Consider the following 54437-nt stretch of genomic DNA (forward strand, 5'->3'; position numbering starts at 1 on the left):
CGAATTCGTCTGCGATCCGGGCGCCGACCCGGGTACTGCCGTCGTGGATGCTGGGCAGGCAATGCAGGAACTTCGTCGCCGGATTGCCGGTGCCCTCCATCACGGCTCGATCCACCCGGTATGGGAGGAGCTGGTGCACGCGGTCGCCCCAGATTCCCTCTGGCTCGCCCATGCTCACCCATACGTCGGTGTAGATGAAATCGACCCCGGCCGTCGCCTCGCGCAGGTCCGTCGTGACAGTCGGCCGCCTGCCGCCGACCGCGTCGGCGCGCTCGTTCGCCTCCCGGAGGGTGTCGGCGTCGGGCCACAGTGGCTCGGGTGCGGCGATGCGTACATCGACGCCGAGTGATGCTCCGGACACGAGCAGGCTGGCAGCCACATTGTCGTTTCCGTCGCCCGCGAAGCAGACGCTGGATGCGGAGAGGGGGCGCAGGGAGTGCTCCCGAATCGTGAGCAGGTCGGCCAGCGCCTGCGTCGGATGCCAGCGGTCGGTCAGGGCGTTGAAGACGGGGACGGCAGCAGCGGCAGCGAGACTCTCCGCGCGGGACTGCTGATATCCACGGTAGGCGATGCCGTCGTACAGGCGGCTGAGGACCTGAGCGGTGTCAGCGACCGATTCGGTGTCGCCGAGATGGCTGGAGTGCGAATCGATGTACGTGCTGGTGCCGCCCTGCTGGTAGGCGGCGATCTCGAACGCGGATCGGGTTCGAGTGGATGGCTTCTCGAAGATGAGCGCGAAGGCCCGGCCGGACAACTCCTGCCTCTCGGTGCCCGACCGATGGTGCTGCTTGAGGTCCGCGGCCAGATCGAGCAGGCGGAGAATGCGGGCCGGGGTGAGGTCTGAGTCTTTGAGCAGGTGGGGGACGGTCGCCTGCGGTGTGATCGTCATGCGATCGCATCCCTCGCGATCGGGCAGCTCATGCACCGCGATCCGCCCCTGCCGCGGCCCAGTTCGCTGCCGGCCACAGTGATCACCTCGATGCCGTGCTTGCGAAGCATGGTGTTGGTGACCACATTCCGGTCGTAGCCGATGACGACACCGGGGGCGATGGCGAGGTAGTTGTTGGCATCGTCCCACTGCTCTCGCGCGGCGGCGGGCTCGTCCGCGTCCGCGGTCAGGATCCGCAACCGTTCCGCACCCATCACGTCGGCCAGAAGGGAGAAGAGCGGTCTCTCCGGCCCGACCTGCGTCGTGTCGGTGTCGGAGCCTGGGTGGAGTTCCCAGGCGCGAAGAGATCGCCGGTTCAGATACGGGTAGAGGACGAAGGTGTTCCGGTCGACGTTGGTCATCACCGTGTCCAGATGCATCATCGCGTGGGATCGCGGGAGGCGGACGGCCACCACGGAGCGCGCTTGCCCGGCGCTGAAGAGAGCAGTGGCGAGCTTCTCCACGGCGGCCGCGGTGGTGCGTTCTCCCATGCCGACCAGCACGACACCTTCGCCGAGGACATGGATGTCGCCGCCCTCGATCGTCGGTGCGTCGCCGAGTGCATGATCGTAGCGGAGGAAGGTCTGGCCGGCGAAGCGAGGGTGGAACTCATAGATCAGCCGGGCCAGCACGGTCTCTCCGCGACGAGCCGCTTTCGCCATGCTGCTGATGTTCACTCCGCCATAGATCCAGGCCGAGCTGTCCCGGGGGAACAGGATGTTCGGCAGCGGCGGCAGCAAGAACTCATCGGGGTCGGCTGACTGCCACATAAGGCTCGGATAGCTGCCGGTGATCTCCTGGCGGGTGATCCCACCGGCCAGGATGTCGGCGAGTTGCTCGGGATCCTGATCCTCCAGGATGCTGCGCACCGCGTCGGCGAGGACGGATCCGAGGGCGGACTCGGTGCAGGTCTGGTCGAGGACGGCGTTGCGAGCTGCCGGATCGGCCAGGGTCTCGACGAGGAGCCGGCGGAAGTGGATGACTTCGACGTCGTGCGCGGCCATCGCGTCGGCGAACGTCTCGTGCTCGGATCGGGCGCGGGCGGGCCAGAGGACATCGTCGAACAACAGTGAATCGTGGTTGCCGGGAGTGAGGCGGGCCAGCTCGACCCCTGGCCGGTGGACGATCACGGTGCGCAGCACACCGATCTCGGAGTGCACACCGAACGCGGTCGCGCCGACGGTTCGATCCATCGTCCGGGTCGTCTCGGTCATTCTGCTGCCTGCCGGTGTGCCGCGGCCGCATCCGGGGCGGGAGGGATGGCGGAAGCCGTGGATGCCGCACTGTCCACCTCGGACGGGGTGGCGAGCATGGCCTCCACCCCCGGGTCTCGATGTTGCGAGATGCGCAGCCAGATGTAGAGGGGGACGCCCAGCAGCAGGCAGAAGGCTCCGTAGTAGCAGGCTTGGGCACCCGCCCCGGCCAGCGCCCAGAAGGTGAACACCAAGGCGGCTATCGAGATGATGAGGTCCTTGGTCAGGGCTGCCGGGTGCACGTTTCCGCGTTGGGTGAGTAGCCAGTACACCTGCGCTCCGGCGGAGAACATGTAGGGCACCACCGACGTGAACACGGTCAGCAGTACGACCGTCGTGAACACCTGGCTGAAGCTGGTGTACGCGGTGATGGTCAGCAGAGACGCCAGGACGGTGGAGGCGATGATGCCGAAGGTGGGCATGTTGCGGGATTCGCGCAGGAAGACGCGGGGGAACATGCCGTCCTTCGCGGCGGCCTGAGGCATCTCGCCGACCACGAAGGTCCAACCGATCAAGCAGCCGAGGCCGGACACGACCGCGGCCACCGCGACGATCTGACCGGCCAGCTGGCCGCCGAAGATCGCATCGGCCGCGTCGCTGAACGGCGCGGAGGAAGCACGCAACGCCTTGTTGCCCACCGTCCCGAACACGGCGAGGGTGCCGAGGATGTAGACCAGCGCGCAGAGGATCGTGCCGTAGACGGTCGCACGGCTGACGTTCTTGCCAGGATTGCGCACCCGGCCGGCGGCCACGGACGCGGTCTCGATTCCGAGGAAGGCGAACAGAGCGATCGCACTGGCGCCGCCGAGGGCCGCCCACGCGTTGGTCCCGGAGGAGTTGAACGCTCCGAAGTTCGCGGGGTCGATGAAGAACAGCCCCACGATGGCGATGAACACCAGCGGGATGATCTTGAGGATGGTGAACACTGTCTGGGCGCCACCCATCGAGCGCAACCCGAGCAGGTTGATGACGACGGGGACCCACAGCCCGAGCAGGGCGATGACGATGGACCAGAGGACCGTGTGTCCGGTGTTGACGAACACTTCGACGTAGCCGACGAGCGCGACGACGATGGCGGCGTTGCCTGCCCAGGCGGTCACCCAGTAGGACCACGCGTTGAGGAACCCGGCGAAATCGCCGAAGCCGGCCCGCGCGTACAGGTAGGGACCACCGGAGCCCGGGATGCGTCGGGCCAGCCAGCCGAACACCACGGCCAATGCCAGGGACCCGACGCTCACCAGGACGAACGCGATCAGGCTGATCGGCCCGAATGCCGCCAGCGCGCTCGGCAACCCGAATACACCGGTTCCGATGACGGAGCCGACCACCAGCGCAGAAGCGCCGGTCAGCCCGAGGAGCTTCTTCGGCTGCGCCGCTGACGGAGCAACCGGAACATCGATCTGCTGTGTCATGGCAGCAGAATGGCCCCCGCGCAGATGCTGCGCAGGGGCCAAAGGTCCCGCTCGATTGCCGCGGCCGTGGAGCGCTTCGCACGGGACCGCCCTGTCGGGCTCTCGGCCCCGTCCCGTATGGCCGAACTACTCGACAGCGCTTCCGCGGATGCGGACCGCGGTCATGAGCGGGCGAGCGGTCGGGGCGAGACCAGGATCTTCACGTGGTTCTCGTTGTGGTGGATGAGCTGCTCGAACCCGCCGTCGACGAGGTCGTCGAGGCCGATTCGGCCGGTGATGAAGGGCGCCAGGTCGATCTTGCCGGCCCGTACGAGCTCGATCACCCGGGCGTGGTCGTGCGCGTAGGCGATGGTGCCGCGCAGGTCGATCTCCTTGAGGACAAGCTTCTGCATGTCGACGGTCGCGGGGTGTCCCCAGATGGAGACGTTGACCACCACGCCGGTCGGGCGTACGGCATCCAGAAGGGTGTCGAGTACGGCGTTCACGCTCGAGCACTCGAACGCCACGTCCGCCCCGACGCCGCCCGTGAGGTCGCGGACACGGTCGGCGACGCTGCCGTCGGACGGATCGAGGACGTGGTCGGCCACTCCCGTCTCGGCCGCTTTCGCCTTCCGTGCCGCGGAGAGTTCGGAGATGACGACCGTGAGTCCGTACGCCTTGCAGATCGCGGCCGTGAGCAGCCCGATCGGTCCGGCGCCGCCCACGAGCGCGACCTGCCCTGCTTTCGCGCCGGACCGCATGAACGCGTGATGCCCGACGGAGAGCGGCTCGATGAGCGCCGCCTCGTCCAGAGGCAGGTCGGGTCCGATCGGATGCACCCACCTCCGCTGGACGACGATGTGCTCGGAGAGGCCCCCGCCTCGTCCGGCGAGGCCGATGAAGTTCATGTCGGGCGTCAACTGGTACTCCGCGTCCCCGGTCACGGGCACGTCGTCATGGATGATGTAGGGCTCCACCACGACGTGGTCTCCGATCGCCAGGTCGGAGACCCCTTCTCCCAGAGCGGTGACCACGCCGGAGAACTCGTGACCGAGCGTGATGGGCGCGGCCTCCCCGGAGATCGGATGCGGATGCCCCGCCGGCGGGATGAAGATGGGCCCTTCCAGGTATTCGTGCAGGTCCGTCCCGCAGATCCCGCACCAGGCCACGTCGATCCCGACGGTGCCCGGCTCCAGCTTCTGCTCGGGAACGTCCTCGATCCGGATGTCCTTCTGGCCGTGCCAACGCGCTGCGCGCATGTTCGTTCTCCTGTGTCTACTCGTGTCGGTGTGGTGCTAGGCGAAGAGGCCGAGCGGCTTCTGATCGTGGTTGGCCAGGACGTTCTTGACCTGCTGGTAGTTGTGGAGCGTCTGCTGGTCGGTCTCGCGGCCGTAGCCCGACTCCTTGTAACCGCCGAACGCGGCCCCGGCCGGGTAGAGGTGGTAGGTGTTGACCCAGACCCGGCCGGCGCGGATGTCCTGGCTCGCCTCGTAGGTGAGGTCGCCATTGCGGCTCCAGACCGCTGACCCCAGGCCGTAGGCGGTGTCGTTGGCGATGGCGATCGCGTCGTCGTAGCCGGTGAACGGAGCGACGGTGAGCACGGGTCCGAAGATCTCCTCCTGGAAGACCCGCATCGTGTTGGTGCCCCGGAAGACGGTGGGCTGCACGTAGTACCCGCCCGCGAGGTCGCCGGAGAGGTCGGCACGGCTGCCGCCGGCGAGTACCTCGCAGCCTTCCTGCGGGCCCAGCTCCAGGTAGGCGCCGATCTTCTCGAGCTGCTCGGCGCTGTTCTGCGGGCCCATCTCGGTCCGGGTGTCCAGCGGGTCGCCGACCACGATGCGGTTCACGCGATCGAGCGCGTCCTCGAGGAAGCCGTTCGTCATGAGCGGCTGCTGGAGCAGTGCTCGGGAGGGGCACGAGCAGACTTCGCCCTTGTTGAGGGCGAACATCGTGAAGCCCTCGATCGCCTTGCGGTAGAAGTCGTCCTTCGCGGAGGCCACGTCCTCGAAGAAGACGTTCGGCGATTTCCCGCCGAGCTCCATCGTCGAGGGGATGATGTGCTTGATCGCGTACTGCATGATCTGGCGACCGGTCGCCGTCGACCCGGTGAACGCCACTTTCGCGATGTCGTCGTGCTCGACCAGGGCCTTGCCGAGTTCGGATCCGGAACCGTTCACGACGTTGATCACTCCGGCCGGCAGCAGATCGCCGATCAGGTCCATGACGTACACGATGGACACCGGTGTGGCGCTCGCGGGCTTGAGCACGACCGTGTCGCCCGCAGCGAGAGCCGGTGCGAGCTTCCATGCGGCCATGAGGAGGGGGAAGTTCCACGGGATGATCTGGGCGACGACCCCGATCGGCTCGTAGAAGTGGTACGAGACCAGGTCGCCGGACAGCTTCTTGATGTTGCCCTGCTGCGTGCGGATCGCGGCTGCGAAGTATCGGAAGTGATCGATCATCAGGGGGATGTCCGCGCCGAGGGTCTCGCGTACGGGCTTGCCGTTCTCGTACGACTCCAGCACCGCGATCTCCTCGAGGTGCTGTTCGAGTCGGTCGGCGATGCGGAGGAGGACCGCCGATCGCTCCCCCACGCTGGTACGGGCCCAGGCGGGGAACGCCTTGACGGCCGCGGCCACAGCGCGGTCGACGTCCTGAGCGGTCGAGCGGGCGTACTCCGCGAACGGCCTGCCCGTGACCGGCGTGAGGTCTTCGCCGTATTCGCCGCCTGCCGGAGCCACCCATTCGCCTCCGATGAAGTTGTCGTAGCGGTCGCGGAGCTTCACCAGGCTCCCCGGCAGCCCGGGCCGGGTGTAGACCGTTCCGACCTTCGCGAGCGGCGATTCGGTCTGCTGTTCAGCGGTGGTGGTCATGATGTTCCTTCCTGTCGTTGTTCCGCGCAGCGGTCAGGTCGTGACGTACTGTTTGACCGCCGTGATGATCTGGGTGAGACCCTGACGGGCGTCCGCGAAGAACATTCCGCTCTTGGGGTCGGTGAAGAGCTCGTTGGGGATCCCGGCGTAGCCGGGGGACATGCTGCGCTTGAGGACGACGATGGCCTTGGCGTGGTCGACGTCGAGGATGGGCATGCCGGAGACCGGGTTGCCCGGCCGGCGGGCCGCCGGGTTCGTGACATCGTTGGCGCCGACCACGAGTGCGACGTCGCAGGTATCGAAGGCGCGGTTCGCGTCATCGAGCTGGAGGAGGTCGTCGTAGGGGACATTGACCTCCGCGAGCAGGACGTTCATGTGGCCCGGCATACGACCCGCCACCGGGTGGATCGCGTACTTCACGTCGACGCCGTGCTGCTCCAGGAGGGATGCCAGCTCGGCGACGGCATGCTGGGCCTGAGCCGCGGCGAGCCCGTACCCCGGGACGATGATCACGTGTTGCGCGTACGCCAGCTGGATGGCGACGTCGTCAGCGCTGAGTGCGCGGACATCCTCCGTTTCGGTGGACGGCTGCGCGGAGGTCGCGGTGTCGGCAGCGGCGAAACCGCCGATGATGATGCTGGCGACCGATCGGTTCATCGCGGCGGCCATCTGCAGGGTGAGGATCGTTCCGGCCGCACCGACCAGTGCGCCCGCGATGATCATCGCGAGGTTGCCGATCACGAAGCCGGCCATGGCGACGGCGAGTCCGGTGAACGCGTTGAGCAGAGACACGACCACTGGCGCGTCCGCACCCCCGATGGGCAGCACCATCAGGACACCGAATCCGAGTGCCGCGACCAGGAGCAGGAGCACCGTGGTGACTCCGACAGGGAACAGGATCGTGGCAAGGGCGGCGACCACGGCGACGAGCGCGACGATGACGTTCACGGCCCGTGAGCCGGGGAAGCGGATGGACCGCGAGGCCACGATCCCTTGGAGCTTCCCGGCCGCGATCAGCGACCCGGAGAACGTGACCGAGCCGATGAGGATGTCGAGCACGATCGGGACCGAGAGGCTGAGGGCGATCGGATGGGCCGGTGATGCGTGGAGCAGGTCGGCGAGCGCGATCGCGGCCGCGGCCCCGCCTCCGACCGCGTTGAACAGGCTCACAAGCTGGGGGACGGACGTCATCTGCACACGCCGCGCGCCCAGGATGCCCGCGGCGCTGCCGACGACCGCTCCTGCGAGGAGGACGATCCAGCCGGCGAGCGATCCGTTCCGGCTGATCGCGTCGACCAGAGTGGCTGCGACCGCCAGGACCATCCCGCTTGCGGACATCAGATTGCCCCGGCGCGCCGTCGACGGCGTCCGCATCATGTGGAGGCCGACGACGAACCCGACCGCCGCGACCAGGTAGGCGACGCCGGTCGTGATCTGCAGGGCGCTCATCGCTTGTCGCCCTTCGCGGGCTGCGGGCGCGGCGCGCGGAACATCTGCAGCATCCGGTCGGTGAGCAGGTAACCGCCGACCACATTGGCCGCAGCGAATGCGGCGGCGATCGCCGCGAGGATGTATCCGACCGGAGTGTCCACGGCCGCCGCGGTCAGGACGGCTCCGCAGATCACGACTCCATGGATGGCGTTCGCACCCGACATCATCGGGGTGTGCAACGTCGAGGGGATCTTGCTGATCACTTCGAATCCGACCAGGAGTGCCAGGACGAAGACGGTGATGCCGGTGAAGAGTTCGCTGCTCATGAGTTCACGTCGACCTTCTTCGGACTTTCGTCCGATTCGCGCGTGGGCGAGGAGGGGTGGAGGAGGCCCGCCAGCTGCTCGTTGACGATGGCGCCGGCATGGCAGACCACAACGGTGCGATGCAGTTCGTCCGACGGATCGATCGCGATGCGGCCCGCTTCTGTCAGGGTGGCGATGAGCGCCTGGACGTTCTTGGCGTACATGCTGGACGCCGAGGTGGGAAGGCTCGCTGCGAGATTCCCGTCTCCGATGACGTGGACGCCGGAGGAGGTGATCGTCCGGCCTCCGTCGACCGACCCGGAGACATTCCCGCCTGCAGGCCCGGCGGCGAGATCGACGCACACCGAGCCGGGCCGCAGCCGGGCGATCGCAGTCGGGGGCACCAGCAGCGGCGGTTTGGCTCCCGGGACCTTCGCGGTCGTGATCACGACGTCCGACATACCGATCAACGCCGAGAGCTCCTCCTGCTGAGCGACGAGTTCGTCGACGGTCATCGCCCGTGCGTAGCCGCCCGATCCGGTGCCTTCGGCCACCGATGATGTCGCGAAGGTCGCTCCCACGGACTCGACCTCCTGCCTCGACTCCGGCCGGACGTCATAGCCTGTGACCACTGCACCGAGTCGACGCGCCGTGCTCAACGCCTGCAGTCCGGCGACCCCGGCGCCGATCACCAGCACCCGTGCGGGACGAGCGGTCCCAGCGGCCGTGATCATCATCGGGAAGAATCCCCCGAACCCCTCCGCGGCCACGATCGCCGCACGGTAGCCGGCCGCAGCGGCTTGCGAGGACAACGCGTCCATCGACTGGGCCCGGCTGAGGAGCCGCGGGACCAGTTCGAAAGCAGCGGCCGTGACACCGCGATCGCACAGTTCGCGGACCATCTCCAGGTGCTGCAACGGCTCGAGGAGTCCGATGAGGAGCTGACCGGACCGCAAGGCGGCGATCGTCTCGTCCGGTGGCCTGCGAACGGTGGCGACGATGTCCGCCGTGACGACGTCCTCCCGCGGGGCGATCCGGGCGCCGGCGTCGCTGTACTGCGAATCGGGGAACGCTGCTCCGGCTCCTGCTCCTGCTTCCACCGCGACCGCGAATCCCTTGCCCGTCAGGCTGGCTGCCACCTCCGGATCAAGGGCCACCCGTCGTTCGCCGGGAGACGTCTCGGCCAGAACACCGATCGTGAGCGATGGGCCCGCCTGGACGTCGTTCGATGTCATAGGACGAGTGTCGGCGACCCCGGGCCGGCCATCCCGGGACGAAGGTCCCGTCGAGTCGGAATCTGGTCGGGTTCTCAGAGGAACAGGACCTTCGACCCTGCACCTCGGGCGTGGGTTCCGATGATCATGCTCTGGTCGAGCGAATGCGGAGGGTGAGGGTCATGGGCCAGAGCAGCGATCTTCCGGAGTGGTCGGCGCAGGGACCCGTCATCGAGCTCGCCGAGGAACGCTGCTGGCATTTGGTGCAGGGCGTGGGGGTAGGAAGGCTCGGACTGAGTCACGACGACGTGCCGGAGATCTTCCCGGTCGACTACTTCACCGCAGGGCACAGCGTTCTCTTCCGCACCAGCGACGGCTCGAAACTCCGCCATCTCCTTCACAATGCGAGCGTCGTCTTCGAGGTCGACTCTCTGAACCCTCGGGATACGTGGAGCGTGTCCATGCACGGCGTCGCGCGCGTGAAGGACGACGACTACGAGAACCGCGACGCCGATGACGCACTGCCCGCGTGGAGCCCGGTGAAGACCTTTCGCTATGTCGAGCTGCAGCCGACGTCGATCACCGGGCGGTACTTCGAGCATCACGTCCGACCGGCGCGCATCGACGAGAACGGTCGGATCATCGCCAGCTGAGGAGGCTGAACAGTCCTGGTCTCGGATCCGGTGGCCCCCCGCACGCCTGCGACAATGAACGCATGCCCATCCTGAACAAGGACATGCAGGTCTGCATCTCGCTGGCCGCCCGTCCGAGCAATATCGGCACCCGGTTCCACAACTACCTCTACGACGAGCTGGGCCTCAACTTCATCTACAAGGCGTTCACGACGAGCGACCTGGAGGGCGCGGTGCGCGGGATCCGTGCGCTCGGCTTCCGCGGCTGCTCGGTCTCGATGCCGTTCAAGGAGGCGATCATCCCGCTGGTCGACAACCTGGAGCCGTCGGCGGTCGCCATCGAGTCGGTGAACACCGTCGTCAACGAGGACGGCCTCCTGACCGCCTCCAACACCGACTACGAAGCGGTCGCCCAGTTGCTCACCGAGCACGCGGTCGACCCGGCGCAGCGGGTACTGCTGCGCGGATCGGGCGGCATGGCCAAGGCGGTCGTCGCGGCGTTCCGCGGCGCCGGCTTCGACGACCTGACCGTCCTCGCCCGCAATGCGGAGGCGGGAACGGCGCTGGCCGAGCGCTACGACTACTCCTGGACCGCCGACGAGCCGGCCGCCGACTTCGATGTGATCGTCAACGTCACCCCGCTCGGGATGCGCGGCGACCACGAGACGGCGCTGGCCTTCGGCGAGGAGCACATCGAGCGCGCCTCGACGGTGTTCGACGTCGTGGCGTTCCCCTCCGAGACACCGCTCGTGCGGGCGGGACGCGCGGCCGGCAAGACCCTCATCACGGGTGCGGAAGTCATCGCCCTGCAGGCCGCGCGCCAGTTCGAGCGCTACACCGGCGTACGGCTCACGGCCGACCAGGTCGCGCGCGCCTCGGAGTTCTCGCGCGCCGAGTGACGGCGACGGTCGCCAAGACCGCCCCCAGACCGAGCAGGGTCCCCGCCACGATCAGCGCCGGTGCGACGTCGGCACCGGTGCTCGCCAGACGGTTCATGGCCTCGACCGCGGTCTGCTCGCCGCTCGCGGCGACGGACGTGTCACCGGCCGCGCCGCCGCCCGCACCCGCCCCCTCCGACGGGGTCGACGGCCCACCCGGCTGGACCGGGCCGCCGGGCTCGGTCGGCGCGAAGGCGATGCGCACCGTCTCGTTCATCGCCCGGTCCAGAGCGGCCACGCTGACGACCCCTCCCGCACGTGCGGCGGGCGCCGCGGCGGATGCGGTGGACACCGAGTACTCAGCGGATCCGTCGGCGTAGCGCACCGACTGCAGCCGGTCGTCGACGTAGACCGCGAAGGCCCTCGTGGCGCCTGGTGAGCCGTCCGTCCAGGTGATCCCGTTCGCGTCACCGGCCGTGACGACCGGAGCCTGGAGTCCCGGCTCCCGCTTCGACGGGTCGGCCGGCGGCAGCACGCGGTCGGTGAGGAGGTCGCCGAAGATGCGGTCGAGCGAGCCGTTCTTGGCCTCCATCGCCGTCAGGGCGGCACCGGTCAGCCCCGTGGTCGACCCCGGCACGATGTCGTTGTAGCCGTAGAAGACCTCGCCGGAGACGCTCGGGAGGGTCTGGTCGTAGAGCAGCTGGTTCGGGACCTCGTCGGGGTTGGCCCACGCGGCCTCCGTCGCCGAGCTCTGCAAGTGCTTGTAGTCCGCGTGCCCGATGTAGAGACGCACGTCCGTTCCGCTCACCGTGTCGTTCCACCAGCGCGCGATCTCGCCGTACGGGGCCGCCGCCTGATCGAAGCTCCAGTAGACCTGCGGGACGATGTAGTCCACGAGCTCGTCCTCCACCCACGCGCGCGTGTCGGCGAAGACGGAGCGGGAGTAGGTCGAGGACGACGACGCGGGAGTGTTCGAGCCGCGCGGATCGACGGAGGCGTGCTCCCAGATCCCGAACGGACTCACCCCGAACTGCACGGCCGTCCCGTGCTCGGCGTTCACCCGGTCGAGCACGTCGTGCACGCCGGAGACGAGCGCGGTGACGTTGTCGCGCCGCCACTGGGCGATTCCGTCGGCGGTGTCCGCATACCCTGCCGGGAGCCCGTACTCCTCGAACGTTGCACGGTCCTCCCCGGCGTCGCCGAAGTAGACGGTCGTGCGATACGGGTAGAAGTAGTCGTCGAAGTGGATGCCGTCGATGTCGTAGTTCGTGGCCAGCTCGGCCACGGTGTCGATCACGTGCTGGCGCACCGCCGGCTCACCCGGATTCAGGAAGAGCGTCCCGTTGAACATCAGCACCTGCTCCGGATGCTCGACCGCGTAGTTGCCGGCCGAGAGCAGGCCGGCCGCGGCGAGCGCCCGGACCGCGTCCGGCGCGCTCAGAGCCCGGGCCTCGTCCGCGCTCAGGCCGAGTGCGGCCAGGACGGCCGCGGAGGTGATCGACGTCGTCGTGACCCGGTAGGGGTTGAGCCAGGCGTGGTACTCCATCCCGCGCGCGTGCGTCTGCTCCACCATCCACGCGAGCGGGTCGTAGCCGGGATCGACGCCCTGTGTGCCACTGAGGAACTGCGACCACGGGTTGAGCGGGGACGGGTACCAGGCGTCCTGTGCCGGGCGCACCTGGAAGATCATCGCGTTGAGCCTCGCCTCGGAGAACCGGTCGAGGATGCGCGTGTACTGCGTGTGGAAGTCGGCCTCGCTGGTGGGTCTCGCGATGTTGAGGTTGCTGACGGTCGCGACCCAGGACGAGCGGAACTGGCGTTCGGGCTGCGCGTACTCGGTCGGGATCCGGACCTGCTGGTCCGACCCCGGGTAGAGCATCACGGGCTGCGCCGGGTCGTAGCCGTACCCGTCCGCCGTCCTCACCCACTTCGTCAGCGGCGTCGTGTCCGCGGCCGCGCCCGCCGACGCTCCCCCGATCGCACCGGCGCTCGCCACCGCGACGGCGAGCGCGACGGCACTCCAGCGTGAAACCGACTTCCTTGCTCTGGTCATTCGATGAAACTAACATTCACACGGGAGGAGGACAACACCGATCCGACACCGGCTCGCGCCTAGACTGGCCCCGTGTCCGATGACCTGCTCGCCCTGGAGAACCAGGTCTGCTTCGGCCTCGCCGTGGCGGCCCGCAGCGTGATCGCGCTGTATCGCCCGGTGCTCGAGCCGCTCTCGCTGACCCACCCGCAGTACCTCGTGATGCTGGCCCTCTGGGAACGGGAGCCGCGATCGGTGAAAGACCTCGGCGAGGCGCTCCAGCTGGAGCCCGCGACGCTCTCCCCTCTGCTGAAGCGGCTGGAGGCGACCGGGTACATCGAACGCAAGCGCAGCACCGCCGACGAGCGGGCCCTCGACGTGCGCCTGACCCCGGCGGGCCGGGCGCTGCGGGCCGAAGCGGAGAAGATCCCGCACCGCATCGTCGAGCGCCTCGGCCTGCCGGTCAGCGAGCTCGAGAGCCTGCGCGGCAGCCTGCACGGGATCATCGCCGCGGCCACGCGCGCGCCCTAGCGCCGGCGCGCGCGACGGTTCAGGCGGCGCCCTGCGCCTCCGGGCACACGAGACGCGTCGCGTCGCGCTGACCGCCCGGGCGCAGGACGGTGTGCTCCGTCATCGGCCGCCCGCACATCGGGCAGGGCGCGGCGGGCGAGCGGCGGTCGGGACCCTCGGGATGGCCGGCGCCGAGCTGCGCGGGGCCGGCGACGCGGATGAGCTTCTCGTTCCACCGCGCGTACCAGCGCGCAAAGCCTCCGGACATGTCTCCTCGATTCGTTAGGGCACTAACTAATAGTGTAGCGCGCTTGACCCTGCCCCCGGGGTCGGGGTTTACGCTGTGGGCGGAGGCTCCCATGCAGATCAGCGAGCTCGCCGGGCGAGCAGGCGTGACGGTGAAAGCCGTGCGGTACTACGAGCAGCTGGGCCTGGTCGCGCCCGACCGCCTCCCGAACGGCTACCGCGACTACGACGACGAGCAGCTGCGCGCGGTGCTCGAGATCCGCGACCTCGCCGAGACGGGCATCCCACCGGGCAAGGCGGCTCCGTTCATCGACTGCCTCGGCTCGGGACACGCTCGCAGCGACGAGTGCCCGGCCTCCGTCGCCGCCTACCGCGAGGGCATCGCGGAGCTGGACGCCGCGATCGCCGAGCTGGAGCGCCGACGCGCCCAGCTCGCGCACCGCCTCGCCGAACGCGACGAGAGCATCCCGTCACCCGCGCTCGGCTGCGGGTGCGACGTCAACCCCACGTGATCGACTGGAACTCGGCCCCCGCCGGCCCGATCGACAGGATGGAGCCCTGCACGTCGATGTCGCCCGGAGTCGTCGAGTAGATCTCGCCCGTCTCCCCGCTCGCGGCGACACGGTAGTCGGCGTGGAAGTCGGCGGACCCCTTCGTCGACGTGGTCACCGGCCAGCAGCCCGCGGTCAGGATGGTGCCCTGTGCGCAGTCGAAGTCCCACGCGGAGAAGGTGACGGCGGGCGCGGCGGTCATCTCCCAGCGGACATTGGTCCAGGTCTCGCCGTCGGGCTGACCGGAGTCGAGCCCGAACGAACACCCCTTCGGCTGCGGCCCTCCTGCCAGGCAGGCGTTCACCCAGGCGTTCGTGGCGGCCGTCGCCGCGTCGACCCCCGCCGGCGTCAGGGTGCTGGAGGCGCGCAGGTTCACGCCCTGCCCGAAACCGGTCACGGTCGCGTCGGCCCCGGCGATCGAGTACCAGGCGCCGGCGGCCGGAGCAGCGAGCGCGTATCGCCCGGGGAAGGCGAGGAGCTGGCGCACCTTGCCGTCCCAGTGCAGCTTCGCGCCGGCGATGGTCACGTCGACGGCGTCGTGCGTCCCGACGGCCACGGTGACCGTCGAGAGCGCCACGGGCTGGAGCTTCCACGCGTGCACGCCGAGCCAGCCGACGGGGCCGTCGTCGCCATGCGTCAGCGTGAAGGACACCGCCTCCTTCGCACCGCCGGCCACGGTCTGCGCATCCACGCGCACGCGGTCGGAGGCGACCGGGCGGACGCGTTCGATGCGGAACGACGACAGTTGCTGAGACACCTTCGCGTAGGCCGCGTCGGTCAGCAGCACCTGGGCGGGGTCGGCCTTCCTGCCCTCCAGCTTCATCGCCGCCTCGATCTGCCCGTGCTGCACGTGGGACAGGTAGCGCGAGACCAGGGCCTCCGGACGCGCGGCGTCGCGTGCCGTGAAGTACAGCACGAGCGTCGTCGCCCCCAGGCCGAGGACGAGCACCGTCCCGATCGCGATGACGGCGATCCACAGCGGCTTGCGTGACCTCATCGACGTCCCCCTCGCACTGGAGTCTCCTGCATCGGCGCGTGGCCGCCTCGGAGCTGAAGGAATCATACCGAGGGATGACCTGGTCCCGACCCCGGGAGGATGTCACGGCGCCCGCGCCCGGCTTGACTTGTCTCATCGGTCGGGCCGAGGGGGTCCGTCCGACTCAGGGGGACGCAGGGAGAGAATGATGACGACGCTGGACCACCGCATCACGGCGACCGCACCTGTCACACAGGTCGGAGCGCCGGTCCGCCGGGCACGAGGGGTGCTCACGGCGATCGCGGAGAACGCCTACCTCCGGCTGTTCGCGGTCCTCGTCGTCGTCGCGGCCGGCGCCGCGCTGCTCACCGTCGGGATCTGGCTCGCGATCGATCTGGTCGTGCCGCTGATCTTCGGCGACGAGCTCAGCGCGCTGGCCGCGCTCTTCCCGGGCATCAGCGGCTAGGGGTAGTCGCAGGCGGCCCGGCGTCCTAGGGTCGGCGCATGGGCCGCCTCCTCTTCTCCGCGATCGCGTCGCTCGACGGATACACCGCCGACGCCGAAGGAACGTTCGGCTGGGCGGCGCCCGACGAAGAAGTCCACGCGTTCATCAACGACCGCGAGCGCGAGACCGGGACCGCCCTCTACGGTCGGCGCATGTACGAGACGATGCGCGTCTGGCAGGAACTGCCCGGCCCGGACGATCCCCCCGTCATCGCCGACTACGCCCGGATCTGGCGCGACACCGACAAAGTCGTCTTCTCCTCCACCCTCGACGCGGTCACCACCCCGCGCACCCGGCTGGAGCCCGTCTTCGATCCGGTCGCCGTGCGCAGCCTGGTCGACGATTCCAGCGCCGACGTCTCGATCGGCGGCCCGACGCTCGCGGCGGCCGCCCTCCGCGCCGGACTCGTCGACGAAGTCTCGCTGTTCGTGGTGCCGGTCAGCGTCGGCGGTGGAACCCCGGCACTGCCCCGCGCGACGTTCCTGCGGCTCGACCTGGTGGAGGAGCGCACCTTCACCTCCTCCGTCGTGCTGCTGCGCTACAGGGTCAGCGGATCCGCACGGTGACGCTCGGCCGGTCGAGCGCGCGTTCGAGCTCGTCCAGCGTCACGCCGTGCTCGCCGAGGATGGCCACCGGGTAGAAGAAGGGGTCGAGCCCTGTCGGCCCTCCCGCATCCAGCGCGCCGTCGCGCTCGAAGGGCAGCGGATCGCCCGCGGTGCGCGCGACGAGGTCGCCGTCGTCCCCGAGTTCCAGCGAGACCGTCCTCACCGGGATGCCGCCCTCCAGGAACGACCAGCTCATCACGGGCAGGCGCACATCGATCATGGCGCGATAGACGTCGCGTCGCTCGCTGAGCTCGGCGGCCACGGCACCGACAGTCTCGGTCGCGCCCTGGAGCAGCATCCACCCGTTCATCGGGGAGGTGAGCACCAGCACACGACCGCCCTCGCCGAGGTGGGGGTTCTCGCTCCAGGAGAACTGGTCGTCGAGGACCTCTGCGGCGAGCTCGGCCACGACCGTTCTCGCGGGGACCGCCGGAAGGAGCACCCAGCTGCTCTGCCCGAGCAGGTCGAACAGGGCCTCGTTCGACCCCGGGATGCCGTCGACCACCCTCAGAGTCTACGGGCGGTCCCTCGTGTGAACACTGTGTGAACGATCGTTTCATCAGCAGGATTTTCATGAACGGAACGTTCATCGCGACCTATGCTGCTGAACGTGATCGACCGACGTTCTTCCCACAGGCCCGTGCTCGTCCTCGACTTCGACGGGACGGTGTGCGTCGGCGACGCACCCGTGTGGGCGTACGCGGAGGCCGTGATCGCCGGCATCCTCGATCGCGACGACTCCGCGGGCGGGCGGCTCGACTCCGACCTCCGCGCCCGGCTCGGAGCGTTCCTCGACGGCGAGCCGGGATCCCCCGCGTACGCCGACGGCTATGCCGCCGTGGCCCAGCTCGCCGCGGGCCACGCGGACGAGGAGCTGCTCCAGCGCGCCTACCAGCGCAGCCGCCGCGAGCTCGCCGACGGCCGGCTCGACGTCACTGCGCCCGACGGTCTCGCCACGTTCCTGGACGGGCTCGCCGGCTCGGTGGATCGGGTGCTCGTGACGAACGCCCCCCTCGGTGGCGTCGTCGAGACCCTGGCGGGGCTCGGCCTCGCCGACTCGATCGACCGGGTGCACGCCGAGGCGCGCAAGCCGGCGGGCTGGACGACGCTGCTGCCCGCCCTGCTGGACGGACGCGACCCGCGCTCGCTGCTCTCGGTCGGCGACATCTGGGGCAACGACCTCGCCGCCCCGGCCGCTGCGGGATGTGCGACCGCGCTCATCGACCGGTTCGGCCACCGTGCCGGGCCGGCGAACCTCGTGGCGGCGTCGTTCCCGGAGCTCTACCCGGGCATCGCGGCCTGGGTCGCCGACCCCGTCGCATTCGCCGACGCTCACCCCGTCGGGAGCACGATCTCGTCCACTCCCGCCTCCGCCTGACGACTTCTCCACCGATCCACCGCATCCGCATCGCACGACCCCACCACCCGCACAGAATGGGAACGCAATGAAACTCCGCAAGACCGCCGCCGCGAGCGCCACCGGCCTCGCGCTCCTCACCACCTTGGCTCTCAGCGGCTGCGGCGTGCAGCAGCAGACCGCCTCGGCCGAATCGTCCACCGCACCGGCCGCCGCGTGCACCGGCACCGCGGACGATTCGGCGTCCGACCCCACCCAGCTCACGCTCGCCCTCGTGCCGTCCGGTGACGCCAGCAAGCTCGTCGAGACGGTCAAGCCGCTCGAGGAGGCCCTCACCCAGCGTCTCGGCATCCCGGTCAAGGGCGTCATCACGCAGGACTACCAGGCCGCGGTCGAGGCGATCGGCAGCAACCAGGCCCAGATCGGCATGCTCCCCAGCCTCCAGATGAGCCAGGCGTGCGACAAGTACGGCGCCGTCCCGGCCCTGCAGACGCAGCGCAACGGCAAGAGCACGTACGCCGCCCAGTTCTTCACGAACGACCCCGACAAGTACTGCTCCGACAAGCCCGTCGCCGGCGCCAACGGCATGCTCTACTGCAACGGCACCGAGAAAGGCACCGGGCCCGCCGGACTCGACAGCATCACCAAGATCAAGGGCGCGACCGTCTCGCTCCTCCAGGCCGCCTCGCCGGCCGGCTACATCTTCCCGGTCGCGGCCATGAAGAAGGCCGGGCTCGACGTCGACAAGGACATCAAGACCGTCCAGGTCACGGCCAACGACGCCAGCGTCCTCGCGGTCTACAACGGCGACGCGGAGGTCGGCACCAGTTACTGGGACGCCCGCAGCGTCGTCGCGAAGGACACCCCGGACGTCGGCAAGAAGGTCGTCGTCTTCGCTCTGACCGACGAGATCCCGAACGACGGTGTCTCGATCACCGGCAAGATCAGCGCGAAGTGGCAGACCAAGATCGCCGACGCGATGAAGGACTACGCGAGCACGGAGGAGGGCGTGAAGGCGCTCACCGCGATCTACCAGATCACCGGCCTCGTCGACGCCGACCCGGCCAGCCTGAAGAAGACGCAGGACGCCGCCGCCAGCATCGGCCTCGGCTGATCCGACCCACCACCGCGGCCCCGTCGACGCAACGCGCGTCGGCGGGGCCCGCACGACGAAGCAGAGAGGGAGAGAAGTGACCGCATCCACCGCATCCGCGGGCGCCGGCGTCCGGTTCGAGAACGTCGGGGTCACCTACCCCAACGGCTCCGCGGGGCTCCGCGACGTCAGCCTCGACATCGCCCCGGGCGAGATGGCCGCCGTCGTCGGGCTCTCGGGCGCGGGCAAGTCGACCTTGATCCGCACGATCAACGGTCTGGTGCCGATCACCGCGGGCGAGATCACGGTCGGCGATCGCCGGCTGAACGGCCTGCGCGGGCGCAGGCTGCGCGAGCTCCGCAGCGACGTCGGGATGGTCTTCCAGAGCTTCAACCTCGCCAAGCGCACCACGGTTCTCAACAACGTCCTGATGGGCCGGCTCTACCACACGTCCGCCTGGCGGGCGCTGCTCGGCGCCTGGGCCAAGGACGATGTCGAGCTGGCCATGCAAGCACTGGAGCGCGTCGAGATCGTGCCGAAGGCGTACGCCAGCGCATCCGAGCTCTCGGGCGGACAGCAGCAGCGCGTCGCCATCGCGCGCACGCTCGCTCAGCGGCCGAAGGTCATCCTCGCCGACGAGCCGGTGGCCTCCCTCGACCCGCCGACCTCGCATGTCGTCATGCGCGACCTGCAGCGCATCAACGCGGAGCTCGGCATCACGGTCGTGGTCAACCTCCACTTCCTCGACCTGGCACGCCGCTACGGCTCGCGCCTGATCGGGCTCCGCAGCGGCGAGATCGTCTTCGACGGCACCGGTGCCGACGCCGACGAGGCCGTGTTCGAGTCGATCTACGGCCGGTCGCTGACCGCGGACGACGTGCTCGACGCGCCGGCGGTGCAACTGTGACCACCGCTCCGGGGTCGCTGCGGCCGGTGCGGCCGCGCACGGGCTGGAAGGCGGCGATCGCCGTCCTGATCGTCGCGGCCATCACCGTCTGGTCGGCCGTCGCCGTGCAGGTCGACATCGGCGCGCTGTTCGCCAACGCGCAGAACGCGTCGAACACCTTCATCCAGCTGTTCCAACCGGACTACACGTTCTTCCCCGAGACGCTGCCGGCCCTCCTCCAGACCGTCCAGATGGCCGTCATCGCCACCGCAGTGAGCGTCGTCGTCGCGCTCCCGCTCTCGTTCCTCGCCTCCCGGGCGACGAACCCTCACGGCGTCGTGCTCGGCGTCGTACGGTTCGTGATGAACGTCGTGCGCAGCGTGCCCGACCTCCTCTACGCGTCGCTCTTCGTGACCGTGGTCGGAACAGGCGCCCTTTCCGGCATCCTCGCGCTCGTCCTCTTCAACGTCGGGATTCTGGTCAAGCTCGTCTCCGAGGCCCTCGACGGCCTCGACCGCGGCGGTCAGGAGGCCGCCCTCGCCTCGGGGGCCACCTGGTTCCGCGCCAACCGCGCCGCAATGGTCCCGGAGGTCGCCCCCACCTTCCTGTCGCAGACCATCTACGTGCTCGAGCTCAACATCCGCGCCTCGACCGTCATCGGCCTCGTGGGCGCGGGCGGCCTCGGCATGCTCATCGACAAGGTGAGGACCTTCTACCAGTACCACTACCTGAGCATGATCATCCTGGAGGTCCTGGTGCTGGTCGTCCTGCTCGAGCTCCTCAGCTCCATCGCCCGCAGGAAGCTGCTCCGATGACCGCGCTCACCGGCACCACCGCCTCGCACGTCGCCGGTGCGGCCGCGGGCGGGGGATCCCCGGAGCGCCCTGGTCGGGAGCGCCCTGGCGGGGAGCGCCCGAAGCGCCCGCTGCGCGTCGGCCGCGCGATCGTCTGGGCTGTCGTGACCGCCGTCGTGGTCGCCGCCTTCTGGGGCGTCGACATCTCGTGGGACGCCCTTCTGCAGCTACCCCAGAAGCTCACCCACTATCTCGGGCTGATGTTCCTGCCGCCGGCGTGGGACAAGCTCCCCGACGCCCTCTCGGCCACGATGCTGTCGGTCGCCATGGCATGGTTCGGCACCGTGCTCGGCATCATCGTGTCGTTCCCGCTCAGTCTGCTCGCGACGCGCGGGCTCACCCCGGCGGTCGTGCACTGGCCGCTGCGCGCGGTGTTCGCCGTGCTGCGGGCCGTGCCCGAGGTCGTCATCGCCGTGCTGATGCTGTCGGTCACCGGGCTCACGGCCTACACCGGCGCCCTCGCCATCGCGATCGGCTCCATCGGGACCCTCGGCAAGTGGGGCTACGAGAGCTTCGAGTCCGTGGACCGCGGCCCGATCGAGGCGGCGACCGCGGCCGGCGCCTCCCGCGTACGGATCATGCGCTGGGGCGTGTGGCCGAGCGCCAAGCCCGATGTGCTCGCGTTCTGGCTCTACCGCTTCGAGATCAACGTGCGCGCCTCGGCCATCCTGGGCCTCATCGGGGCCGGGGGAATCGGCAAGATGCTGGTCGACAACATCCAGTTCCGCGTCTGGGACGTCGTCGGGATGCTCATGCTCGTGGTCGTCGTGGTCACCATGGTCATCGACCAGCTGTCGGGCATGGTGCGGCACCGCATCATCGCCGGCCGGTGGGAGCTCCCGGTCGTCTCCGCGCTTCGCCGTCGAGCCAGTAGGGTGACCTCGTGACCCTCGCCGAGACACCCGCCGGCCTCCGCATCCTGCACCTGAGCGACACCCATCTGTTCGGCGACGGACGCCTCCACTACGGGCAGGTGGACACGCTCGCCGCCCTGGATCGGACACTCGCCCGCGCCGGGTCGCTCGACACGCTCGACCTCGTGGCCGCCACCGGCGACCTCTCCGACGACGGAGGAGAGCAGAGCTACCGGCTCCTGGCCTCGCGCCTCGCGCGGTTCGCCTCCGACCGCGGCGCCGACCTCGTCTACGCGATGGGCAATCACGACCTCCGCGCCGGATTCGAGGCCGTGCTCGGCGCGCGGGAGACGGTGACCCTGCGCCACGGATTCCGCATCGTCACGCTGGACACCTCCGTCCCCGGCGCGGGCTACGGCTCGCTCGATGCCGATCAGCTCGACCGTCTCGCCGGGATCCTCGCGGTACCGGCTCCGCACGGCACCATCGTGGCCCTGCACCACCCTCCCGTGCCCGCGTCGAGCGCTCTGCTCGCCGCGCTCGAGCTCAGCAACCCGGAGGCGCTCCTCGACGTGTGCGCCGCCGGCGATGTGCGCCTCATCCTCGGCGGCCACTACCATCACGCTCTCGCGGCGCAGGCGCGGGGGATCCCTGTCGTGGTCGCCCCGGGCGTCGCGAACAGCTCGGACCCCCTCGCGGCCGCAGGAACCGAGCGCGCCGTCGTCGGCTCGGGCTTCGCCGTCGTCGAGCTGCCCGCCGAGGGGGAGCCGCGCGTCGTGTTCCTCCCGGCTCCGGGTCCGGACGACGGGTCGGAGATCTTCGACCTCGACGCCACCGAGGTCGCCCGCATCGCCGACGCGGCGGGAAGCGGCGCATGAGCGAGCCACGACAGAGCGAGCAGCGGCCCGGCGAGCAGCGGCCCGGCGCCGTCATCGCGACCATCCGCAGCCTCCTGCCGTCACTGCTCCCCACGGAGCGTGCCGTCGCCGCTGTGCTCCTGGAGCGCTCGGCCGAGATCGTGGAGCTCAGCTCGCAACAGGTCGCCGACCTCTCGGGCGCGTCCCGGGCGACGGTCGTGCGCACCTGCCAGAGCCTCGGTTTCACCGGCTACCAGCAGCTGCGGGTGCTCCTGGCCCGGGATGCCGCGGCTCTGCCGGCGACGACCGCCGCTTCGCCCACCGGCGCGGCCGGCATCGTCGCGCACACCTTCACCCAGCTCGCCGACCGCGTCTCCGACATGCTCGCCCTGCTCGACGCCGACTCGATCGAGCGCGCCGTCTCCCTACTCGCCGCCGCCGGCCGCGTCGTCGTCGTCGGCAACGGCCTCTCCGCCCCGCTCGCGTCGGACGCCGCCGCCCGCCTCACCAGCATCGGCCGCGCCGCGGAGGCCCAGTCCGACGTCATCGGCCAGCAGATCACGGCCCGCCTGCTCGAACCCGGCGATCTCCTCCTGGTCGTCAGCGGCAGCGGCTCCAACGCCGTCACCCTGCGCACCGTCGCCGCCGCGAAAGCCGCCGGCGCCGACGTCGTCGCCGTCACCGCGTTCGGCCGCAGCCCCATCGCGCAGGCCGCCACGCTGACGCTGGTCGTCACCATGCCCGACCTCACCTTCCGCGACGAGATCACGCTCGCCTCCCGACTCCCCCAGGCCATCCTCATCGAGGGCCTCGTCGCTGCCACGACCGACCGCCTCGGCGACGCCGCCACCCGCGCGAAGAGCCTCGCTCTCGACGCGATCAGCACGAACCTGGCGGAGTAGGAGTCGAGGTGTTCATCCCGCCACGGCCTCCCGGACGCCCGGCGGGATGAGGGCGGCGCCCCGCTCGAGTCGCGGCACAGGCACCCCGAGCCTCCGCGCTTCGGCGAGCGCGTCCAGCACCACCCGCACGGGTTCGGCAGCGAGCGCGTCCGTGTGCGCCGCGAGACTCACCTGCGCGAGCGGCACCTGACTCGTGGCCAGCGCCACCCCTGCGGCGATCAGCCATGACGGTCTCCGCAGCAGCGTCAACGCGGCCCTCTGCCCGCGCAGGTCGACCCCCCTCCGCCTCAGGACCGGCAGCAGCTCCCGGCTGATCAGGAACGCCTCGCGGAAGCTCCGCGGCTTTCCGATCATCGCCGAGAGCGATCCGACCCGCAGCGCCTCCGCGTGCATCCCGACGTCCGCCACGAAGTGGGCGAAGAGCCAGCCCCGGATGTCCTGCTGCTCGCCCACCGTCAGTCCGGCGCTCGCGAAGAGGTCCCGCACGGCACGCTCGCGATCGCTCGGGCGGCCCCTGTCGAGGGGGCCGAAGACGACCCGCCGCATCAACACGCCGTGCAGGACCCCCTCAGCGTCGAATCCCCCGCCGGCCTGGGGGAAGCCCCAGACGAGGTGCTCGGCCGGTAGCGGCGCCACCGCGTCGAGAGGCTCTTCCCAGACGTTGCCGAACACGAGGACGGACGCGTGACCGATGCGGGCCGCGAGGAACTCCGCCGCTCCCCCCAGCGCGTGGTGTCCCACACTCAGGACGACGACATCGAAGCCATCGTCGGGTGCGAGCTCTTCCCGATAGCGCGGCGACCAGGCGATCGGCCCCCGCCCCTTGCCGGCCCCGCGGCGGCGGTCGATCAGCTCCATCTCGACGCTGTCGCCGTACGCGGCGGCGCGCCCCGGGCGCACCAGGAATTCGACCTCGTGTCCCGCCTGCTCCAGCGCCCACCCATAGATCGACGCGATCACCCCGCGCCCGAACATCAGGACCTTCACCGCTGCCACCACTTCCGTTAATATGGAGATTGTCTCCACTTGAACGATATGGAGACGATCTCCACTTGTCAACGAGAGAAGGATCAGCACGATGGCGAGAGCCGAGCGGGCCGATGTCCGTCGCAACCGCGAAGCGATCATCGACGCCGCTCGCCTCGCCTTCCGCCGCGGCGAGTCCGACCGGCGCTTCGACGACTTCGCCGCCCTCGCCGGTGTCGGCGTCGGCACCCTCTACCGGCACTTCCCGACCCGGGAGGCTCTCGCCGCCGCCATCTACCGCGACGAGGTCGACGCGCTCGGCCGGGAGGCACGGCGCCTTCTCGACGAGAGCCCGCCCGAGGCGGCCCTCGCCGCCTTCCTGCGCTCGTTCGTGCACCTCATCGGCTCCGAGCCGGCCCTCGCGCGAACCCTCGCAACGCACATGCGCGACCGCCCGGACGTGCAGGCGGAGGGCGCCGACACGCTCGGCGCGTCGATCGTCGCCCTGGTTGACGCCGCGGTCGAGGGCGGGCGCCTCCTCAACGACCTCACCCCCGGCGTCATCCTCGCCGCACTCCACGGCATCAGCTCCTCCACCGGCCGCCCCGGCTGGGAGGCCGACGCCGAGAGGCTCATCGCCGCACTCGTGCGCGAACGCACGTGAACGACCCCGCGGGATGACGGCCCGGAGATGACGAAAGGCCCCCGATCTCTCGGAGGCCTTCTCGTTTTCACTCTCGTGCGCGAGGGGGGACTTGAACCCCCACGCCCTTGCGGGCACTGGCACCTGAAGCCAGCGCGTCTGCCAATTCCGCCACTCGCGCGCAACCAGGGAAGAGTAACACGACAGCCGCGCCGACCACGAATCCAGCGGGCGTCCACCGGTCGCGGGGCTCATCCGATCGGTGTATCTTCACCGGACGGTCAGGCGCTCGGAGGCTGGTTCCCGAGGGTTCCGACTAACATGCATGTAGCTGGCGAGCCGGGAGCGGGAGACTGTGGGCATACTGGACAACTTCGAGCGGGGGCTCGAGCGCGCTGTCAATGGCGCGTTCGCGAAGACCTTCCGTTCCGGTCTGCAGCCTGTGGAGCTGACCAGCGCACTGCGTAAGGAGCTCGACACGAAGGCCGCCGTGGTCGCCCGTGACCGGGTGCTCGCGCCCAACCGTTTCGTGCTGCGCATGTCGCCCGCCGACTACCAGCGGATGCGCTCCATGGGGGCGGCTCTGACCGACGAGCTCATCACGTTCGTCCAGAAGCACGCGACCAGCCAGCACTACCAGTTCGCCGGCGGGATCTCGATCGAGCTGGCGGAGGATGCGGACATCTCGGTGGGGATGCTGCAGATCGACTCGGAGAACGTGAAGGGCGACGTCGCCTGGACTCCCGTGCTCGAGATCAACGGCACCCACTACCCGATCACCCGGTCGCGCACGGTCGTCGGCCGTGGGAGCGACGCCGACATCACCGTCGACGACACCGGGATCTCGCGCCGCCACGTGATGATCACGTGGGACGGCCACCGCGCCCAGGTCGAGGATCTCGGCTCCACCAACGGCTCGAAGCTGAACGGAGAGCCGGTACGCAAGGGCATCCTGGAACCGGAGTCCGTCGTGACGATCGGCCGCACCCGCATCGTGTTCCGCGTGCTGCCCCAGGCGGCGCCCGGCCGCCCCGCCTCCGCCCCGGACGACGCCACCCGCCGCCACGATGTGGGCAACTTCTGGAGCACCTCGTGAACCCGAGCGAACTGACGCTGCTCGTCCTGCGGTTCGGCTTCCTGCTCCTGCTCTGGCTGTTCGTCTTCGGCATCGTCTACGCGCTCCGCACCGACCTGTTCGGTCAGCGCGTGCGCAAGCTCCCGGAGGCGCAGGGCGCCGCCGCTCCGGCCTCCCCCTTCCCCGGCGGAGGCCCCGCTGCCGCAGCTGGTGCCGCTCCCGCCGCCGCAGCCGCCGTGACCGAGCCGGTGCAGCGGCACGCGCCCGTGTCGTCCCTGCCGTCCGGCGCGAACGCCGCTCTCGGCGGCATCAACGCGAGCGTGCAGACCGCGCATCGTCTCGTCATCACCTCCGGCCCGCGGGCCGGCACGGAGCTACCGCTCGGCCGCGATCCCATCACCATCGGCCGCTCCAGCGAGTCCGGCCTCGTCATCCGCGACGACTACACCTCGACCCACCACGCCCGGCTGCTGCTCTGGAACGACGAGTGGATGATCCAGGACCTGGACTCCACCAACGGCACCTTCCTCGACGGCCGCCGCGTGACGGTCCCGACCCAGGTCCCGCTCGACACCCCGATCAAGATCGGGACGACCACGTTCGAGCTGCGACGGTAGCCGTGGCAACGACGAACCGGGCGGCGGCGCTCTCGCACGTCGGAAAGATCCGATCGAACAACCAGGACTCCGGATACGCGGGTCATGGGCTCTTCGTGGTCGCCGACGGGATGGGCGGGCACGCTGGCGGAGACGTCGCGAGCGCGATCGCGGTGGGCCGCATCCGCGAGGCCGACGTCGAGTACTCGACCGCCACGGAGGCCGAGTTCGCCCTCCAATCCGCCATGATCGCCGCCAACTCCCTGCTCGCCGAGACGGTGTTCGAGCATCCCGAGCTCACCGGGATGGGCACGACCGTCAGCGCCTTGATCCGCGTGGGCGACCAGATCGCGCTCGCCCACATCGGCGATTCGCGCATCTACCTGTTCCGCGACGGCGAGCTGAAGCAGGTCTCGATCGACCACACGTTCGTGCAGCGCCTCGTCGACAGCGGTCGGATCACCGAGGAGGAGGCGATGGTGCACCCCCGCCGCTCGGTCCTGATGCGCGTGCTGGGCGACGTCGACGCGTCCCCCGAGATCGACACCTGGGTGCTGGACACCAAGCCGGGCGATCGATGGCTGATCTGTTCGGACGGGCTGAGCGGCGTGGTCAAGAACGACGACCTGCAGGCAGCGCTCGCCACACGCGACGCGCCCAAGCAGGTCGCCGAGCGCCTGCTGAAGCAGAGCCTCGACGCCGGCGCCCCGGACAACGTCACCGTCGTCATCCTCGACATCGCCGACACGGGGCCGGGCGACGTGGTCAAGGATCCGATCACCGTCGGCTCGGCCGCGGCACCGCTGCAGTTCGGCAGCGAGCCGAAGCCGGCCGTGCGCGCCTCGCGCCTGCCGACCCTCCGCCTGCATCCCGTGCGCCCGGCCTCCGGGCCGACGCATTTCGAGCCGCAGTCCGACGACTACCTCGACGAGCTGATCGAGGAGGACGCCCGCCGCGCACGCCGCCGCCGCGCCACCTGGATGGTCGGCCTGGTGGTGCTCGTGCTCGCGATCGTCGCCGCCGCGTTCATCGGCTATCAGTGGACCCAGTCGCGCTTCTTCGTCGGCGCATCGAGCGCCGGCAAAGTCGCCATCTTCCAGGGCGTGCAGCAGGACCTGGGACCGATCAGCCTGTCGCACGTCTACGAGCAGACCGATGTGACGGTGGACGACCTGCCGGAGTACGACAAGCAGCTCGTCAAACAGACCATCAACGCCGACGACCTCGCGGCGGCCCGTTCGATCGTGGAGCAGTTGAGCGATGCCGTCAAACAGTAGCGTCGCAGAGTCGCGATCGGCCGCGCGGGCCGCGTCCACGACCGCCACCGGTCCGATCAAGCGGCTGCGCCTGCCCGCGAAGCTCCGCAACCTGGAGCTGTTCCTGCTGCTCATCGCCTGCGCGATCAACGCGGCCGCCGTCGTGCTCGTCCAGCTGGGCGCACTCGGCCATGTCGACCTGACACTCGTCTACCTCGGCGCAGGCCTGTCCGTGCTGGTGATCGGGATGCACGTCGCGCTGCGGTTCGTCGCCCCGCAGGCCGACCCCTTCCTGCTGCCGATCGCGACCGTGCTGACCGGGATCGGGATCGCCGAGATCTACCGCATCGACATCCACTACGGCGACAACGGCTGGGACAGCGCGGGCGTCAAGCAGATCGCCTGGACGGCCATCGCGATCGTCTGCGCGCTCGCGGTCATCATCGTGATCCGCAACCACCGGGTGCTCCAGCGCTACACGTATATCTTCGGTTTCGCGGCGCTCATCCTCCTGCTGCTGCCCATGCTGCCCGGCATCGGCAAGGAGATCTACGGGGCGCGCGTGTGGATCGGGATCGGTCCGTTCAGCTTCCAGCCCGGCGAGATCGCCAAGCTGTGCCTCGCGATCTTCTTCGCCGGCTACCTGGTGCAGGCGCGCGACTCGCTGTCGATGGTCGGCACGAAGATCCTGGGCATCCGCTTCCCCCGTGCCCGCGACCTCGGCCCGATCCTCATCGTCTGGCTCATGTCGATGGCGGTCATCGTGTTCCAGCGCGACCTCGGCACCGGCCTGCTCATCTTCGGGCTCTTCCTCGTGATGCTGTACGTCGCGACGGCGCGCATCAGCTGGGTCATCCTCGGCCTCCTGCTCATCGTCGGCGGTGCGATCGTGGCCAGCCAGGTGCTGGTCTACGTGCACGACCGGTTCGAGAACTGGCTGAACCCGTTCGCGCAGAAGGTGTACGACGCCGACGGCGGAAGCTTCCAGCTGGTGCAGGGGCTCTTTGGTCTCGCGCACGGCGGCCTCATCGGGACCGGGCTGGGCCAGGGGCAGCCCTGGGTCACACCGGTCTCGCAGAGCGACTACATCATCGCCAGCATCGGCGAAGAGCTCGGCCTCGCCGGCCTGTTCGCGATCTTCGCCCTCTACCTCGTGTTCGTCGCGCGCGGACTGCGCATCGGCTTCGCCGGGCAGGACGACTTCGGCAAGCTGCTCGCCGTGGGCCTCGCGTTCACTGTCGGACTGCAGTGCTTCATCGTGATCGGCGGTGTCACCCGGGTCATCCCGCTCACGGGCCTGACGACGCCGTTCCTGGCCGCCGGCGGCTCCTCGCTGGTGGCGAACTGGATCATCGTCGCGCTGCTGCTGCGCCTGTCGGACACCGTCCGCAACCAGCCCCGCTTGGTGGTGAGCTAGACCATGAACCGCGAGATCAAACGCGTCAGCATGATCGTCCTGGCGATGTTCGTCGCCCTGCTCGTGTCGACCTCCATCCTGACGGTCTTCCAGGCCGACTCGCTCTCGGCCGACGCCCGCAACACGCGCGCCCGCAACGACAGCTACGCGTCCCAGCGCGGCGCGATCCTCGTCGCCGGCCAGCCGATCGCGCAGTCGGTCGCCGCGAAGGATGTCTACAAGTGGCAGCGCGTCTACAGCAACGGTCCGCTGTACTCGGCGGTGACCGGCTTCTACCCGATCAACGGCGAAGCCACGGGCCTGGAGGGTGCGCTCGACGAGCAGCTGAGCGGCACCTCCAACTCGCAGTTCTTCGACCGGATCAACTCGATCCTCACCGGCAAGAACCCCCAGGGCGCCTCGGTCGAGACGACCATCGACCCGGTCGCGCAGCAGGCCGCGTGGGATGCGCTCGGCGACTACCAGGGCGCCGTCGTGCTGATGGAGCCGAAGACGGGTCGCATCCTCGCAATGGTGTCCAAGCCCACCTACGACCCGAACGTGCTGGCCTCGCACGACACGGAGGCGGTCAACTCTACGTACCAGCAGCTGCTCGACGCGTCCGGCGACCCCCTGATCAACCGCACCATCGGCGGCGACCTCAACCCGCCTGGTTCGACCTTCAAGCCCGTCATGAGCGCCACCGCGTTCGGCACCGGCACGTACACGAAGGACAGCCAGCTGCCGAACCCGGCGTCGCTGCAGCTGCCCGGCTCCCCCACCATCGTGAAGAACGACTCGCTGACCACCTGCGGCTCCGGCGAGACGGTCTCCATCGCGACCGCGCAGATCCTCTCCTGCAACATCCCGTTCGCCGAGCTCGGGATGCAGCTGGACGCGCAGACCATCAAGAACCAGGCCGACAAATTCGGCTTCAACCAGTCGCTGAAGATCCCGATCCCGGTCGAGAAGAGCGTCTACCCGCTCTACGAGGACCCGGCGTTCCGCGCACTCGGGTCGTTCGGACAGAAGGACGACAAGGCCACCCCGCTGCAGATGGCGATGGTGTCGGCCGCGGTCGCCAACGGCGGCAAGCTGATGTACCCGAATCTGGTCGACTCGATCCGCAGCTCGGATCTGCAGACCATCGAGAGCTTCCAGGCGAAGGAGCTGTCGCAGCCGATGTCCCAGGAGAACGCCGACACGATCAAGCAGATGATGGTCGACGGCGTCAATGAGGGAGTGGCCAGCAATGCAAGAATAGACGGGGTCCAGGTCGGCGGGAAGACGGGGACGGCGCAGAACGGCGACGATGAGCCGTACACGCTCTGGTTCACCGGGTTCGCACCGGCGAACGACCCTCGGTTCGCGGTTGCGGTAGTCGTTGAAGATGGCGGTGGACGAGGTCAGAGCGGCACGGGCAATTCGATCGCCGCTCCGATCGCGAGAAAAGTACTAGAGGCGGTGCTGAATAAATGAGACCCACAGCAGGGCTCACCTTCGGAGGACGTTACGAGCTGCAGTCGCGCATCGCGATCGGCGGCATGGGCGAGGTGTGGCAGGCCACCGACCTCGTGATCGGCCGCACGGTGGCGATCAAGATCCTCAAGGACGAGTACCTCGGCGACCCCGGGTTCCTCGAACGCTTCCGCGCAGAGGCCCGCCACGCCGCGCTCGTCAACCACGAGGGCATCGCCAACGTCTATGACTACGGCGAGGAGGAGGGCAGCGCCTACCTCGTCATGGAGCTCGTCCCCGGCGAGGCGCTCTCGAGCATCCTCGAGCGGGAGCACGTGCTCAGCACCGACCGCACGCTCGATATCGTCGCGCAGACCGCCGCGGCGCTCCACGCCGCCCACGCCGCCGGCCTGGTGCACCGCGACATCAAGCCGGGCAACCTGCTGATCACCCCCGACGGCCGTGTCAAGATCACGGACTTCGGCATCGCCCGCATCGCCGACCAGGTCCCGCTCACCGCCACCGGCCAGGTCATGGGCACCGTGCAGTACCTGTCGCCGGAGCAGGCGTCCGGTCACCCCGCATCGCCCACCACGGACATCTACTCGCTGGGTATCGTGGCGTACGAGTGCCTCGCCGGCCGTCGCCCCTTCACCGGCGAGTCGCAGGTCGCGATCGCGATGGCGCAGATCAACGAGGCGCCGCCGGAGCTCCCGGCGACCGTCGCCGAACCGGTGCGCAACCTGGTCTTCGCCTGCATCGCGAAGAACCCGGCGGACCGGCCGGCTTCCGCCGCCCACCTCGCGCGCGCCGCCCAGGCGCTGCGCCGCGGCGACGTGCGCGCCGCTGCCGCGTCCGTACCCGCCATCCTCGGCGGGGTCGCCGCGGCCGACGCCGCCACGATGCTGATGCCGTCGTCGCCGACCTCGCCGACGCAGTCGACCACCGTGCTCCCGTCGGCGGCCACCGCGGCGCAGACGACGCAGGCGGAGGCGGAGGAGCCGGTCGAGGAGAAGAAGCGCAGCCCCTGGACGTGGCCGCTGATCGCTCTCATCGCCCTGCTGGCTCTCGTCCTGATCGGCACGATCATCGCGCTGGTCGCACAGCCGAGCGGTACGAAGCCGACGCAGACCTCCACCACGAGCCAGACGCCGACGACCAAGCCGACGACGCCGACCCCCACGCCCACTGCCAACACGGCGCAGATCACGGAGAGCGACTTCCTCGGCAAGACCGCGGACGAGGCCCGCCAGATGCTCCAGAACCTCGGCATGGTCGCGGATGTGCAGACAGGCTCCGCGGCGACCTCCAAGGAACAGGTCAACACGGTCTACCGCGTGAACCCGACCGGCCCGGTGCCGAAGGGCTCGACGGTCACGGTGCAGGTCTACGGCGATGTCGCGGCCATCCCCACCCCGACGGACACCGTCTCGGCCAACCCGTCGTCGCCGCAGTCGCTCACCAACCCGGCCACGCAGATCACCGTCAGCTTCGGTTCGGCGGCCTGCCCCGCCGGCCAGAACCTGGTCGGCCGCGCACTCTACGTGAACGGTGCGCAGCAGACGCCGACGTCCGGCAACTCGACCGTGTGGGCGCCGACCTCGGCCGGCACCTACAAGCTCTCGTACACGATCTTCTGCGGCGAATCCGTGGAGTCGGCGCAGTCGCCGACCGTCGACTACGTGATCAACCCGAGCAGCACGCCGACGCCGCCGACGCCGTGACCGCGATCGTCTGACGGCCCCCGCACGAGGGAGACATTCAGAATCAGCCCGCTACACTAGCCGACAGCCACCGCCTGAGAAGGAGTCCGCATTGAGCCCAGATAGCCGCCTGCTCGCAGGCCGATATCAGCTGGGCGAACTGGTCGGGCGCGGGGGCATGTCCGACGTGCACCGCGGCACCGACACGCGTCTCGGGCGCACCGTGGCGATCAAGCTCCTGAAGCCCTCGCTCGCGACGGATCCGGCCTTCCGGACACGCTTCCGCCAGGAGGCCCAGGCCGCCGCCCGCATGGCGCACCCCACGATCGTCCGCGTCTTCGACGCCGGCGAGGAGACGGTGCACGAGCCCAATGGCCACGAGGCCCAGCTCCCGTTCATCGTGATGGAGTTCGTCGACGGCATCCTCCTGAAAGACCTCATCAAGAAGGGGCCGCTGGAGGTCTCGGAGGCCGTGCGGATCACCGAGGGCATCCTGACGGCCCTCGAGTACTCCCACCGCGCCGGGGTCGTTCACCGCGACATCAAGCCGGGCAACGTGATGATCACCAAGACCGGCCAGGTCAAGGTGATGGACTTCGGCATCGCACGGGCGATCAGCGACTCCTCGGCGACCGTCGCGCAGACTACCGCCGTGCTCGGCACGGCGAGCTACTTCTCGCCGGAGCAGGCGAAGGGCGAGTCCGTCGACGCCCGCACCGACCTCTACTCGACCGGCGTCGTCCTGTTCGAGATGCTCGCCGGCCGCCCGCCGTTCCGGGGAGACACCCCGGTCGCGGTCGCCTACCAGCACGTGAGCGAGACGCCGGTCGCGCCCAGCACGCTCAACCCCAAGGTCTCGCCCGCGATGGACGTGGTCGTGGCGCGCGCGCTGACCAAGGACCGCTTCGAGCGCTACCAGACGGTCGCCGAGTTCCGCGCCGACCTCGAGGAGGCCGCCGCCGGCCGCGTTCCCGTCCACAAGGAGACCGACGAGTTCGCCGAGACGCTGTTCGGCGCCCCGCCGAGCTCGGTGTCGGGCCCGGAGGCCGCGTTCCGCCAGCTCGCCGAGGACCAGACGATGACGCGCACCCAGCGCCGCCCTCCGGTCATCTGGATCTGGGCCGGCATCGCGGTGATGGCCGTGGTCATCGTCGCCGTGCTCGCCTGGGTGCTGCGCCTCGCCCCCACGACGACGATGCCCGAGACGTCGCGCACCGTGCCGAGTCTCTCCGGGCAGACGGTCGATCAGGCCACCGCCGCCCTCGAGAAGATGAAGCTCAAGTGGACGCAGACCACTGAGACGAGCTCGACCTATCCCGAGGGCCAGATCATCCGCAGCGACCCCGGTGCGGGCATCGTCGTCGCGACGGGCGACACGATCAACCTGTTCGTTTCGACGGGCAAGAAGACCGTGAGCGTCCCTGACGTCCACAACATGACGCTGGATGCCGCCAAGGCCGCCATCACTGCGGCTGGACTCACCGTCGGTCCCGTCACCTCGGAGAACTCGTCGTCGGTGGCCGCGAACATCGTCATCTCCACAGACCCGACGTCGCCCGGGAACGCGCATGAGGGCGACCCGGTCTCGCTCACGATCTCGAGCGGCAAGGTGACGCTCTCCGACCTCACAGGGCAGACCATCCAGGCTGCGACAGGCATCCTCTCGCAGCTCGGGCTCACAGCGAACCCGAAACCCGACTCGTCGTGCCCGCAGGACACAGGCGCCCCGTTGGTGCACTCGCAATCGGTCGCCCCGGGCGATGTCCCGCAGGGTTCGACGGTCGATCTGACCTACTGCTCGGGCTGAGCCGGCCGAACGCCTGCGCCGTGCGCAGCGAGAAGGCCCGGCCCTCCGAGTCGAGCGGTCTCAGCCCAGCTTGACCAGCGGGTTCAGGGCGCGTGACGCCTCGGCCGCACCGGCCAGTCCGGCGACCTCGAGCCAGTTGCCAAGCATCCGGTAGCCGCCTTCGGTGAGCACCGACTCCGGGTGGAACTGCACACCGTAGATCGGCGCCTCGCGGTGCTCGAGAGCCATGATGACGCCGCCCGGCGTACGTGCCGTGACGACGAGCTCCTCGGGGAGCGTGCCGTCCACGACCGCGAGCGAGTGGTAGCGCGTCGCGGTGAACGGCTGGGGGACGCCATCGAAGAGCGTGCTGCCGTCATGCCCGACCTGCGACGTCTTGCCGTGCATCAGCTCCTCGGCGTTGGTGACGACCCCACCGAACGCCTCGGCGATCGCCTGGTGCCCCAGGCAGACTCCGAGCAGGGGCTGGCCTGTCGCGAGGGCCTGCTCGACCACCGGGATCGAGATGCCGGCGTCCGCGGGCGTGCCCGGTCCGGGTGAGATCAGCACCGCGTCGTACTCGGCGAGACGTGCCGGGATGTCGGCCGTGGCGATGTCGTCGTTGCGCACGACCTCCGTCTGCGCGCCGAGCTCCCGGAGGTAGCCGTTCAGCGTGTAGACGAAGCTGTCGTAGTTGTCGATGACGAGTACGCGGGTCACGGCCCCACGGTACCTTCCTGTGGACCCAAGAGCGAATCCACCCACGGGAAGACCCAGGTCACCAGGACGAACAGGATGGCGACCACGAGGACCAACAGGATGAGGATGCGCACCCACACCGGTCCCGGCAGGATGCGCCACAGCGCTGCGTACATGTCAGCCTCCCTGGCCGGCGCCCACGACGGCGGCGATCTCGCTCGGAACGTCCTGGGGCGGGGCGTAGTTGTCGAAGACGTTGTAGGCGATGAGCCGCTCCCCGGCCGCGAACGGCGGGTTGCACGTCGTGATCGTCATGAGCCGCTCCGTCGGTGTCGCCTCGGGCTGCCGGGGGACGGGCAGGAGCACCTGCACGGCCGACGGCTGCACGTACTCGAAGTTACGGAACACGTAGGTGTACCAGCCGTCCTGCGTCTGCACGTAGATCTTGTCGCCGATGTGCAGCTTCGACAGGTCGATGAAGGTGTTGCCCCACCCGCTGTCGTGGCCGGCGACGGCGAAATTGCCGATCTGGCCGGGCATCTGGGTGTCGGCGTAGTGCCCGACGCCGGCGGTGTAGCTGTTGAGGACCTTCTCGACGTCGACGGTCTGGCGGATCGTCCGCTTCCAGTCGGCGCCGAGACGCGGGATGTAGATGACCGCGAAGGCCTGGTAGTCGGCCGGCTTCGCCATCACCGGGATGTCGATCTTCCCGTTCTCATCGGGTGTCGGAGTCGGCTTCGGCGCCTTCAGAGCGTCATCGATCCACTGCTGGCTCTGGCTGGCGGCCGCAGAACTCTGCTGCTTGTCGACGACGAGGTTGTTCCACCACATCTGCCAGCCGAGGAAGAGCAGGACGAGCACACCGGCCGTGATGAGGATCTCGCCGAGCACGCCGACGACGGTGGGATGTCGGTGCGGCTTGCGCTGCTTCGTGCCCCGGCTCCGGCCGCCACGACGCTCGGTTCCGCGCGGGCGACGCAGCTCGGGTTCGGTCGGGTCCGCCATATGGGAGATTCTAGGAGGAAAAGCTGGCGGAACGCCCAGACCGGTCCCGCTACACTGTTGTGCTATGGCACGCAGCAAGACGAAGACCAAGCCCGAGCGCAGCGCGCGGATCGCCTCCGCCTCCGGAGAGGAGGCGCCGAACCCGGTGTGGTTCAAGCCGGTGATGTTCGGCTTCATGCTGCTCGGCCTGGTGTGGATCATCGTCTTCTATGTCAGCCAGAACCAGTACCCCATCCCCGCCCTCGGCGCGTGGAACATCCTCGTCGGTTTCGGCATCGCCTTCATCGGCTTCCTCATGACCACCCGGTGGCGGTGACGCCGCTCCCCCGCCTGTGACGCTGCGCGTCGAGAAGCCCGGTCCGCTCTGGACCGGGCTTCTTCGTTTCCACAGTTATCCACATGCTGTTGTCCACACTGAGGACAACGAACTGTCACTCGTTCTCCCCAGTGTTAATAAGCCTGTGGAGAGTTACATCCGTGTAATTATCCCCACTGTTAACAACCCTGTGGATAACTTATCCACGCCTTGTGGGGAATGCGGACGACCGCTCGACGACGCGGATCAGAGGAAGCGGATCAGGCTCAAGGCGATCAGCAGGAGGCACAGCACGATGACCAGCGGCAGCTGGAGTCTGCGCCGGGAGGGCTTGCGCGTCTCCACGTAGATGAGTCCCACCAGGATGCCCCCGATCAACCCGCCGACGTGCGCCTGCCACGCGATGTTGAGACCGGGCAGGAATCCGATGCCGATGTTGAGCGCCACCAGCACGAGGATCTGCGTGGCATTGCCGCCGAGTCTCCGCTGGATGATGAAGAAGGCGCCGAACATGCCGAAGATGGCCCCGGACGCGCCGACCACCGGCTGCAGGGGACTGCTCAGCAGCAGCACGCCGACCGACCCCGCGAACCCGCTGATGAGGAACAGGCCGAGAAAGCGCAGCCTCCCGAGCATCGGCTCGAGGACGCTGCCGAAGATCCACAGCGTGTACATGTTGAGCAGGATGTGGATGATGCTCGCGTGTGCGAACACCGACGTCAGCAGCCGCCACGGCTCGAACGCCCGCGGATCCGAGTAGACGCCGGCGTACTGGATGGCGCGGGTCACCTCGGACCCGACCACGGGCAGCGACTGCAGGATGAACACGACGGCGCACAGCGCGATGATCGCGTAGGTGACGACGGGCGCGCCCTGGCCGGTCAGCCGCGGGATCCAGGCCGGCTTGGTCTTCGGCGCCGTGGCGCGCTGCTCCGCCATGCACTCCGGGCAGAAGACGCCGACCGCGCCCTGCGTCTGGCACTCACCGCAGATCGTGCGCCCGCAGCGCTGGCACAGCACATAGCTGACGCGGTCCGGATGCCGATAGCAATAGCTCGCTCGCGCGTCGACGGGCTGAGACATCTCCGCTGACTCGCCCGTCCGGTCTCAGACCTGCTCGATCTCGACCGACTCGATGACGACGTCGTCGAGCGGCCGGTCACGCGCGTCGGTCGGCACCTCGGCGAGCTTGTCGACGATCTTGCGCGACGCGTCGTCCGCGACCTCGCCGAAGATGGTGTGCTTGCCCTGCAGCCACGTGGTCGGTCCGACGGTGATGAAGAACTGCGAGCCGTTGGTGCCGCGGCCGCCCTGGATGCCGGCGTTGGCCATGGCGAGGATGTACGGCTGCGTGAAGTCGAGCTCGGGGTTGATCTCGTCGTCGAACTGGTAGCCCGGTCCGCCGATTCCCTGGCCGAGCGGGTCGCCGCCCTGGATCATGAAGCCGGGGATGATGCGGTGGAAGATCACGCCGTCGTAGAGCGGCGTGCTGGTCTTCTCGCCGGTCGCCGGGTGGGTCCACTCGATCTCACCGGTCGCCAGGCCGACGAAGTTGCGCACCGTCTTCGGCGCGTGGTTGCCGTAGAGGTTGACCTTGATGTCTCCGTAGTTGGTGTGGAGCGTGGCGACGGCGGTGTGCTTAGACATGGCCCAATTCTTACACAGGGGGTTAGCTGGTTATCCGCAGAGGACTTGACCTCTCGGTCCATCCCCAGCCCTTTCGGTGGCAAGATGGAGTCGGTTCGCTATTCCGACGCAATGGAGGTCCAGGATGAGCCTGACACGGAAGCGCAAGAAGGAGCTCAAGCGCCTGCGCAGCAGCGCGGAAGAGCTGTGGGGGCAGCAGCAGGAGGTGCTCGCGCACGCGAACTCCGTGGCTGCCGAAGCCCGCAAGCAGGCCGCCTACTACACCCGCGAGGAGATCGCACCGCGCGTTCGTGAGGGCTACGACTCGTACGTGCGCCCGGCCGCAGAAACCGCTGGCAAGGTCGCGGGCGCGGCGCGCGATCGTTTCGTCGGCGATGTCATCCCCGCCGTCGGATCCGCGGTCGGTACGGCCCTCTCGGTGGTGGACCACGCTCGCGCTGCTCGAGCCGCGGCCTTCAGCGGCGACTTCGCCAAGGCGCGCAAGGAGATCACCCGCAAGGTGAAGGTCCCTGCGAAGAAGAGCGGCCCGGGTGCAGGCACCATCGTCGCCATCAGCCTCGGAGCCATCGCCGCCGTGGGCGTGCTCTACGCGGTCTGGCAGACGTTCCGCGCCGACGACGAGCTGTGGGTCGCCGACGAGGAGCCCACGGCCCCCGCCGCCGAGTAGCACCACGACTCACCTCTCCGAGACCTCGTCCCGACGGGACGGGGTCTCGGGGTGCGTTCGGGGGTTACCCCGATAGCGGATCGGTGCGAGGGCGGCGAAGCTGGAGACATGAACATCCTCCAGCGTCCCCTCCACGGCCGCGTCCTCGGCGGCGTCTGCGCGGGCCTCGCGCAGCGCTTCGGCCTGACGCCGACGACGGTCCGCGTGCTCTTCCTGCTTTCGTGCCTGCTTCCGGGCCCGCAGTTCATCGCCTACATCGCGATGTGGATCATCATCCCGAGCGAACGACGCGACGTCGTCACCGTCTGATCGGCTCGCAGCCCCCGGCTCAGCGCAGGCCAGCCAGGCCGAGCGCCACGTCGACGAGATCGACCCGCCGGTTCGGGATGGCGTCCAGCCGGAACCACGCCGCCTCGTCCGTCGACCCGTCCCGCTCGTTCGTCAGCGTGCCGCTCACGACCGTTGCCCGGTAGACGATGCGCAGCGCATGCAATGGTCCGGCATCCGGTGTGAACCGCTGCTCCGCCGGGACCACCTTGGAATCGATGCCGAGCAGGTCTCCGGCGTCCGCCGCGTAGCCGGTCTCCTCCGCGATCTCACGCACGACGGCATCCACCGGATCCTCCCCGGGATCGATGCCGCCGCCCGGCAGCGTCCATCCCGAACGTCCGCCTTCGTTCCAGTGGGCGAGCAGGATGCGACCGTCATCCACGATGACGCCGTACGCGGCGACCCTGATATCCATGGCGACACCCTACTGCCGTTGTCGGCGGAGAGGAGCAGTATGGGGTGGTGCCCGAACTGCCGGAAGTCACCGCCCTCGCCGCCGATCTGAACGCGCGGCTGACCGGACGTGTCATCGACCGGCTGACGATCTCCGCTTTCGCGGCGCTGAAGACGTTCGATCCGCCGGTGGAAGCGCTGCATGGCCTCACCATCGCGGGCGTCTCGCGGCACGGCAAGTTCCTCGACGTCTCAGCGGGCGACCTCCACGTCGTCCTCCATCTGGCCCGGGCGGGGTGGATCCGGTGGCGCGAGACCCCTCCGCCGCCGCCGTCCGGTCGCCCCGGAAAGGGGCCTCTCGCCGCGCGCCTCGTGCTCGACGACGGCTCCGGCCTCGACATCACCGAGGCCGGCACGAAGAAGAGCCTATCGATCTCCGTGGTGCGGGATCCGTCGGACGTCCCTGGCATCGCGCGACTCGGTCCGGACCCGCTCGACGCGTCTTTCACGCGCGACGCGTTCGCGAGGATCCTCGCCGGGCAGGGCCGCGCGCAGATCAAGGGCGTGCTGCGCAATCAGTCGGTGATCGCCGGCATCGGCAACGCCTACTCGGACGAGATCCTGCATGCGGCGCGGATGTCGCCGTTCAAGCCGGCCGCCATGTCCGACGACGAGCTCGATCGGCTCTACGACGCGATGCAGTCGACTCTCCGGGAGGCACTCGCCCGTGCCGACGGTCTCGCCGCTTCGGAGCTCAAGAGCGAGAAGAAGTCGGGGCTGCGCGTCCACGGTCGTACCGGCGAGCCCTGCCCGGTGTGCGGGGACACGATCCGCCAGGTCATCTTCGCCGACTCCACCCTCCAGTACTGCCCCACCTGCCAGACGGGTGGCAAGCCGCTCGCGGATCGCGTGCTCTCCCGGCTCGTGAAGTGAGCGGCACGGCTTCCGTCGTCAGCAGGCGCAGCTGATCCCGTCGACCGGTGCCGTCAGAGGGTCCGCCGCGCGCGTGACGTCGCCGTGGTCGTCTTCCACGGGCAGCCCTTCCCGCGCCCAGTACTCGAAGCCGCCGATCATCTCGCGCACCTCGTAACCCTGCAGGCTGAACGCGAGAGCGGCCTTGGTCGAGCCGTTGCATCCCGGACCCCAGCAATAGACGACCACCGGAATACCGGGCTCGACCACCCGCGCGGCACGCTCGGCGATCTCCGCGGTCGGGAGGTGGATCGCACCGATCGCCCGTCCCTGCCGCCACGCGGCCTCCCCGCGGGTGTCGATCAGAGCGAACCGCTCCCCCGCCTCCTGAGCGGCACGCACGTCGGAGGGATCCGTCTCGAAGCGGAGCTTGGCGGCGAAATGGCGCGAGGCCTCGGTCGTGTTCGTCATGCACACAACGCTAGAGCGGCCGCGCTGCGAACTGAACAGGAGTTGAACGGCGTTCGCCGGACGACACCGTGAATCGCGTGGAAGAATCGCCTCATGCCCGCTAATCCGCCGTTCGAGGTCGATGCCGTCGACCGCTCCCTGCTCAGCGAGCTGCAGCGCGACGGGCGGCAGTCCATCGCCGAGCTGGCGCGCACCGTCCACATGTCGGGCAGTGCGGTCGCCGAACGCGTCCGCCGGTTGGAGGATGCCGGGGTCATCACCGGCTATCGTGCCGTCGTCGATCCGGAACGCCTGGGGTACGGCATCCTGGCCTATCTGCGCCTCCGCTACCCGAGCAGCGTCTACGGCCCGCTCCACGATCTGCTCGCGGGGACACCCGAGGTCGTGGAAGCCCACCACGTCACCGGCGACGACTGCTTCATCCTGAAAGTGGTGGCCACATCCATGCGCCACCTCGAACGGGTGAGCGGCACGATCGGAACCCTCGGCAGCGTGACGACGAGCATCGCGTACTCGAGTCCGTTCCCGGCCCGGCCGATCGAACCGCCGAGCGAGTGAGTGAGGGTGGAGCCTAGGAGATTCGAACTCCTGACATCCTGCTTGCAAAGCAGGCGCTCTACCAACTGAGCTAAGGCCCCGGGTGGGTGGATGGTGGGGATACGAGGACTTGAACCTCGGACCTCTTCGTTATCAGCGAAGCGCTCTAACCGCCTGAGCTATATCCCCGAATGGGCAACAGATAAGAGAATAACCGATCTGTCACCGCAAACGAAATCGAGTAGACCCCGCCGTTCAGTTGTTGGTGAAGCCGACGAGCAGGCCGCCTGTGATCTTCACCGAGAGGTTGTAGAGGAGTGCGAAGACCGCTCCGAGAGCGGTGACCACGACGATGTCGAGGATGGCCACCACGAGCGAGAAGCCCATCACCTGGCCCAGCCCGAGCACGGCGCGCAGGTCGCCGCCGCCGGCACCGGAGATGTCCTTCACCAGGCTGTTCACCTGGTCGAAGATCCCGGTGCGGTCGAGGACGGTCCAGATCAGGAAGGTTCCGACGATCGCGATGATCGCGAGGCAGATGCCGGCGAGGAACGAGAGCTTCACGGTCGACCAGAAGTCGATGTACACCAGCTTGAGCCGCACCTGCTTGGAGGATGCGGGCCGGCGCGACGACTTCTTGGCCAGTTTCTCGGCGACGCTACTGCTCATCTACGGTCTCTTCCTTCCCGACGGCCTCCGATTCTGACCCATCAGACTGGTCATCGGCTGGATCCTGCGAATCGAGGTTGCGCTCGGTGTTCTTCGCCAGAGCGATGATCTTGTCGGACTCGGCGAAACGTGCAAAGACGACACCCATGGTGTCACGGCCCTTGGCGGGTACCTCGGCCACGGCAGAGCGTACCACCTTGCCGCTGGCAAGAACCACCAAGACCTCGTCGTCCTCCTCGACGATCAGGGCACCCACGAGATCGCCCCGATCATCGCTCAGTTTGGCGACCTTGATGCCCAGACCGCCGCGGTTCTGGAGCCGGTACTGGTCGGCGGAGGTGCGCTTCGCGTATCCGCCCTCGGTCACCACGAAGACGTATCCCTCGTCGGAGACCACGGAGGCGTCGAGCAGGCTGTCCTCCCCGCGGAAGTGCATGCCGATCACACCGGAGGTCGAGCGGCCCATCGGGCGCAGCGCGTTGTCGGAGGCGGTGAAGCGGATGGACATTCCCTTGCGCGAGACGAGAAGCAGGTCCGAGTCTTCTTCCACCAGCAGCGCCGAGACGAGCTCGTCCTCCTCGCGGAGCTTGATCGCGATGATGCCGCCGGAGCGGTTCGTGTCGTACTCGCTCAGTGCGGTCTTCTTGATGAGGCCGTCGCGGGTGGCGAGCACCAGGTACTTCGCCGCCTCGTAGTCCCGGATGTCCAGGATCTCGGCGATCTCCTCGTCCGGCTGCATCGCGAGCAGGTTGGCGACGTGCTGGCCCTTCGCGTCGCGGCCGGCCTCCTGCACCTCGTACGCCTTCGCACGGTAGACCCGGCCCTTGTTCGTGAAAAAGAGGAGCCAGTGGTGCGTGGTCGTGACGAAGAAGTGGTCGACGACGTCTTCGCCGCGCAACTGCGCGCCCTTCACTCCCTTGCCGCCGCGGTGCTGCGAACGGTAGTTGTCGCTGCGGGTGCGCTTGATGTAACCGCCGCGGGTGACGGTGACGACCATCTCCTCTTCGGGGATGAGGTCTTCGACGCTCATGTCCCCGTCGAAGCCGAACATGATCTCCGTGCGACGGTCGTCGCCGAACCGCTCGACGATCTCGGCGAGCTCCTCGCTCACGATCGTGCGCTGGCGCGCCGGGTCTTCGAGGATCGCCTTGAGCTCCGCGATCTCGAGCTCGATCTGGTCGTGCTCCTCGATGATCTTCTGGCGCTCGAGCGCGGCGAGACGGCGCAGCTGCATCGCGAGGATGGCGTCGGCCTGGATGTCGTCGACGTCGAGCAGCGACTTGAGCCCCTCGCGGGCGTCCTCCACGGTCGGCGAGCGACGGATGAGGGCGATGACCTCGTCAAGCGCGTCGAGCGCCTTGAGGTAGCCGCGCAGGATGTGGGCCCGCTCCTCCTTCTTGCGGAGGCGGAACCGGGTACGGCGGACGATGACCTCGATCTGGTGGTCGACCCAGGCGGTGATGAAGCCGTCGAGTGCGAGTGTGCGGGGCACCTTGTCCACGATCGCCAGCATGTTGGCGCCGAAGTTCTCCTGCAGCTGCGTGTGCTTGTACAGGTTGTTGAGCACGACCTTCGCCACCGCGTCGCGCTTGAGCACGATGACGAGGCGCTGCCCGGTGCGGCCCGAGGTCTCGTCGCGGATGTCGGCGATGCCGCCGACGCGGCCGTCCTTGACCAGTTCCGCGATCTTGATCGCGAGGTTGTCGGGGTTGACCTGGTAAGGGAGCTCGGTGACCACCAGGCAGACGCGGCCCTGGATCTCCTCGATGCTGACCACGGCGCGCATCGTGATGGAGCCGCGGCCGGTGCGATAGGTGTCCTGGATGCCCTTGACACCCAGGATCTGCGCGCCGGTCGGGAAGTCCGGTCCCTTGATTCGCTTGATCAGCTCCTCCAGGAGCTCCTCGCGAGACGCCTCCGGGTGCGCCAGGTGCCAGAGCGCGCCGTCCGCGACCTCGCGCAGGTTGTGCGGCGGGATGTTGGTCGCCATGCCGACCGCGATGCCGACCGAGCCGTTGACCAGCAGGTTCGGGAACCGGCTCGGGAGCACGGCCGGCTCCTGGGTGCGGCCGTCGTAGTTGTCCTGGAAGTCGACGGTCTCCTCGTCGATGTCGCGGACCATCTCGAGCGCGAGCGGCGCCATCTTCGTCTCGGTGTACCGCGGGGCGGCGGCGCCGTCGTTGCCCGGCGAGCCGAAGTTGCCCTGGCCGAGCGCGAGCGGGTAGCGGAGGCTCCACGGCTGCACCAGACGCACGAGGGCGTCGTAGATCGCGGAGTCGCCGTGCGGGTGGAACTGGCCCATGACGTCGCCGACCACACGGGCGCACTTCGAGAACGCCTTGTCAGGACGGTACCCGCCGTCGAACATCGCATAGATCACACGGCGGTGCACCGGCTTCAGGCCGTCGCGCACCTCCGGAAGCGCGCGACCCACGATGACGCTCATGGCGTAGTCGAGGTAGGAGCGCTTCATCTCCGACTGCAGATCGACCTGGTCGATCTTGCCGTGGACGCCGAAAGCGGCGCCGGCGTTCTCTTCGTCCGTCACGATGTTCTCTCCCGTGGTGCCGTTCTCGTCGGGCGTCGATTCGTCAGATGTCAAGGAACCGCACGTCCTTCGCGTTCGTCTGGATGAACGAGCGGCGCGACTCGACGTCCTCGCCCATCAGTGTGGCGAAGATCTCGTCGGCAGCGGCCGCGTCGTCGAGCGTCACCTGGAGCAGCGTGCGCGTCTCCGGGTTCATGGTGGTCTCCCACAGCTCCTTGTAGTCCATCTCGCCGAGACCCTTGTAGCGCTGCACGCCGTTGTCCTTCGGGATGCGCTTGCCGGCAGCGAGGCCATCCGACAGGAACGCGTCGCGCTCGCGGTCGGAGTAGACGTACTCGTGCTCGGCGTTCGACCACTTGAGCCGGTAGAGCGGTGGCTGTGCCAGGTAGACGTAGCCGAGCTCGATCATCGGCCGCATGTAGCGGAACAGCAGCGTGAGCAGCAGCGTGGTGATGTGCTGGCCGTCGACGTCCGCGTCGGCCATGAGGACGATCTTGTGGTACCGCGCCTTCTCGGGGTTGAAGTCCTCGCCGATGCCCGCGCCGAACGCGGTGATCATCGCCTGCACCTCGTTGTTCGCGAGGGCACGGTCGAGCCGGGCCTTCTCGACGTTGAGGATCTTGCCGCGGAGCGGGAGGATCGCCTGCGTCTCGGGGTTGCGGCCCTGTACCGCGGAGCCGCCGGCCGAGTCGCCCTCGACGATGAAGATCTCCGAGAGCGTCGGGTCCTTCGACTGGCAGTCCTTGAGCTTGCCGGGCATCCCGCCGCTCTCGAGCAGTCCCTTGCGGCGCGCGGTCTCACGCGCCTTGCGGGCGGCGATGCGGGCGGTCGCGGCCTGCAGCGCCTTGCGGATGATCTCCTTGGCCTGGTTCGGGTTGCGATCGAACCAGTCGGAGAGCTGGTCGCCGACGACCTTCTGCACGAACGCCTTCGCCTCCGTGTTGCCGAGCTTCGTCTTGGTCTGCCCCTCGAACTGCGGCTCGGAGAGCTTCACCGAGATGACCGCGGTGAGACCCTCGCGCACGTCGTCGCCGGAGAGGTTGTCGTCCTTCTCCTTGAGGATGTTCTTCTCACGCGCGTACTTGTTCACCAGCGTGGTCAGCGCGGCGCGGAAACCCTCTTCGTGGGTTCCGCCCTCGTGGGTGTTGATCGTGTTGGCGTAGGTGAAGACGCTCTCGTTGTAGCTCGTCGTCCACTGCATGGCGACCTCGAGGGCGATCTTGCGCTCCGTGTCCTCGGACTCGAACGAGATGATCTCGTCGTGCACGACCTCCGCCTTCTTGGCCGAGTTGAGGTAGTGAACGTAGTCGGTGAGACCTTGCTCGTAGAGGAAGACCTCACTGCGAGCGGTGAACTCCTCGCCCTCCTCGTCGACCTCCCCTTCCACGGGCACGATCTCCGGGGCGCGCTCGTCCGTGATCGCGATGCGCAGCCCCTTGTTGAGGAACGCCATCTGCTGGAAACGGGTGCGCAGGGTGTCGTAGTCGAACACGACGGTCTCGAAGGTGTCCGTGCTCGGCCAGAAGGTGATGGTCGTGCCGGTCTCGTCGGTCGGTGTGCCCTGCGCGAGCGGGGCCTCCGGCACGCCATTCCGGTAGCTCTGGTGCCAGGAGAAGCCCTGGCGGCGCACCTCGACGTCGAGCCGGGAGGACAGCGCGTTGACCACCGAGCTGCCGACACCGTGCAGGCCGCCCGAGACCGCGTACCCGCCGCCGCCGAACTTGCCGCCGGCGTGCAGGATGGTGAGCACGACCTCCACGGTCGACTTCTTCTGCACCGGGTGCTCGTCGACGGGGATGCCACGGCCGTTGTCGAACACGCGCACCGCGCCGTCCGGGAGGATCGTCACCTCGATGTTGTCCGCGTGACCGGCGAGCGCCTCGTCGACCGAGTTGTCGACGATCTCGTAGACCAGGTGGTGCAGACCGCGGGGACCAGTGGAACCGATGTACATTCCGGGTCGCTTGCGGACGGCTTCGAGACCCTCGAGGATCTGGATCTCATTCGCGCCGTAGTCGTGTTCCGCCTCGGTCCCGTTCGGTTCCATCGTCATATGAAATTAGGCTCCTGACCGCACTCAACAGTGACTCTCCATTCTACCGTGGGCGGAATGGGGAAATGGCGGAAAATGCCCTTCTGACGCGTTTTCTTCGCTCGGCCTACCTCTTTTGTGCACTCAACCGTAAGTGTCGCGTGGGCCGCGCCCTGGAATCGACCTGGGACCACGTTTCCACGAGGGGGCGTCCGGCCCCTGAAACCGGATCGATTGGATGTCGGCCTCAGGGAACCGTTCACCGATGCGCACCAGCAGCTCCTGGCGCATCATCCGGAGCTGCGTCGCCCACGCGGTCGACTCGCAGCGCACGACGAGGACCCCGTCGGAGATGGCGTCCGGGATGGCGTGTCTCGCGGTCTCCTCGCCGGCGAGTTCGCGCCACCCCTCGAGGAGGTCGGACTGCGCGAGAGCGGAGGTCCAGCCCAGCTGAGCGGCGAGGGCGTCGACGACGTCCCCGAGCCCACGCGGGTCGCGTCCCGAGCCGAACGGCTTGCTGCCGCCGACCTCGTCCTGTCGCACCGTTGCGCGACGTCTGCGCGACGGCGTCCCCGTGAAGAGCTCCTTCATGCGGAGGTAGACGCTCGACGCCTCATCCAACGGCCCCGGTGCGCCGGATGCCCCGGTCCGCTCAGGCATCGGTCGCCTCCACCACGGCCCCCGCCTCGATCCGGACGGTGTGCGCGGCCAGCGCCTCGGGCACGTCGTCGTAGACGGCCGCGGTGATGAGCACCTGCTCGTAACCTCCTACGGCGGTTGCGAGCATCCGGCGCCGGGTCTGGTCGAGCTCGGCGAAGACGTCGTCGAGTATGAGCACCGGGTCCCCTGTGGTCGACTCGTGCCGCAGCAACTCGGCCGAGGCGAGCTTCAGCGCAAGGGCGAAGGACCACGACTCGCCGTGACTCGCGTAGCCCTTCGCGGGCAGGCCGTTGAGCTCGAAGAGCAGATCGTCGCGATGCGGTCCGACGAGCGTCAACCCGCGCTCGAGCTCCTTGGGTCGCACCGCGGTGAGCGCCTGGCGGAAGAGTTCCGCCGTCTCGAAACCAGACGAGTCGGTTACAACGTCGGCGTCACCGTCCTCGTCGTCCTCGACATGCGCGCCACGGATGGTCAGCTGCGGGAGGAGGCGGGGATGGTGATCGTCCCCGGCGACCGAGCGATACGCCGCGACGAGCGGGTCGCTGAGTCGCGCGATCAGATCCAGACGCGCGTCGATGAGCTCGGCGCCGAGGGAGATCAGCCGGTCGTCCCAGATGTCGAGCGTCCCGAGCTGGTCGGCTTTGACGCGCGAGGCACGCGCCGACTTCAGGAGGGTGTTGCGCTGCTTGAGCACGCGCTCGTAGTCCGCGATCACGGCGGCGAACCGCGGGTTCCTCTGGATGAGCAGCTGATCGAGGAACCGCCGGCGGATCCCCGGCTCCCCGCGCACCAGGGAGAGGTCTTCGGGGGCGAACAGCACGCTCGAGAAGTATCGCGGCAGCTCGCGTGGCTTGATCGCCGCGCGATTCACCTGCGCTCGGTTGGGCGTCCCGCGGTTCAGCTGCACTTCGACGAGGAGTTCACGCCCCTCGTGCTGGATGCGGGAACGCACGATCGCGGAGTCCGCCCCTTTGCGGATCATGGCCTGGTCGCTCGACACCCGATGCGACCCGAGGGTGCTCAGGTAGCCGAGCGACTCGACCAGATTCGTCTTCCCCTGGCCGTTGCGGCCGACGAACAGATTCGCGCCGGCCGCGAACGGCACCTCCGCAGTGCGATAGTTGCGGAAGTCGGTCAGGGAGAGATGTGTAACTCGCACAGAGGGTTAGCTCGTCAGTCGACGGCCTTCACCGCGTGGCCGCCGAACTGGTTCCGCAGAGCGGCGACGGCCTTCATCGCGGGCGAGTCCTCCTGACGGGAGACGAAGCGCGCGAAGATCGAGGCGCTGATCGTCGGAACGGGAACGGCGTTGTTGAGCGCCTCCTCCACGGTCCAGCGGCCCTCGCCCGAGTCCTGCACGTAGCCCTCGATGTGCTCGAACTCCGGGTCCTGCTCGAGAGCGCGCACCAGCAGGTCGAGGAGCCAGGAGCGCACGACGGTTCCGCGCTGCCAGGCCTTGAAGGTGCCGGTGACGTCGTGGATGATGTCCTTCCGCGTGTCCAGCAGCTCGTAGCCCTCGGCGTACGCCTGCATGAGCGCGTACTCGATGCCGTTGTGGACCATCTTCGCGTAGTGGCCGGCGCCGACATCGCCCACGTGGACGAAGCCCTCCTCGCGCGGGCCCTCCGGACGCAGCGCGTCGAAGACCGGCATGACCCGCTCGACCTGCTCCTTGGAGCCGCCGACCATCAGGCCGTAGCCGTTCTCGAGGCCCCAGATACCGCCGGAGACACCGGCGTCCATGAAGTCGACGCCCTTGGGCGCGAGCAGTTCGGCGTGCTTGAAGTCCTCGGTGAAGCGCGAGTTCCCACCGTCGATGACGAGGTCGCCCTTCTCGAGGAGCGGCTCCAGGTCGCGGATGACGGAGTCGGTGATTTCGCCGGCCGGGACCATGACCCACACCGTGCGCGGCGCGGGGAGCGCGGCGACCAGCTCGGCCAGGGTCGGGACATCCGACACCGCGGGGTTGGTGTCGTAGCCGGTGACCTCGATGCCGTTCTTCTCGAGGCGGGCGCGCATGTTGTTGCCCATACGTCCGAGACCGATGAGGCCGATGTGCATGATTGTCCTTCTTCTCTCGTGGAGTGGGACCGTTCCTAGCGCAGGAGCAGGTTGGGCTGCAGCAGGTACTTGTAGGAGTCCGAGCCCGCCTGGTCCTTGGAGGTCTGGCTCGTGATGAGCACAGGTCCCGGTTTGTTGGGGTTCTCGGTCTTGGTGAAAGAGATGCGCACGAATTCGGAGTGCACGGCACCGAGACCATCGAGCAGGAACTGCGGCTTCAGCGAAACCACCGTCTCCTGGCCTGTGAGGAGAGCGTCGATGCTCTCGGATGCTTGAGCCTGCTCGGAGCCGATCGCTTCCAGCGTCAGTCCGTCGGCGGTGAAGGTGTAGCGGAGCGCGGCTTCGCGCTCCAGCACGAGGGCGACACGTCGGGTCGCCTCGATGAGCTCGGCGGTGTTGAGCACCGCGTAGTTGTCGACCTGCTCGGGGAAGAGCCGGCGCACGGGCGGGAAGTTGCCTTTGATCAGCAGCGAGGTCACGGTCTTCTTGTCCGCAGTGAAGGCGATCAGCTCGCGGTCGTCACGGTTGGTGATCGAGACGGAGACCGTTCCGCTGTGACCGAAGGTCTTGCCGATCTCTGTCAGCGTGCGGGCGGGGACGAGCGCGGTCTGGGCTTCCCCGGAGGTGGTGCCGTTGTCCCAGTCGATCTGGCGGATGGCCACGCGGTAGCGGTCAGTGGCGACGAGACCGAGGGTGTTGTCCCCCACCTCGAGCTGTACACCCGTGATGACCGGGGTGACATCGTCCCGGGATGCGGCGACGCCCACCTGGGCGACGGCCTCGGCGAACTCCTCCGCCGGGACCAGCCCCGCGTCCCCGCTCACCTGCGGGATGCTCGGGTATTCCTCGACCGGCATGGAGAGCAGCGTGAAGTTGGCGGATCCGGCTCGCACGCTGATCTTGGAGTCGTCCGTCGAGAACTGCACGGGGGCGTTCGGCAGCTTGGCCGCGATCTCGGCCAGCAGTCGACCCGAGACGAGCACGCGACCCGGTTCTTCGACTTCCGCAGGGATCTCGGTCTGCGCCGACACCTCGTAGTCGAACGACGACAGCTGGAGGCCGGTGTCCGTCGTCTCGATGAGCACGCCGCTCAGGATGGGCAGTGTCGTCCGCTGCGGGAGGAGCTTCACTGCGAAGGAGACGGCCTCGCTGAAGACATCCCGGTTTGCTTGGAACTTCACGAAGACACCCCTGCCAGCCGACGGATACGGATCGAAAGAATCCTAGCGCTTGCCTTCTGAGCGAGAAATTGTGATTCGACCGAGCGCTTGAGGTTGTCGGCCGGCCTTAACTGAGAAGGGTTAATGAATAATCGTGTTAACCGCTGTGGAAACTGTGGATAACTCTGTTGAGACCAGGAGATCACAGGGAACTACAGCTGTGGGACTTGTTGATGACCTGAGGAATCCGCTTGTTCACAAGCCGAGCGAGCTCGACCGCTCCGAGCCGCTTTTCACAGCCCTCGACAGTTCGTCCCCATTAATCGGCCGACTTTCCGGAGCTTCTCCACAAGTTATCCACACGTGTTAATAACGATCTCTCCCCACTCTGGGGACGAAATTGTGGATAACTGATCGGATCTCGACGGCGCGTCGCGCGCCGGAGGGCTACTTGCCGTAGCGGTGGTTCTGCTTGATCCGACTGGTGAGCTCGGTCACCTGGTTGTAGATCGAGCGCCGCTCCTTCATGAGCTCGCTGATCTTCTTGTTGGCGTACATCACCGTCGTGTGGTCGCGGCCGCCGAAGAGCTGTCCGATCTTGGGCAGGGACAGATTCGTCAACTCGCGGCAGAGATACATCGCGATCTGGCGGGCGGTCGCCACCGCCTGCGATCGGCTGGAGCCGTAGAGGTCGTCGACGCTGAGCTTGAAGTACTCCGCGGTGTTGGTGATGATGTCGGTCGGCGCGATCACATTGTCGTCGTCGAGCGTGATCAGGTCTTTGAGGACCGTCTGCACCAGGGGCATGTCGACCGGCGTGCGGTTGAGGCTTGCGAAGGCCGTGACACGGATGAGCGTGCCCTCGAGCTCGCGGATGTTGCTCGACACCTTCGAGGCCATGAACTCCAGGATGTCGTCGGGAACCTGGATCTTCTCGCTCTGCGCTTTCTTGCGCAGGATCGCGATACGGGTCTCGAGGTCGGGCACCTGGACGTCGGTGATCAGGCCCCACTCGAACCGCGAGCGCATGCGGTCCTCGAAGCCGGTGAGGTGCTTCGGCGGCAGGTCGCTGGTGATGACCACCTGCTTGTTGTGGTCGTGGAGGGTGTTGAAGGTGTGGAAGAAGGCTTCCTGCGTCTCCACCGCGCGCTGCAGGAACTGGATGTCGTCGATCAGGAGGATGTCGATATTGCGGTAGCGCGCCTGGAACGAGGAGCCGCGGTTGTTCGCGATCGAGTTGATGAAGTCGTTCGTGAACTCCTCGCTCGACACGTACCGGACGCGGATCCCCGGGTAGAGACTCATCGCATAGTGGCCGATGGCGTGGAGGAGGTGGGTCTTGCCGAGGCCGGAGTCGCCGTAGATGAAGAGGGGGTTGTAGGCCTTCGCGGGCGCCTCGGCGACGGCGACCGCGGCCGCATGGGCGAACCGGTTGGACTGGCCGATGACGAAGTTGTCGAAGCTGTACTTGGAGTTGAGGCGCGTGTCGCCGTTGCGCGGCGGCGCGGTGATCTCGGTCGGCGGCGACACATTCGGCGATGCGTTCTCGAGGTAGGGGGCGGGCTCCGGCTCGGCCGGGCCGGCCATCGTCTCCTGCTGGATCTCGGGATTCACCACGATGGCGAAGGTGTTGACGGCGAGGGCCTCGTCGAGGGCGCCGATCGCGCTCAGGAGGGGGACGCGGCTGCGCTGCTCGATCATCCCGCGCGTGAACTCATTCGGCACCTCCAGATAGAAGGTGCCGGCCATGATGCCCTTGGGCTCGACCAAGCTGAGGAATCCATAGAGCTGAGGGGTGATGCGGTCGTCCGTCTCGAGCTTTCCGAGCACGGACTGCCATGCCGCAGAAATGGACTCTTCGCCGCCTGCCATCGTTCCCCGTCTTCGCTTTCGTTGGATGCCGACGCCCGACGGAGAGGGAGTCGTCCCCCGGAGATGACTCGAGTCAGGCTGGCGACATGCGTGCCGCCGGTAGGTATTCACAGGGTTATCCACCGCTGCGTGTGCAATACCGTAGTGATCTCCGGCCGCTTTTGGGATGGGCTGGGGATAACTTTCGCCCTCACGCTAACTTGTCCACAGGATGTGGATCAAATTCGGCTCCCGGAATACGTCGCCGACACACGGCGCGCCTTCGCCACCGATCCTGCCAATCCCGTGCATAATCAGTGGATTTGAGTCGATCGGTTTGACCTCGGTCCTCTATAGGCCGTAGTTTTAATCAGTTGACTTCAGCCGTTCCGGCTGCCCTGAAACTTTTCTGGCCTCCCCGTGCTGGCACCATCCATCAGCACCGGCCTGCGAAGAGACCACCACGGAGATAGAGATTATGAGCAAGAGAACGTTCCAGCCGAACAACCGCAAGCGCGCCAAGACCCACGGCTTCCGCCTCCGCATGCGCACGCGTGCCGGTCGCGCCATCCTGTCCGCTCGTCGCGCCAAGGGCCGCGAGAAGCTCTCGGCGTAGTACCGGCCGGTGCTCGCGAAGGCCAATCGCATCACGCGGGGGGCGGACTACCGGGCGACGGTGCGGAGAGGTGCCCGCTTCACGGCGGAGAACACCATCGCATACGTCCGTCCCACTGCCGATCCCGACGTGGTGCGATTCGGTTTTATCGTGAGCAAGACGGTCGGCAACGCCGTGCACCGCAACCTCGTGCGCCGGCGGCTCAAAGCAGCTGCGTACGAGGTGCTCCCGACGCTCCGCGAGAGCGCCGCGACGGTGGGCGGAGTGGACATCGTGATCAGAGCATTACCAGCTTCCGCGGAGGCCCGGTGGGCTACCCTGCACGAAGAGGTCACCCGAGCCGTCAGCCGCTACCTTCGTCGTAGCTCCACCAGATAAGGGCCACGTCCGTCCATGTACGCCGCGATCACCGCCGTTCTGCTCGTTCCGCGGAACATCGCCGTGCTGATCCTGCGGGCGTACCGGGCGGTCATCTCGCCGCTCTATGGCGACGTGTGCCGGTACTACCCATCGTGCTCGGCGTACACGCTGCAGGCGATCCAGCAGCACGGGGTGGTCGTCGGGAGCGTTCTGGGGGTGCGCCGCATCATCCGCTGCCATCCGTGGGCGGCGGGAGGGGTCGACGACGTCCCCGTGAAGAGGCGCCAGCGCTACCGGGTCACCCCGTTCGGATTCGTCGTCGCCGCGAGCGACGCAAGCTTTAGCCACAGAAGGGCCTAGCACGCAGACATGGACATCCTCGGTACGATCCTCTGGCCCATCAAATGGGTCGTAGAGCTGATCCTCGTCGCCTTCCACTGGCTGCTGTCTCAGATCGGGCTCGATCCGGCCGCCGGCCTCACCTGGGTGCTTTCGATCGTCGGTCTGACCCTCGTCGTCCGCGCGGCGCTCATCCCGATCTTCGTCCGTCAGATCAAGAACCAGCGGCGCATGCTCGAGGTGGCGCCGCAGCTCAAGAAGATCCAGGACAAGTACAAGGGCAAGAAGGACCAGTTCTCGCGTGAGGCCATGTCCCGCGAGACCATGGAGCTCTACAAGAAGACGGGCACCAACCCGCTGAGCTCGTGCCTCCCGCTGCTGCTCCAGATGCCGATCTTCTTCTCGCTGTTCCAGGTGCTCAACGGCGCCCAGAGTGGTCATGCGGGCGTCGGCCCGCTCAACGAGACGCTCGCCGTCCAGTTCGGAAACGCGTCACTCTTCGGTGTCGCTCCCCTGCACCAGAGCTTCCAGGGGGCGATGAACGCCCACCCCCCGCAGGTCGTCGTCATGGTGATCGCGGCCGCGATGGTCGTCCTGATGACCGGTTCGCAGTTCCTCACGCAGCTGCAGATCGTGTCGAAGAACATGTCTCCGGAGACGAAGGCGAGCCCCCAGTTCAAGCAGCAGCGCATCCTGCTCTACCTGCTCCCGTTCGTCTTCCTGTTCTCGGGATTCGCTTTCCCGCTCGGTGTCATGTTCTACTGGCTGACCTCGAACATCTGGACCATGGGTCAGCAGTTCCTCGTCATCCGCAACATGCCGACCCCCGGCTCGGACGCCGCCAAGGCGCGCGAGGCCCGCCTCGCCAAGAAGGGCAAGCTCGTCCAGCAGGATGGAACCGTCGTTCTCTCCGTCGAGGAGTCGGTTCCCGACAAGCCCGTGACCACCCAGCGAGTTCAGCCTGTGAGCAAGAACCGCGCCAAGAAGCAGGCCGGAAAGAAGTAGGGACACCCATGACCGACGTGCAGACCGACGACATCCTCCCCACCCCGACGACGGAGCCGCGGACCGTGATCACCGACGGTGTCGAGACCGAGGAAGCCACTGCGACCTCCCCGACCGCGGCCGACCTCGACCGCGAGGGTGACATCG

59 protein-coding genes and 3 tRNA genes (2 of these 62 only partly in view) are annotated in these 54437 nt (G+C 68.2%); 31 read left to right on the top strand and 31 right to left on the bottom strand.

Annotation, left to right across the window (positions count from 1 at the left end; all coding sequences use genetic code 11):
• From argF to LLS1_RS00340, 8 genes are all read right to left on the bottom strand, one after another.
• Positions 1-889, bottom strand: partial view of an ornithine carbamoyltransferase gene (argF, locus tag LLS1_RS00305; protein WP_226653106.1) — the 5' portion only. It extends 137 nt beyond the left edge of the window; only the first 889 of its 1026 coding nucleotides appear in the window; its start codon is at positions 887-889; the stop codon falls past the left edge of the window.
• Positions 886-2142 carry an arginine deiminase gene (locus tag LLS1_RS00310; RefSeq protein ID WP_308443757.1) on the bottom strand — a complete coding sequence of 419 codons (1257 nt, stop codon included), beginning with the start codon at positions 2140-2142 and terminating at the stop codon, positions 886-888. Before LLS1_RS00310 ends, argF begins: the two co-directional genes overlap by 4 nt.
• Complete coding sequence (locus LLS1_RS00315; protein ID WP_226653108.1) at positions 2139-3593, bottom strand: amino acid permease; 1455 nt, start codon at positions 3591-3593, stop codon at positions 2139-2141. Before LLS1_RS00315 ends, LLS1_RS00310 begins: the two co-directional genes overlap by 4 nt.
• A gap of 161 nt (positions 3594-3754) precedes the next feature.
• The gene (locus LLS1_RS00320) at positions 3755-4831 is read right to left on the bottom strand and encodes a 2,3-butanediol dehydrogenase (protein ID WP_226653109.1); all 1077 of its coding nucleotides are present in this window, start codon (positions 4829-4831) and stop codon (positions 3755-3757) included.
• A 36-nt stretch (positions 4832-4867) separates the two neighbouring features.
• On the bottom strand, positions 4868-6445 hold the full coding sequence (locus LLS1_RS00325) for an aldehyde dehydrogenase family protein (RefSeq protein ID WP_226653110.1): 1578 nt from the start codon (positions 6443-6445) through the stop codon (positions 4868-4870).
• A gap of 33 nt (positions 6446-6478) precedes the next feature.
• Positions 6479-7894 carry an NAD(P)(+) transhydrogenase (Re/Si-specific) subunit beta gene (locus LLS1_RS00330; RefSeq protein WP_226653111.1) on the bottom strand — a complete coding sequence of 472 codons (1416 nt, stop codon included), beginning with the start codon at positions 7892-7894 and terminating at the stop codon, positions 6479-6481.
• Positions 7891-8202: an NAD(P) transhydrogenase subunit alpha gene (locus LLS1_RS00335; RefSeq protein WP_226653112.1), complete on the bottom strand. Its 312-nt coding sequence runs from the start codon at positions 8200-8202 to the stop codon at positions 7891-7893. Before LLS1_RS00335 ends, LLS1_RS00330 begins: the two co-directional genes overlap by 4 nt.
• Positions 8199-9416 carry an NAD(P) transhydrogenase subunit alpha gene (locus tag LLS1_RS00340; protein WP_226653113.1) on the bottom strand — a complete coding sequence of 406 codons (1218 nt, stop codon included), beginning with the start codon at positions 9414-9416 and terminating at the stop codon, positions 8199-8201. Before LLS1_RS00340 ends, LLS1_RS00335 begins: the two co-directional genes overlap by 4 nt.
• Positions 9417-9526: 110 nt before the next feature.
• Between LLS1_RS00340 and LLS1_RS00345 the strand changes: the two genes are divergently transcribed.
• A complete protein-coding gene (locus LLS1_RS00345; protein WP_226653114.1) occupies positions 9527-10048 on the top strand; it encodes a pyridoxamine 5'-phosphate oxidase family protein in 522 nt (173 codons plus the stop codon).
• 62 nt (positions 10049-10110) lie between these two features.
• Positions 10111-10926, top strand: coding sequence for a shikimate 5-dehydrogenase (locus LLS1_RS00350; protein WP_226653115.1), 816 nt, complete (start codon positions 10111-10113; stop codon positions 10924-10926).
• Here LLS1_RS00350 and LLS1_RS00355 read toward each other — a convergent pair.
• Positions 10877-12958 (bottom strand): glycoside hydrolase family 10 protein, encoded by a 2082-nt coding sequence (locus LLS1_RS00355; RefSeq protein WP_226653116.1) that lies wholly within the window; start codon positions 12956-12958, stop codon positions 10877-10879. The genes LLS1_RS00350 and LLS1_RS00355 overlap by 50 nt on opposite strands.
• Positions 12959-13030: 72 nt before the next feature.
• On the opposite strand from LLS1_RS00355, the gene LLS1_RS00360 reads away from it, so the two are divergent.
• Entirely contained in the window at positions 13031-13468 is a 438-nt protein-coding gene (locus tag LLS1_RS00360) for a MarR family winged helix-turn-helix transcriptional regulator (RefSeq protein ID WP_223358801.1), read from the top strand.
• Positions 13469-13487: 19 nt separating this feature from the next.
• On the opposite strand, the gene LLS1_RS00365 is transcribed toward LLS1_RS00360, so the two are convergent.
• Entirely contained in the window at positions 13488-13715 is a 228-nt protein-coding gene (locus tag LLS1_RS00365; protein ID WP_223358800.1) for a hypothetical protein, read from the bottom strand.
• A gap of 91 nt (positions 13716-13806) precedes the next feature.
• On the opposite strand from LLS1_RS00365, the gene LLS1_RS00370 reads away from it, so the two are divergent.
• Positions 13807-14205: a MerR family DNA-binding transcriptional regulator gene (locus LLS1_RS00370; protein WP_226653117.1), complete on the top strand. Its 399-nt coding sequence runs from the start codon at positions 13807-13809 to the stop codon at positions 14203-14205.
• Here the strand turns inward: LLS1_RS00370 and LLS1_RS00375 are convergent.
• Complete coding sequence (locus LLS1_RS00375) at positions 14192-15241, bottom strand: hypothetical protein (RefSeq protein WP_223358798.1); 1050 nt, start codon at positions 15239-15241, stop codon at positions 14192-14194. The genes LLS1_RS00370 and LLS1_RS00375 overlap by 14 nt on opposite strands.
• A gap of 187 nt (positions 15242-15428) precedes the next feature.
• On the opposite strand from LLS1_RS00375, the gene LLS1_RS00380 reads away from it, so the two are divergent.
• Positions 15429-15686, top strand: coding sequence for a hypothetical protein (locus tag LLS1_RS00380; RefSeq protein WP_226653118.1), 258 nt, complete (start codon positions 15429-15431; stop codon positions 15684-15686).
• Positions 15687-15724: 38 nt separating this feature from the next.
• Positions 15725-16291, top strand: coding sequence for a dihydrofolate reductase family protein (locus tag LLS1_RS00385; RefSeq protein WP_226653119.1), 567 nt, complete (start codon positions 15725-15727; stop codon positions 16289-16291).
• On the opposite strand, the gene LLS1_RS00390 is transcribed toward LLS1_RS00385, so the two are convergent.
• Positions 16272-16835, bottom strand: coding sequence for a hypothetical protein (locus tag LLS1_RS00390; RefSeq protein WP_223358795.1), 564 nt, complete (start codon positions 16833-16835; stop codon positions 16272-16274). The genes LLS1_RS00385 and LLS1_RS00390 overlap by 20 nt on opposite strands.
• A 105-nt stretch (positions 16836-16940) precedes the next feature.
• Between LLS1_RS00390 and LLS1_RS00395 the strand changes: the two genes are divergently transcribed.
• From LLS1_RS00395 to LLS1_RS00425, 7 genes are all read left to right on the top strand, one after another.
• The gene (locus LLS1_RS00395) at positions 16941-17708 is read left to right on the top strand and encodes a hydrolase (RefSeq protein ID WP_226653120.1); all 768 of its coding nucleotides are present in this window, start codon (positions 16941-16943) and stop codon (positions 17706-17708) included.
• Between the two features lie 67 nt (positions 17709-17775).
• Positions 17776-18801: a phosphate/phosphite/phosphonate ABC transporter substrate-binding protein gene (locus tag LLS1_RS00400; protein WP_223358793.1), complete on the top strand. Its 1026-nt coding sequence runs from the start codon at positions 17776-17778 to the stop codon at positions 18799-18801.
• A gap of 76 nt (positions 18802-18877) precedes the next feature.
• Entirely contained in the window at positions 18878-19687 is an 810-nt protein-coding gene (gene phnC, locus LLS1_RS00405) for a phosphonate ABC transporter ATP-binding protein (protein WP_223358792.1), read from the top strand.
• The gene (gene phnE, locus LLS1_RS00410; RefSeq protein ID WP_226653121.1) at positions 19684-20481 is read left to right on the top strand and encodes a phosphonate ABC transporter, permease protein PhnE; all 798 of its coding nucleotides are present in this window, start codon (positions 19684-19686) and stop codon (positions 20479-20481) included. Before phnC ends, phnE (LLS1_RS00410) begins: the two co-directional genes overlap by 4 nt.
• Positions 20478-21407, top strand: a complete 930-nt coding sequence (gene phnE, locus LLS1_RS00415) for a phosphonate ABC transporter, permease protein PhnE (RefSeq protein ID WP_226653122.1) — start codon at positions 20478-20480, stop codon at positions 21405-21407. Before phnE (LLS1_RS00410) ends, phnE (LLS1_RS00415) begins: the two co-directional genes overlap by 4 nt.
• On the top strand, positions 21404-22252 hold the full coding sequence (locus LLS1_RS00420) for a metallophosphoesterase (RefSeq protein WP_226653123.1): 849 nt from the start codon (positions 21404-21406) through the stop codon (positions 22250-22252). The genes phnE (LLS1_RS00415) and LLS1_RS00420 overlap by 4 nt, the downstream gene beginning before the upstream one ends.
• Positions 22249-23133 carry a MurR/RpiR family transcriptional regulator gene (locus LLS1_RS00425; RefSeq protein WP_226653124.1) on the top strand — a complete coding sequence of 295 codons (885 nt, stop codon included), beginning with the start codon at positions 22249-22251 and terminating at the stop codon, positions 23131-23133. The genes LLS1_RS00420 and LLS1_RS00425 overlap by 4 nt, the downstream gene beginning before the upstream one ends.
• A gap of 12 nt (positions 23134-23145) precedes the next feature.
• Here LLS1_RS00425 and LLS1_RS00430 read toward each other — a convergent pair whose 3' ends face one another.
• On the bottom strand, positions 23146-24129 hold the full coding sequence (locus LLS1_RS00430; protein ID WP_226653125.1) for a ketopantoate reductase family protein: 984 nt from the start codon (positions 24127-24129) through the stop codon (positions 23146-23148).
• A gap of 82 nt (positions 24130-24211) precedes the next feature.
• On the opposite strand from LLS1_RS00430, the gene LLS1_RS00435 reads away from it, so the two are divergent.
• On the top strand, positions 24212-24763 hold the full coding sequence (locus tag LLS1_RS00435) for a TetR/AcrR family transcriptional regulator (RefSeq protein WP_226653126.1): 552 nt from the start codon (positions 24212-24214) through the stop codon (positions 24761-24763).
• Between the two features lie 76 nt (positions 24764-24839).
• Here the strand turns inward: LLS1_RS00435 and LLS1_RS00440 are convergent.
• Positions 24840-24923, bottom strand: a tRNA-Leu gene (locus tag LLS1_RS00440).
• A 174-nt stretch (positions 24924-25097) separates the two neighbouring features.
• Between LLS1_RS00440 and LLS1_RS00445 the strand changes: the two genes are divergently transcribed.
• The 7 genes from LLS1_RS00445 to pknB all read left to right on the top strand — a co-directional run bounded on the left by LLS1_RS00445 (position 25098) and on the right by pknB (position 34033).
• Positions 25098-25838, top strand: coding sequence for a DUF3662 and FHA domain-containing protein (locus LLS1_RS00445; RefSeq protein ID WP_223358785.1), 741 nt, complete (start codon positions 25098-25100; stop codon positions 25836-25838).
• A complete protein-coding gene (locus LLS1_RS00450; protein WP_226653127.1) occupies positions 25835-26434 on the top strand; it encodes an FHA domain-containing protein in 600 nt (199 codons plus the stop codon). The genes LLS1_RS00445 and LLS1_RS00450 overlap by 4 nt, the downstream gene beginning before the upstream one ends.
• Before the next feature lie 2 nt (positions 26435-26436).
• Positions 26437-27690, top strand: a complete 1254-nt coding sequence (locus LLS1_RS00455; RefSeq protein ID WP_226653128.1) for a PP2C family serine/threonine-protein phosphatase — start codon at positions 26437-26439, stop codon at positions 27688-27690.
• Positions 27674-29086 (top strand): FtsW/RodA/SpoVE family cell cycle protein, encoded by a 1413-nt coding sequence (locus LLS1_RS00460; protein ID WP_226653129.1) that lies wholly within the window; start codon positions 27674-27676, stop codon positions 29084-29086. Before LLS1_RS00455 ends, LLS1_RS00460 begins: the two co-directional genes overlap by 17 nt.
• Before the next feature lie 3 nt (positions 29087-29089).
• Positions 29090-30544, top strand: a complete 1455-nt coding sequence (locus LLS1_RS00465) for a penicillin-binding protein 2 (protein ID WP_223358781.1) — start codon at positions 29090-29092, stop codon at positions 30542-30544.
• Positions 30541-32247: a protein kinase gene (locus tag LLS1_RS00470; protein WP_226653130.1), complete on the top strand. Its 1707-nt coding sequence runs from the start codon at positions 30541-30543 to the stop codon at positions 32245-32247. The genes LLS1_RS00465 and LLS1_RS00470 overlap by 4 nt, the downstream gene beginning before the upstream one ends.
• A 91-nt stretch (positions 32248-32338) precedes the next feature.
• Complete coding sequence (pknB, locus tag LLS1_RS00475) at positions 32339-34033, top strand: Stk1 family PASTA domain-containing Ser/Thr kinase (protein WP_223358778.1); 1695 nt, start codon at positions 32339-32341, stop codon at positions 34031-34033.
• Between the two features lie 60 nt (positions 34034-34093).
• Here pknB and LLS1_RS00480 read toward each other — a convergent pair whose 3' ends face one another.
• Genes LLS1_RS00480 through LLS1_RS00490 form a run of 3 tightly spaced genes read right to left on the bottom strand, consistent with a single transcriptional unit; the run spans position 34094 to position 35716 of the window.
• A complete protein-coding gene (locus tag LLS1_RS00480) occupies positions 34094-34732 on the bottom strand; it encodes an aminodeoxychorismate/anthranilate synthase component II (RefSeq protein ID WP_226653131.1) in 639 nt (212 codons plus the stop codon).
• A complete protein-coding gene (locus LLS1_RS00485) occupies positions 34729-34887 on the bottom strand; it encodes a hypothetical protein (protein ID WP_223358775.1) in 159 nt (52 codons plus the stop codon). Before LLS1_RS00485 ends, LLS1_RS00480 begins: the two co-directional genes overlap by 4 nt.
• Position 34888: 1 nt before the next feature.
• Complete coding sequence (locus tag LLS1_RS00490) at positions 34889-35716, bottom strand: class E sortase (RefSeq protein WP_226653132.1); 828 nt, start codon at positions 35714-35716, stop codon at positions 34889-34891.
• Between the two features lie 64 nt (positions 35717-35780).
• Between LLS1_RS00490 and LLS1_RS00495 the strand changes: the two genes are divergently transcribed.
• Positions 35781-36032 (top strand): cell division protein CrgA, encoded by a 252-nt coding sequence (locus LLS1_RS00495; protein ID WP_223358771.1) that lies wholly within the window; start codon positions 35781-35783, stop codon positions 36030-36032.
• 246 nt (positions 36033-36278) lie between these two features.
• Here the strand turns inward: LLS1_RS00495 and LLS1_RS00500 are convergent, their stop codons facing one another.
• Positions 36279-37115: a rhomboid family intramembrane serine protease gene (locus tag LLS1_RS00500; RefSeq protein ID WP_226653133.1), complete on the bottom strand. Its 837-nt coding sequence runs from the start codon at positions 37113-37115 to the stop codon at positions 36279-36281.
• 24 nt (positions 37116-37139) lie between these two features.
• The gene (locus tag LLS1_RS00505) at positions 37140-37679 is read right to left on the bottom strand and encodes a peptidylprolyl isomerase (RefSeq protein WP_223358768.1); all 540 of its coding nucleotides are present in this window, start codon (positions 37677-37679) and stop codon (positions 37140-37142) included.
• Positions 37680-37803: 124 nt separating this feature from the next.
• Between LLS1_RS00505 and LLS1_RS00510 the strand changes: the two genes are divergently transcribed.
• Positions 37804-38346 carry a hypothetical protein gene (locus tag LLS1_RS00510; protein ID WP_223358766.1) on the top strand — a complete coding sequence of 181 codons (543 nt, stop codon included), beginning with the start codon at positions 37804-37806 and terminating at the stop codon, positions 38344-38346.
• A 108-nt stretch (positions 38347-38454) separates the two neighbouring features.
• Positions 38455-38655: a PspC domain-containing protein gene (locus LLS1_RS00515; RefSeq protein WP_223358764.1), complete on the top strand. Its 201-nt coding sequence runs from the start codon at positions 38455-38457 to the stop codon at positions 38653-38655.
• 19 nt (positions 38656-38674) lie between these two features.
• On the opposite strand, the gene LLS1_RS00520 is transcribed toward LLS1_RS00515, so the two are convergent.
• Positions 38675-39091 (bottom strand): NUDIX hydrolase, encoded by a 417-nt coding sequence (locus LLS1_RS00520; RefSeq protein ID WP_226653134.1) that lies wholly within the window; start codon positions 39089-39091, stop codon positions 38675-38677.
• Positions 39092-39138: 47 nt separating this feature from the next.
• Between LLS1_RS00520 and LLS1_RS00525 the strand changes: the two genes are divergently transcribed.
• Positions 39139-40002, top strand: a complete 864-nt coding sequence (locus tag LLS1_RS00525; protein WP_226653135.1) for an Fpg/Nei family DNA glycosylase — start codon at positions 39139-39141, stop codon at positions 40000-40002.
• Positions 40003-40020: 18 nt separating this feature from the next.
• Here LLS1_RS00525 and LLS1_RS00530 read toward each other — a convergent pair whose 3' ends face one another.
• Positions 40021-40452, bottom strand: a complete 432-nt coding sequence (locus LLS1_RS00530) for a rhodanese-like domain-containing protein (protein WP_226653136.1) — start codon at positions 40450-40452, stop codon at positions 40021-40023.
• Positions 40453-40545: 93 nt separating this feature from the next.
• Between LLS1_RS00530 and LLS1_RS00535 the strand changes: the two genes are divergently transcribed.
• Positions 40546-41010 (top strand): Lrp/AsnC family transcriptional regulator, encoded by a 465-nt coding sequence (locus LLS1_RS00535; protein WP_223358757.1) that lies wholly within the window; start codon positions 40546-40548, stop codon positions 41008-41010.
• Between the two features lie 7 nt (positions 41011-41017).
• Here the strand turns inward: LLS1_RS00535 and LLS1_RS00540 are convergent.
• The 10 genes from LLS1_RS00540 to dnaA form a co-directional block, all read right to left on the bottom strand.
• Positions 41018-41090 (bottom strand) — tRNA-Ala (locus LLS1_RS00540).
• A gap of 11 nt (positions 41091-41101) precedes the next feature.
• A tRNA-Ile gene (locus LLS1_RS00545) sits at positions 41102-41178 on the bottom strand.
• A gap of 66 nt (positions 41179-41244) precedes the next feature.
• Entirely contained in the window at positions 41245-41658 is a 414-nt protein-coding gene (locus tag LLS1_RS00550) for a DUF3566 domain-containing protein (RefSeq protein WP_025159241.1), read from the bottom strand.
• Positions 41648-44206, bottom strand: coding sequence for a DNA gyrase subunit A (gyrA, locus tag LLS1_RS00555; RefSeq protein WP_226653587.1), 2559 nt, complete (start codon positions 44204-44206; stop codon positions 41648-41650). The genes LLS1_RS00550 and gyrA overlap by 11 nt, the downstream gene beginning before the upstream one ends.
• A 43-nt stretch (positions 44207-44249) precedes the next feature.
• A complete protein-coding gene (gene gyrB, locus LLS1_RS00560; RefSeq protein ID WP_226653137.1) occupies positions 44250-46259 on the bottom strand; it encodes a DNA topoisomerase (ATP-hydrolyzing) subunit B in 2010 nt (669 codons plus the stop codon).
• A 123-nt stretch (positions 46260-46382) separates the two neighbouring features.
• Entirely contained in the window at positions 46383-46898 is a 516-nt protein-coding gene (locus LLS1_RS00565) for a DUF721 domain-containing protein (protein WP_226653138.1), read from the bottom strand.
• Positions 46891-48057 (bottom strand): DNA replication/repair protein RecF, encoded by a 1167-nt coding sequence (gene recF, locus LLS1_RS00570; RefSeq protein ID WP_226653139.1) that lies wholly within the window; start codon positions 48055-48057, stop codon positions 46891-46893. Before recF ends, LLS1_RS00565 begins: the two co-directional genes overlap by 8 nt.
• A 14-nt stretch (positions 48058-48071) precedes the next feature.
• Positions 48072-48959: a phosphogluconate dehydrogenase (NAD(+)-dependent, decarboxylating) gene (gene gnd / locus LLS1_RS00575; protein ID WP_223358750.1), complete on the bottom strand. Its 888-nt coding sequence runs from the start codon at positions 48957-48959 to the stop codon at positions 48072-48074.
• A gap of 35 nt (positions 48960-48994) precedes the next feature.
• Positions 48995-50140 carry a DNA polymerase III subunit beta gene (gene dnaN, locus LLS1_RS00580; RefSeq protein ID WP_226653140.1) on the bottom strand — a complete coding sequence of 382 codons (1146 nt, stop codon included), beginning with the start codon at positions 50138-50140 and terminating at the stop codon, positions 48995-48997.
• A 426-nt stretch (positions 50141-50566) separates the two neighbouring features.
• The gene (gene dnaA, locus LLS1_RS00585; protein ID WP_223358746.1) at positions 50567-51991 is read right to left on the bottom strand and encodes a chromosomal replication initiator protein DnaA; all 1425 of its coding nucleotides are present in this window, start codon (positions 51989-51991) and stop codon (positions 50567-50569) included.
• Between the two features lie 457 nt (positions 51992-52448).
• On the opposite strand from dnaA, the gene rpmH reads away from it, so the two are divergent.
• The 5 genes in view from rpmH to LLS1_RS00610 are tightly spaced (at most 15 nt apart) and all read left to right on the top strand, a layout consistent with a single transcriptional unit that may run on beyond the window.
• Positions 52449-52586 carry a 50S ribosomal protein L34 gene (rpmH, locus tag LLS1_RS00590; RefSeq protein WP_055922080.1) on the top strand — a complete coding sequence of 46 codons (138 nt, stop codon included), beginning with the start codon at positions 52449-52451 and terminating at the stop codon, positions 52584-52586.
• Between the two features lie 9 nt (positions 52587-52595).
• The gene (rnpA, locus tag LLS1_RS00595; protein WP_226653141.1) at positions 52596-52964 is read left to right on the top strand and encodes a ribonuclease P protein component; all 369 of its coding nucleotides are present in this window, start codon (positions 52596-52598) and stop codon (positions 52962-52964) included.
• A 15-nt stretch (positions 52965-52979) separates the two neighbouring features.
• Positions 52980-53306 carry a membrane protein insertion efficiency factor YidD gene (yidD, locus tag LLS1_RS00600; protein WP_226653142.1) on the top strand — a complete coding sequence of 109 codons (327 nt, stop codon included), beginning with the start codon at positions 52980-52982 and terminating at the stop codon, positions 53304-53306.
• A 9-nt stretch (positions 53307-53315) separates the two neighbouring features.
• Complete coding sequence (gene yidC / locus LLS1_RS00605) at positions 53316-54290, top strand: membrane protein insertase YidC (protein WP_223358740.1); 975 nt, start codon at positions 53316-53318, stop codon at positions 54288-54290.
• 8 nt (positions 54291-54298) lie between these two features.
• Positions 54299-54437, top strand: partial view of a R3H domain-containing nucleic acid-binding protein gene (locus tag LLS1_RS00610; protein WP_226653143.1) — the 5' end (the start) only. The gene runs 428 nt beyond the window's last position; only the first 139 of its 567 coding nucleotides appear in the window; the start codon lies at positions 54299-54301; its stop codon lies beyond the right edge, outside the window.

This window comes from Leifsonia sp. LS1 (genome assembly GCF_020521355.1).
Lineage (GTDB): Bacteria > Actinomycetota > Actinomycetes > Actinomycetales > Microbacteriaceae > Leifsonia.

What these genes read in the sequence shown, in the direction of transcription:
- LLS1_RS00310 (WP_308443757.1), bottom strand. Translation starts at nt 2,142, where the DNA reads ATGACCGAGACGACCCGGACGATGGATCGAACCGTCGGCGCGACCGCG.
- LLS1_RS00315 (WP_226653108.1), bottom strand. Translation starts at nt 3,593, where the DNA reads ATGACACAGCAGATCGATGTTCCGGTTGCTCCGTCAGCGGCGCAGCCG.
- LLS1_RS00320 (WP_226653109.1), bottom strand. Translation starts at nt 4,831, where the DNA reads ATGCGCGCAGCGCGTTGGCACGGCCAGAAGGACATCCGGATCGAGGAC.
- LLS1_RS00325 (WP_226653110.1), bottom strand. Translation starts at nt 6,445, where the DNA reads ATGACCACCACCGCTGAACAGCAGACCGAATCGCCGCTCGCGAAGGTC.
- LLS1_RS00330 (WP_226653111.1), bottom strand. Translation starts at nt 7,894, where the DNA reads ATGAGCGCCCTGCAGATCACGACCGGCGTCGCCTACCTGGTCGCGGCG.
- LLS1_RS00335 (WP_226653112.1), bottom strand. Translation starts at nt 8,202, where the DNA reads ATGAGCAGCGAACTCTTCACCGGCATCACCGTCTTCGTCCTGGCACTC.
- LLS1_RS00340 (WP_226653113.1), bottom strand. Translation starts at nt 9,416, where the DNA reads ATGACATCGAACGACGTCCAGGCGGGCCCATCGCTCACGATCGGTGTT.
- LLS1_RS00350 (WP_226653115.1), top strand. Translation starts at nt 10,111, where the DNA reads ATGCCCATCCTGAACAAGGACATGCAGGTCTGCATCTCGCTGGCCGCC.
- LLS1_RS00355 (WP_226653116.1), bottom strand. Translation starts at nt 12,958, where the DNA reads ATGACCAGAGCAAGGAAGTCGGTTTCACGCTGGAGTGCCGTCGCGCTC.
- LLS1_RS00365 (WP_223358800.1), bottom strand. Translation starts at nt 13,715, where the DNA reads ATGTCCGGAGGCTTTGCGCGCTGGTACGCGCGGTGGAACGAGAAGCTC.
- LLS1_RS00370 (WP_226653117.1), top strand. Translation starts at nt 13,807, where the DNA reads ATGCAGATCAGCGAGCTCGCCGGGCGAGCAGGCGTGACGGTGAAAGCC.
- LLS1_RS00375 (WP_223358798.1), bottom strand. Translation starts at nt 15,241, where the DNA reads ATGAGGTCACGCAAGCCGCTGTGGATCGCCGTCATCGCGATCGGGACG.
- LLS1_RS00380 (WP_226653118.1), top strand. Translation starts at nt 15,429, where the DNA reads ATGACGACGCTGGACCACCGCATCACGGCGACCGCACCTGTCACACAG.
- LLS1_RS00385 (WP_226653119.1), top strand. Translation starts at nt 15,725, where the DNA reads ATGGGCCGCCTCCTCTTCTCCGCGATCGCGTCGCTCGACGGATACACC.
- LLS1_RS00400 (WP_223358793.1), top strand. Translation starts at nt 17,776, where the DNA reads ATGAAACTCCGCAAGACCGCCGCCGCGAGCGCCACCGGCCTCGCGCTC.
- phnE (WP_226653122.1), top strand. Translation starts at nt 20,478, where the DNA reads ATGACCGCGCTCACCGGCACCACCGCCTCGCACGTCGCCGGTGCGGCC.
- LLS1_RS00425 (WP_226653124.1), top strand. Translation starts at nt 22,249, where the DNA reads ATGAGCGAGCCACGACAGAGCGAGCAGCGGCCCGGCGAGCAGCGGCCC.
- LLS1_RS00435 (WP_226653126.1), top strand. Translation starts at nt 24,212, where the DNA reads ATGGCGAGAGCCGAGCGGGCCGATGTCCGTCGCAACCGCGAAGCGATC.
- LLS1_RS00460 (WP_226653129.1), top strand. Translation starts at nt 27,674, where the DNA reads ATGCCGTCAAACAGTAGCGTCGCAGAGTCGCGATCGGCCGCGCGGGCC.
- LLS1_RS00465 (WP_223358781.1), top strand. Translation starts at nt 29,090, where the DNA reads ATGAACCGCGAGATCAAACGCGTCAGCATGATCGTCCTGGCGATGTTC.
- LLS1_RS00470 (WP_226653130.1), top strand. Translation starts at nt 30,541, where the DNA reads ATGAGACCCACAGCAGGGCTCACCTTCGGAGGACGTTACGAGCTGCAG.
- LLS1_RS00485 (WP_223358775.1), bottom strand. Translation starts at nt 34,887, where the DNA reads ATGTACGCAGCGCTGTGGCGCATCCTGCCGGGACCGGTGTGGGTGCGC.
- LLS1_RS00490 (WP_226653132.1), bottom strand. Translation starts at nt 35,716, where the DNA reads ATGGCGGACCCGACCGAACCCGAGCTGCGTCGCCCGCGCGGAACCGAG.
- LLS1_RS00495 (WP_223358771.1), top strand. Translation starts at nt 35,781, where the DNA reads ATGGCACGCAGCAAGACGAAGACCAAGCCCGAGCGCAGCGCGCGGATC.
- LLS1_RS00500 (WP_226653133.1), bottom strand. Translation starts at nt 37,115, where the DNA reads ATGTCTCAGCCCGTCGACGCGCGAGCGAGCTATTGCTATCGGCATCCG.
- LLS1_RS00505 (WP_223358768.1), bottom strand. Translation starts at nt 37,679, where the DNA reads ATGTCTAAGCACACCGCCGTCGCCACGCTCCACACCAACTACGGAGAC.
- LLS1_RS00510 (WP_223358766.1), top strand. Translation starts at nt 37,804, where the DNA reads ATGAGCCTGACACGGAAGCGCAAGAAGGAGCTCAAGCGCCTGCGCAGC.
- LLS1_RS00515 (WP_223358764.1), top strand. Translation starts at nt 38,455, where the DNA reads ATGAACATCCTCCAGCGTCCCCTCCACGGCCGCGTCCTCGGCGGCGTC.
- LLS1_RS00520 (WP_226653134.1), bottom strand. Translation starts at nt 39,091, where the DNA reads ATGGATATCAGGGTCGCCGCGTACGGCGTCATCGTGGATGACGGTCGC.
- LLS1_RS00530 (WP_226653136.1), bottom strand. Translation starts at nt 40,452, where the DNA reads ATGACGAACACGACCGAGGCCTCGCGCCATTTCGCCGCCAAGCTCCGC.
- LLS1_RS00535 (WP_223358757.1), top strand. Translation starts at nt 40,546, where the DNA reads ATGCCCGCTAATCCGCCGTTCGAGGTCGATGCCGTCGACCGCTCCCTG.
- LLS1_RS00550 (WP_025159241.1), bottom strand. Translation starts at nt 41,658, where the DNA reads ATGAGCAGTAGCGTCGCCGAGAAACTGGCCAAGAAGTCGTCGCGCCGG.
- gyrB (WP_226653137.1), bottom strand. Translation starts at nt 46,259, where the DNA reads ATGACGATGGAACCGAACGGGACCGAGGCGGAACACGACTACGGCGCG.
- LLS1_RS00565 (WP_226653138.1), bottom strand. Translation starts at nt 46,898, where the DNA reads ATGCCTGAGCGGACCGGGGCATCCGGCGCACCGGGGCCGTTGGATGAG.
- gnd (WP_223358750.1), bottom strand. Translation starts at nt 48,959, where the DNA reads ATGCACATCGGCCTCATCGGTCTCGGACGTATGGGCAACAACATGCGC.
- dnaA (WP_223358746.1), bottom strand. Translation starts at nt 51,991, where the DNA reads ATGGCAGGCGGCGAAGAGTCCATTTCTGCGGCATGGCAGTCCGTGCTC.
- rpmH (WP_055922080.1), top strand. Translation starts at nt 52,449, where the DNA reads ATGAGCAAGAGAACGTTCCAGCCGAACAACCGCAAGCGCGCCAAGACC.
- yidD (WP_226653142.1), top strand. Translation starts at nt 52,980, where the DNA reads ATGTACGCCGCGATCACCGCCGTTCTGCTCGTTCCGCGGAACATCGCC.
- yidC (WP_223358740.1), top strand. Translation starts at nt 53,316, where the DNA reads ATGGACATCCTCGGTACGATCCTCTGGCCCATCAAATGGGTCGTAGAG.